A 47,239-nucleotide genomic window follows, 5' to 3' on the forward strand; every position below is an offset into this window, starting at 1 on the left:
AAAATATGTCCCCTCTGAATGTTTCATTGATATGCGCCAATTTAAAAGCTTTTCCGATCTTAACGACAATCTTTCCAAAATTGACGAACCTCAATTTTTAAAATATCAAAATGCTGGACAAGATTTTATTCGAAGTTCTGTATTTGAGCAGTGGCAACCAAAAGGCGTATTTGAAGAAATCATAAAAGCTCTATGATTAATCCACCCATTATTAGCGTAATTCTACCAGTTTACAATGGCGAAAAATATCTACGTGAATCCATTGAAAGTATTCGCAACCAAACTTTTACAGCTTGGGAACTAATTATTGTGAATGACGGATCGAGCGACAAAAGTGCCATAATTGCTCAGGCAATGTCTTCAGATGATCCCCGTATTAAATATTTTGAACATAGTCAAAACAAAGGACTTCCCAACACTCTAAACACCGGATTACAAAAAGTAAGTGGAAAATATATTGCACGCATGGACCAAGATGATATTTCTCTTCCAGATCGTTTTGAAAGACAGTATCACTTTCTTGAGCAAAACCCGGATATTTTTCTCGTTGGTGGCGGATATGCACCTTTTAATAATCAAGGACATCGAATTGATATTTTTCATCCAGAATCTAGTTTGGAAATTGCCTGGAAGTTTATTACCAATACATATTTTTGTCATCCATCGGTTATGTTTCGAAAAGAAATTATCAACAAAATAGGTGAATATCCAAATACCGGCGCAGAAGATTTTGCCTTTTTCTCTAAAATAGTACACAAATATAAATGTACAAACCTAAAAAGAATTGTAATCCAATATCGTGAACACCCTGAAAATCTGTCACACCAAACAAAGGACAAAATCCTAGCAAGCGTAAAGGAAACCTTTCATGAAAACTTTATTTTTTATACGAATTGTTTATGCAACGCGGATATTTTCTACCGCTACCAGTCAGAAAATAAGCTTACAATTAAAAATCTACTGAAAATTAATCGTATCAACCACATCATAATTAAGAAAATACAAAAGCAATACCAGTTACCATATTTCAGTAAAGAATATTTTATGCTTGTTTTGTTAATTCAAATTAAAAATATTCGATCTTTAATTAATAACTTGCTTACTTATAGGAATATTGACTAATTTTTCAAATTATTTATGATTATTACCAAAATTATCGGCGGATTAGGTAACCAGATGTTTCAATATGCATTAGGTTTTTCTTTAGCCAAAAAGAATAACTCAATTTGTAAATTGGATTTTAGCGGATTTTCTAGCTATAAACTTCATAAATATTCACTGAATCACCTTAATATCCATTTAGATCAAGCCACTGAATCAGAAATCAACAATTTAAAAAACCCACCAGTTTCAATTAAAACAAAAATTAAGAACAAATTAGGCTTTTCGGGACGGCAGTTAGATCCTCACCATATTGTTGAAAAAGATTTTAGTTTTGACCAAAATATACTTAATTTAAGGGGAGACTACTATCTTGACGGATATTGGCAAAGCGAAAAATATTTTATAGATTATCAAGATTTAATCCGGGATGAATTCAAGGTAAAATCGAATCCTGACATTGTAAATAATGAATATATAGATAAAATTGCAAATTGTGATTCGGTTTCAATTCACATACGCCATGGGGATTACCTGACGAATAAGAAAACAAAATCTGTTCATGGAGTTTTACCGCTTGAATATTATCACAAAGCAATTGATATAATGGAAAAACAATTGCAAAACCCAAATTATTTTGTTTTTTCTGATGACATTGAGTGGGCTAGAACAAATATTCGTAAAGATATTCCAATATTCTTTTTAGACCATAATAACGCTGAAAATAATTACGAGGATATGAGATTGATGAGCACCTGCAAATGCAACATTATTGCCAACAGCTCATTTAGCTGGTGGGGCGCTTGGTTAAATAATAATCCCGATAAGCTTGTAATAGCACCTCAAAAATGGTTTGGTGAAAATACAAAAGAAACAAAAGACTTAATTCCAGAAAACTGGGTAAGAATATAACCGAATGAAAAAAACAATACTAATTTTAGGTGGAGAAGGATTTATTGGGAGGAATTTAATTGATGAGTTAAAAGATAATTGCAACATTATTTCATTTGATTTGGAGAAAAATGCTAAAAGCGATGATAAGATAACATTCTACAAAGGTAATTTCACTTTTCAGCAAGATCTTGAAATAATATTTAAAGAAAATAAAATTGATATAGTTATTCATGCATTATCAACTACCATCCCCTCAAATTCTAATGCAAACATAATATATGATATAAATTCTAATTTGGTAGCAACAATTGAACTGCTTGATCTGATGCGTAAATATTCAACTCCAAAAATTATCTTTATTTCTTCCGGCGGTACTGTGTATGGATTATTAGATCATGAGCAAAGTGTTGTAACTGAAAATCAAGCGACAAATCCAATATGTTCATATGGAATTGTCAAACTTTCAATTGAGAAATATATATATCTGTATAACTATTTATACGGGATAAATTACCTGGTTCTAAGATTTGCCAATCCCTACGGTAGATACCATAAATCCGATAAACAGGGATTGATTAATGTAATTTTAAATAAAATCATTAACCATGAAACTGTAACTATTTGGGGAGATGGAAGCACTGTCAGAGATTACGTTTATATCAATGATTGCTCTTCTATAGTTAGGAATTTAATTGAGAAAAATATTTCAAACGAAACAATAAATATAGGTTCCGGGGTTGGATACTCCATTAACGATATTTTGAAAATTATTGAAAAGCAGATTGGCAATTTTAAAACTAATAGGCTGGAAACGCGCGATTTTGATGTGCCCAGCTTTATATTGGATAATAGTAAACTCCAATCAATAATTAATCATACATTTACTAATATCGAGGAAGGGGTAAATAATACTTATAACTGGCTAAAAAACAATGAATAAGACACGAATTACTGTATTACAGCCGGAATACAGTGGTGAAAATGATATTAAGGAAGCAAGCAATGAAAAGCGTACTAAGTCAGACGTTCATTGATTCACAGATTGATTTATGTCAAATAAAATAAAGATCATCAAAAGATAATATAATTTCATTTTTTAATATTGTGCAAAATAATAGACTTTCATTACTCATAATTTCCGAACCATTCCCTAATATAAACAATTCGTTTTTGGGTACTTTTGTAGTAAATCAAGTTAATGAATTAACTAAAAAATATAATGTTGTAGTAATAACCCTATACGGACCCTCAATATATAACTTGTTTGTGAAACATCAGAAAAAGATAATTCATAAAGAAAATCTGACTATTTATTACATAAGATATTATCCTATGTGGATGGTTGGGCTAAGAGTCTTAAGGCTGATATCAGGAAAAACACTATGTTTACTAAACAAAAAGTACTCTTCAAAAAAAGTACTAAAACTTGCTGTAAAGATTAACCAAAAACACAAATTTGATTTAGTCCATGGACATGAAATATATATTGGAGATGAATCTTCAAAAGTAGGAAAAGCACTTAATATTCCTTCCATATTTACATTACACGGATTATATCAATATCATGTTCAATGTTTTGGGAAAAAAGTGGTTAATAAAGCCATCGAAAACTTGGCGCATTTTAACAAACTAATTTCTGTTTCCAAAATAGCGGCCAATTCGTATCTAAGCAACGGCTTAAATCATATAAATTTCGAAATTATTCCCAACGGCATTACACTTAAGAACAATCTTAAACCAACAAACAGAATATCTTCTTTCACTAAAAATAAAACTGTTCTGCTAACGGTTGGATTTTTCGTTCCAGAAAAAAGAATTAGTAAGTCAATCGAAGCCTTATATAGTTTGAAATTATCAGGTTATCGTGATATAGTTTTGCTGATTGTTGGGACTGGTAAGCTTAAATCAAAATTAGAAAGATTAGTAAAAAGATTAAATTTATCTGATTCAGTATTATTTACAGGACAGATATTACCTGAACAAATGTCGTCGATCTATTCAGTCGCCAATATTCTAGTACATCCAAGTATTGTAGACAGTTTTTCAATGGTCTGCTTAGAGGCCATGTCATATGGAATACCAATAATCTGTACAAAGAATATTGGTCTAGTTGAATATATCCATCCTGGTCGCGATTCAATTGTTATTGAACCAGACAACCAAGAACAACTTCAGAAAGCAGTAAAGAAACTTATCGATGATTCTAATTTTCGAATTGCAATAAGTCAGCAAGGTAAATTGACTGCTCAAACTCTATCTTCTTATGAGCAAACACTAAAAGTTGAAAATATTTATGAAACATTTATTTCCTGATGGACCAAAAAAAATCCTAATCATTTCTTCCTGGGCACCACCAATGATCGGCGGACCGCAGAGTCTTTATAATGTCTTTTCTCAATTTCCAAAAGATTCATATTCTATACTGACTTCATATAATATTATATGGGATACCCAGAAATCAAATGTTTCTGGGTCTTGGCTTCCATGTAAATATTATTTTTTTGATCATAAGGGAGAAATTAACGGTGGTAGTGTTAAAATTCTGACCGCCAGCAAAAATGTAAATATAGCGAAAAAGGTTTTCGACTTTTTTAAAGCACTGCCGGTTTTTAATTTAATTGTAATCTCAGCATTATTAGTTTATTCTATATTTTCTACCACAAAAAAAACTATTACTATCAGTAAGCAAAACAAATTTAACATGCTGTTGGGATTATCAGATATTGGCTATGCTCTGATTAGCACCTATTTCGCTCATAAAATTACTAAAATCCCCTATGCACTCTATATATTTGATGTTTACAAGGGTTATAAATTTGAGTTACCCTATAAGTTTTTGGCTAGCTTGTTTGAGAAAGTTATTTTTAAAAACGCGAAAATAATAATCGTGACTAATAAAGCTACCGAAGATCTATATAAAAAAAGATACGGGGATAGTTTAAATATTAAGATAATACATAATTCAGTTTTTACGGATGCTTATGATAAAATCAGGGTTGAACGACATATTACAGCGCCATACAAAATTATTTTTACCGGTTATGTTTATTGGGCACAAGAGCAGAGTCTTTTAAATTTAATTAAAGCTATGGAACAGCTAATAGATCTACCGGTAGAACTACTAATATATTCGCCAAAACCTACTGACGCTATCAGAAATTCGATTGTAAATAAAAATAATATCAAACTTCTGTCAGCAAATCAATCAGAAATTCCCAAGATCCAAAATGAGGCGACCTTATTATTCTTACCTCTTTCCTGGAACACTAATGCTCCCGCAATTATTACGACCGCTACTCCCGGAAAATATACTGATTATTTGGCCTCTGGTCGTCCTATGCTAGTGCATGCACCTGATTATGCTTATGTTTCTCAATATACCAAAGAAAATCAATTAGGATTGGTCGTTGATAAAAATGACATTCAATTACTGGCAGATACAATTAGAAATTTTATTAAATATCCCGGTAACGGTCAAAATTACGTTAATAATGCATTAAAAATATTTTATCAAAATCACGATGCTAAAAAAAATGCAAAAAAATTAGCAAAACTACTAGAAATTTAGCATATAATACTATCTTTAGATGAATCATGATATACCGGAACCAAATAATGAAAAACACGCCATGGATTTATTATCAGTCCCCGACTGGCATACTAAACCCGGTAGTCATCTTTTGGAATTCGGACAAGCTGTACCGAAAATTCAACTGGAACATAATCAGGAGTTCATAGAGACATATCCGGAGGTTCAGGCTCTATGCAGAATCTTAGAATCCAGAAAAGATAAAAATTTGTTTAACGGCCCGCTTGCAAGTGTTGACAACGTAGCAATCGGCGATGACGGCTTGTCAATCAGTACGAAGGAAACTGATTTTTTTTCATATTTAGCTTCTTCATACTATAACCGCGACCATGTCGGTGAAAATTCTGTAAGGCCATTGAGTGTGCAATCAACGATTTTTACTCCAGGCAACAAAAAAATAATTCTGGAGCGCCGACCGGAATCCATGGCTGACTCTCCAAATAAACTAAGTGTTTTTGGCGGATCTATAAAACCTGGCATACACCCCGATGATGCCATACTAGAAATCAGCAGGCGCAAGTTAGGCTTAGATTTATCACCTGATCAAATACAACCCAGCGGCCTGACCCGAGACAATATGGCCAACATTTTTTGTGTTACGTATGCCGTCGAATTAACCGAGGAACAGTATCGGACTAAGTATGAGGAGGTTAAAGGTTTAATGCGAAGACATGAACGGATGTTTTATTTGGTTTCAACTGACGAAGCACAACACTCCATGGAACAAATATTGACCGGTAAAAGAACAATTGATCAATGGGATCCGAATGCTTTCTTTAATCTGCTTTATGCCCTATCCGCAAAGGGATTGCGCGATCCCCAGGAACTTGATGCAATTGTTAATGCCAATGATGCAATTTTGAAGGAATCACCATTACATCACACTTTTCCGATTGAAAAATATCTAGGTCAGGTTTCTTTAGATAGGAAACCAGAATAATATATTCCTGAATTGACTCAATTGTATTAAATGTTATAATAAAACCTATTATATTAAGAGATTAAAGCATATTTATGGAACAATATAAAAATCATCTACAAGACAAGACGATAATGATTACTGGCGGAACAGGATCATTTGGTAATGCTGTTGTTGATAAACTCCTACAATACAACCCTAAAAAAATTGTCATATTCAGCCGTGATGAAAAAAAGCAATTTGACATGGGTAATAAGTATAATTCTAACAAACTAAAATTTATAATCGGTGACGTCAGAGATAAAGATTCCGTCTCCCATGCTGTTTGTGATGTAAATTATATTTTTCATGCTGCCGCCTTAAAACAAGTCCCGAATTGTGAATTTTTCCCTATTGAAGCCATAAAAACAAATACACTTGGTGTTCACAACATCATTGATTCTGCAATTGAAAATGATGTTGAGAGAGTTGTCGTCCTTAGTACGGATAAAGCCGTGTATCCTATCAACGTGATGGGCATGACAAAGGCACTGATGGAAAAAATAATGATTGCCGGCGCCCGTGAAAAACGCGGAAAGACAATTTTATGTGGTACTCGTTACGGTAACGTTATGTACACCCGCGGATCTGTTATTCCATACTTTATTGATTTAATCAAAGCTGGAAAGCCATTAAGGATTACAAAGCGAGACATGACCCGATTTATGATGTCTTTAGACCAATCAATTGACCTGGTTCTATATGCTTTAACCAACGGAAATAACGGTGATATATATGTAAGAAAAGCGCCGGCCGCTACAGTTGGTGATTTAGCGCAGGCAATGACGAATATTTTTAAATATAAACAGGGTGAAGAAGAAGTTGGAATTCGCCCGGGGGAAAAGATGTATGAAACTTTAATCTCTTCTGAAGAATCCTACCGTGCTGAAGATTGCGGTGATTACTACAAAATAAATCCAGAAGTTCCTGATATGGATTATCGCGATTATTTTTTTAAGGGTGAAAAAGAAAATATCCTGCCTCACGCTGGTTATAACTCATCTAACACGAAGCAATTATCTGTAAAAGAAGTGGAGTCCATCCTTTTGGATCTGAATGAGATTCAGGAAGAAATTAAATTAATGGGTATATAAAATAAGTTAACCGCAGATTATACGTCACAACAACTGGAAATTAAAAAGGATCAGCGTGGTAAATTGATCGAAGTTTTTAAACTTCCCGACGTCGGTCAGGTTTTTTATTCTGTTTCAAAACCAGGCGTAATCAGAGGCAATCATTATCACAAAAGAAAAATTGAAACTTTTTGTGTAATAGAAGGTGAAGCATTAATCCGTATGAGAAACCGTTCAACAGATGAGATCAAAGAATTCAAAGTATCCGGAGACAAACCCCAGCTGATTGAAATGCGAATTAATTGGACGCACAATATTCAAAATACCAGCCAATCCGAAATGAGATTATTAGTTTGGGCTAATGAAGTATTCGATCCGAATGATCCGGATACATTTGCAGAAAATGTGTAAATTTAAAGTTTTAAAATATAATTAATACCGAATCTAATTTATGAAAAAAGAAATCAAGAAATTAAAAATTATTACAATTTTTGGGACACGTCCAGAAATCATCAGGATGTCACAAGTTTTTACAAAATTAGACCAATATTTGAATCACGTAATGGTTCACACTGGTCAGAGTTTTGATTATGAAATGAATAAAATTTTTTTTGACAATCTGAAAATTCGAAAACCTGATTATTTTCTTGATATAAAAGCTGCGTCACTTGGTGAACAAATAGCAAATATAATTTCCAGAAGTGAAACTGTATTTAAAAAAGAATCACCGGATGCTTTGCTTTTATTAGGCGACACCAATAGTGCACTATCCACTATTGTTGCTAAAAGAATGAAAATACCTATTTTCCATCTGGAGGCCGGTAACCGCAGTTTTGATGAAAATGTCCCGGAAGAAATCAACCGACGTATTGTTGATCATATCAGCGACATCAACCTGCCATATAGTGAAAATGCCAGATTGAATTTACTAAGGGAAGGGATACATCCCGGCACAATGTTTGTTACAGGTTCACCGCTAGCTGAAATATTGCATAAAAATAAGAAATCAATTGATAAATCAAATATTGTCAAGGAATTGAAACTGCCACCAAATAAATTTTTTGTTGTCAGCTTACATCGTGAAGAAAATGTTGATTCAAAAAAATCCTTCAAAACACTGATTGATATCCTTAATGATGTTGCCGAAACATATAAACTGCCCCTGATTGTCACTACTCACCCAAGAACCAGAAAGAGATTGCTGGAAGAAAAACTAAAAACGAATAAACTGATTAAATTCTGTAAACCTTTTGGTTTTTTTGATTACATCAAACTACAAAAAAATGCATTCTGCGTTATTTCTGACAGTGGTACTATTCAGGAAGAATGTTCAAATTTGCAATTTCCGGCCATTCAAGTACGTAACAGTTCTGAACGTCCAGAAGCTTTTGATGAGGGTGTGACAATCTTAACTGGTCTGGATAAAGATAATGTACTAAAATCTATTGAGATCGTCACACAACAACATAAATCCGGTGAAAAGTTCAAAATCCCCCATTCTTATCAGGATACGAATTTTTCCAGCAAGGTTTTACGCCACGTGGTCAGTTTAACGAAAATTATTCAGAAACGACGTGGTTCTCCAATGGTATAAATGTAGTTAATAGATACGGATACATGAAAACAATTGCCATAACTGCCCCGAATAGCCTTTCGGGAAGCATGATGTATAGTGTACTGAAAGAAAATTTCCGTCTAGTACTTATATGCGAAAGTAAGGATAAATTGGCATTGCTAGAAAATATTTATGGCAAATGTTTAAAACATAATGCTATAATCTTCGATTTGATGGATTTATATCAAGACTACGTTACGGGATTTTTAAATCAACCTGACGGTCTGAATATAAGCAAACTAGTAGATAAAATCGGGGAAGTAGATGCATTTATCAATTGTGCGACTATAACTAATCCCCATATTAAGCAAGATCCGGTCAAGGCTTTTTTTATTAACAGCAGTCTGCCACATATTTTAAGTCAGATTTATGGTGACAAGTTAATACATATTGCCACTGATTGTGTTTTTGATGGACAAATCGGCGCTCCTTATAATGAAAAATCGATCCATCATCCAACTGACGCTTATGGTTTGACAAGAAGTCTGGGCGAGCCGGCTGATCAGTCGCTTGTTTTACGCGTATCACTTGTCGGTCCGGAGATAGATAGTTCTGATTCGCTGATTGAATGGTTAAAAAAGAACAAGAGTAAAACGATTGATGGTTTTACAAATCATACTTGGAATGGTCTTACATCTCGTGAGTTTGCATTAATTTGCCAAGAGATAATCAATAACCGCAATCAATATCCCAAAACAGGTCTTTTTCACCTATTCTCTACAAATGTTACAAAGTATGACATGCTAATTAAATTCAAAGAAAAATACAATATTGATGTTAATATCAATCCGAGTCAATCAACATCAATTGATCGACGTTTAGATACTGCATTTGATTTATGCAGGAAGTTTAATATTCCTTCCTTTGATGAAATGTTAAAAGAATTGTAAGTATTATATTAAAACCTGATTCTATTTCAGATACTGATAATGAATCACTGAGAAGCGAAGAAGTGAGCAGATTAGTGAATATTGCTAATGATGAGAGGTATAGTAAGGTGGAAATGTTCTCATCTAAAATACTTTCTTATTTTGGAGAAATGTATGTGATAATGTTGGTCATTTTCCACATACATTAAAAATTCACAGTTCTTTTAATCTGCAGACTTTTCTCTATATTGATTTACATTAATTTTGGTTTTAGATTAACTCAAACAGCAATGCATCGTTCGAATTAAACAAACTATTGTAATAAATTTTATTGCTAAACATCTCAGCTAAGTTATCAATATTTTTATTTCCTTCTTGATTCGGCTTCATTAGCAAAAAATACTTAATATTATTATTTTTAAAGAAATAAATACTTGATTTCAAATCAGGCTGATTAAATGCCAGACAAGCATCATTATTTTCTCCACACAGTTTCAATTCAGTAGTTATATGTTGAATACTCCTTTCACTAATCATTACATCATGATTAGTTTGTGATACTCCATTAACATGAGAAAAGATCAGATCATCATTTTTAGAAACTGTTTTTAACAAATTAAGTGCCCTAATTTGGTTATTCGTTACAATATTTGAATTATCATATAATTCTTTTACTCTACTGGTACTACTAATAATAAGTATCACAAACATAGTCATGATAAATATAAATAGTTTTGAATTATTCCTAACCTTAGTCAACAAATAATTTAATGGATAAACCGCAAAGAAGGCAATAAAAACACCGGCTAGAAAAACAATCCTCTCATAGTAGAAATCAATGCCAAGTCTGTAAGTTTGTAATATGATCAACAGCATTAATATCCAAAATAGTGGGAATATCCTGTAGGATAGTAAGTTTTTCCGAATCTGAATAATATAAAATACTATTCCAGTAACTCCAAAGGTAAAAAGAAAAGGACCTAAGTATTCACCATATTGAGAAACCAATATCGGGCCTCTAAACTTATCTCCGTTAGTGCTTCCCCAGAAAGAGACAATCCCCTCTTTAATTACAGGATAATATGCATATAATGCATATCCAATTAACGAGAAGACAAACAAAATAATAATTCCGCCTTTGTAACGGCCCAATTTCTTCAATTTACTATGAAGGATATGTTTTAATTGCTTGTTAATTAGAAATAGATATATAATGTACAATGCAATTGTTATCAATAGAACCGGAGCGGTCAAGTACTTGTGGGTAAAATATAGTGTGATAATAAAGAAAATTATTAGTAAAAGTAGTTTATTTTTTTTTGTGCGACTGTAGCTATAAATCAAATAGTATATAATATTTACATATGTAAAAGCCAACAAATTGGAAACAGTCGATCCTGCAAACAATCTGATAATAGCAAAACTTCCTAGCACTGCGATCGGAAACAATACAGCGGTCATGCTATTGAAAGTTTTTCCAACAAGATAACTTGTCAGAACAATTAATACTATGAGAAAAAGTTGGTAGATTGAAAATAGTGGATAAGTAAAGTCAAGCCCGGTAAACTGATTGATGAGTACAATGTTAATATCGGTCAATGGCGATGGATATGCATAAAATCCATTATAGGTTGCCTGATACGCTTTCGGCACAATTTGATTACTGGTTATCCATTGAGCATCATTAATATATGTAATGGCGTCGGTGCCGACCGGAATTGGCTTGATAACAGGATAATAAAAAACCAAAAGTGCTAAAATTACTTCTAAAAATACAATTAGAGCAATTAATTTTTTTGATTTACCAATATATGAAATCATATCCAAACTACTTTATTTTCAATTTTATTAAATAATATACCAGACAGTTCATTTAAATTACTAATCATTACCTAATTAATGCAGTTTTATACATACATTCAACTTTTTTTGCAATAGAATCCCAGGTATATTGATCTTCCACCTTTCTTCGACCGTTTTGTCCTAAGCGCCTTGCATAAACTGAATCTTTTAGTAGAATACCAATTTTATCTGTTAAATCTTTTACATTTCCCTTTTCAAATAATAATCCATTTACTCCGTCATTAACAACCGTTCTTACTCCTGGTAGATTACTTGCTATCACGGGTTTAGCACAGGCCATTGCTTCTATTAAAACTAAGCCAAACGACTCAACTTTTGTTGATGGCAGGACAAGTAAATCAGCTTGTATTAGGTGTTGTAATGCTTCTTTATTACTTAATTTACCGACAAAAGATATTTGCTGTGATATACCTAATTCTTTAGCTAATTTAATGTATTTCTCTTTTAAATCTCCGTCACCAATAACTAATAAATGCGCTTTATTAGTAAATGATTTAAAAGCTTCAAATAATATATCCAATCTCTTAAAGTAGTGAGCTTTATCCAAAGTACCAATAAATGCTATAATAAATTTTTTTTCTTCAATCTTATATTCTTTTCTTACATCTGGCCGTTCTAGTATTTGAGTAAAATCCTCTAAATTAATACCATTGGGAATAATAGCAACCTTGCCTTCTTTCTTCTTTAAGTAACTCACTTGAGAATGATTAATATGATCATCAGATAAACCTAGCACCATTTTTGCTCCATCCATAACAGATTTTTGAAAAAATAGATTATATACTTGAAAAATAGTTTTTTTTAATAGACTATCGCCCTCGGCATCTTGATGATAGGTTATTACATAAGGAATATTTCTTTTTTTTGCGGCTTGTTTAACAATAATATCACCACCAAAAAAAGGATAATGTAGGTGGATAATATCAAATCCAATAAGTATTTTTTTAAGAGATGGCAAAACACTCGCATTTCCAATTGAATAATACGGTTTTAAATATTTTATCTTGAAAGGCATATTCAATTTATGCGATAATCTTTTTTCGGTTTCAGGTAAAAATACAGTTACATCATGTCCTAAAATAGATAGTTTTTTTGATAAATTGTAACAGACATTTCCAGATCCTCCTTCATAGGGCGGAAAAGTTGAAGTTACTTGGGCTATTCGCATTTTGTTTTATTCAATTCCATTTAACTATTACGAATCTTTATTACCTAGAAATGTTTTTTGTCTGCAACTTTTCATTTGGTAACATAATAAACTACACTCTGATTTGATTTTATATTGAATTTTTCTTCCTGAACCTCCAGAACTTTTACCCCATTGCTTTTCAAAAAAGAAACAACTTCCTTTTTTGGAATAGAACTCATGCTAATGGAAAATAGTTTTAGCTTTTCGTATAAATATTTATTCTTAAATCCCATAAATTTTAGTAATAAAAACAATTTTCTCACTAATTGAAGTCGGTAAATTAAAGGTATATAAGCAGGCAACTGAAAAATCAACAAACCATCTACTTTTAATGTCCTTATAAATTCAATAATATATGATTTTATTATTGATTTATCCTGTAAATGTTGTAAAACTAGGCTAGTATATATCATATCAAAAGAATTACTATCAAATATCTTTAAATTTTTCTCTGTATTTATTAAAAAATGACAATTTGGCATATCTGTGTTCAATTCCCTGGCTTTTAATATCATATTCTCAGCGATATCCACGCCAATGCATTCTTTAAAGTAATTATTTAATGCTCTTGTAAGCCTACCCACCCCACACCCAAAATCAAGCACTTTTTCTCTGTATTTTGGATAGTCTAATGTCGTAGCTACTTTCATTACAGTATCAATCTCCTTTTTACCAGTAGAAAAAAAATCATCAGTGTCCCATTTATTGAATCTTTGTTTAGGGTCTGACAAAATTGCCCAAAATGGATCTCTAATGGCTAAATCTTCCCACTCTTCTTTCAGTTTATCTAGAGACATAATTTTTATTTATTAATAATAGTAGTTATAAAATATAGAATGCTATATGTGTGAATAATATTTTTCTATTTATCGGTTTGTTCACCATTATTCTTTTAGAGTTAATTCTTTAACTGAAATACCAAATCTTATAAACCAAGAATATATTTCTTTGTTTGTAACCTTTTTATTTTTTTGAATAATTTTTCTTTTTTTCAACATTTTTGGCGCTCCACTTAAACCGAAATACCACGCTTTTAGTAATATAAAGAATAAAGATCCTGCTGAATAATTTTCGATATACTTACCTGCAGATCCTCTTTTTCCTAAAACCCCATATATTTGATACAAATATCTCTTTAAACTATAGTAGGGGCTTATTAGTAATAAAGATATAGGAAATATTTTAATTGCCACCCATAGCCTATTTCTTTCTACAAGAAAAGCTTTTTTAGGAGAGTATTTCCCAGCAGTAGCCGAATACATATGATAAACTATAGAGTCAGGAATATACATTGAAATCCAGCCAGCCATTCTAGCCCTCAATCCAAGATCCGTGTCTTCACCAAAATAATAAAAATCCTCATCTAACAAACCAATTTCATTCAAAACTTTTTTTCTGTAGAAAGCTGCGCAACCGCTTGGAAAACATATTTCTTCAATTTTATCGTATTGATGAATATCTTTTTCAAGTTTTCCCCTTCCTCTATTTAGTCCATCTTTATATATTAAATGACCTACATTATCAAACACATTTCTGTCAAAATAAGAAAGTATTTTAGGTGAGAACATTCCCACCTTACTATACTTCTCATCATTAGCAACATTCACTAATCTTGAAATGCAGTGTGTATCCATTTCAGTGTCGTTGTTGAGAATAAAAATATACTCTCCACTTGACTGCTTTATTCCAATATTATTCGCTGCAGAAAAACCTATATCTTGTTTATTCTCGATAATAATAACTTGGGTAAATTTATCTTTAAGATATTCAATAGAATCATCATTTGAACCATTATCAATCACAATGATTTCAATGTTTTCATAACTTTGTTTCAGTATTGAAGGTATGCATATTTCAAGCAGTTTTCTTCCATTTTTGTTCAGCACCAAAACTGAAACCAGTGGTAAATCCACTTTTATAGATTGATTCACTTCCATTCCTTTTTATTATTATCTCTCAATGCCATTTCTCTGACTAGACCAGTAATCTCATGCTCGACAAACTCTAACTTAACGTAAATTCGAAACATACCATAAAATAATGCAACTAATGATATATATACTAGTGCATCTACACCCCTACCGATTCCAACACTGTGCGCAATATAATCACTGACTTTCGGCCACCAAACAAAGAAAAGTATTCCAGACCATATAAAAATCCAAATCAACAACGCGATCTTTTTTACAGACCCTTCACGATGACGAAGAATAACACGAGATATTGCAAATACAACAAAAAAAGTAATAAAAATTTTTATAATCATACTACCTTAATTTATTAACAAATATTTTAAATAATATTTTAATAAAATCTCCAATCTTTTGACCCTTGGCCAAAGAATAATCAGTATAACTAATCGTTACCGGGATTTCCATAAATGAAATGTGCTTATGCGCTATTTCTTCTAGTATTTCAGATGCATGCGCATAACGATCTTGCGAAAAGTGAATCTTTTCAGCTGCTACTGCTGTCATTGCCCGAAGTCCATTGTGTGTATCAGATAGATTCAACCTAGTAGTAAAATTCGTATATACGATTGCCAAACGATGCAAAACCTTCCTCATAAGTGGTATCTTACGCTGACTTAATTCCGTAAGATAGCGAGATCCAAGTGTAACTTCACACTTTTTTGCATATAGCGGTTCTAGCAAAAGTTTTATATCTCCAACTTGATGCTGTCCATCCGCATCAAAGGTCACAATATAGTCTGCGCCTCCATTTAGTGCTAATACTATCCCAGTCTTTAATGCCGCTCCTTGACCACGATTAATAAGATGCTCAATAATCATGCAATTATAATTCCGTGCAATTTCGGCAGATTTATCTGATGAGGCATCATCAACAACAATTATATCATTGTAATTATTCTTATTGAGGTCGGATAAAACATTACCAATTGTTTTCTCTTCATTAAATACCGGAATTACTATGACAGTTTTCATTTTTTGCTGAAATAAAATCATTCTGATTTAAGCATCAAATATGGTGTTTTCGTTATTTATTATACATAATACGCAAGTAATTATCAACCACCAACCAACGATAATTATTCATTTACAAAAAGCAGTAAAAATGCTAGATTTTAAAGGATAAACAGATGTTTTCATGAAAAAGCACGTCACCTATATATTTGTTCTATTGCTGATTTCAGTGGCAATCGCAGGGTTGCCTAATTTTGTTAGTGGGCAATTTCCGGTCTGGAAAGACTCCATTGCCGTGGCCTGCTCAGTTAAACATATTGGCGAGAACGGAGAACTGGGTTTGGGTGATAATTTCTATATCAACTTTGATAATGTGAATATCCCCTATTGCTGGGATAAAAATGTATACCCTCTGAACCAGATTTACATGTACGCTTTTAGCTCATTTTCCAGTATCGATCCCGCTATGACTGTGACGCTTGTATATATATTGATATACCTGCTGATTGTCACCGCTGTTTATCTGGTCGCCTGGGAGTTGTACAACAAACATCATCTGGCATTTCTTTCCGCGATACTGGCCGGAACCAGCCTAGCTCTGCTCCGGATTCTTACTATTTCACCGCAACAGCTTTTTGGCTTCCTGCTGATTTTATTTATTGTCTGGAATTTGTTGCAGTACAAGAAAACCAATCAAAAAAAATATTTGCTTCTAATTCTAATAACAGTACTTAATCTGGCACTAATCCATCAACTCTCGCTGGTTGTAGTATCAATTGCTTTAGTAATATATTTCATATCTATCATCAAAAAGAAAGTTCTGATTATTCCCTTCTTATTAGTAGCATTTTCAATTATTGCATTTGGGCTATATATTTTTTCTTCCGGCAACAATCCCCTGGATTATATCCTGAAAACGATCTATTATGCATCAACAATCGGAATGTCAAATCTTCTGCCGGCACATCCGATCTGGGAACATCCCGCAATACTCGGCTATTTTTTAAGTATCTTCGGTTTGTTTGGAGCATTGATTAACCTCTTTACCAAAAAATCACCTCTAAAAGTTTTCTGGTGGTCGATGATCCTTTTTTGCTTGTTTATGACCCACAGTTATTTGTTAGGTTTTTATTTTGTCGGATATCGCTTTCTATTCTTCCTTTTCCTTCCACTCAGCCTGCTTGCTCCGATATTTTTTGTCAAAATTTCAGGGGCCTTCGGTAAATCAGCCAGATACCCGATTGCGATAATAATTATCCTGTCAATTCTGGCTTCAGGAATTCATGGCGTTAATTTTCTTTTGGATAATTATAACGGCTTAAGCAAACCGGTCCTACCGACCAAGGAATACAGAGAGGCTATAACATGGCTTAATGACCACTCAAACAAAACTGACACTGTATTAACAACGATTCGCAACGACCAAAAGTATGGTACTTTCCTGCCCTACCTTTATAATGGCAACGTAATGATTTTTCCCACATTCTATTTCCATAAACCAATGGAATTTGAATTCCGGGGCGATGAAAACACCTACTCCTATTCCGGTCAGTCAGCAAATCCCACTACAGTAATAGGAAAGCTGATCAAACCATATGTAATAAATACCGAAGACGATGAAAAAGAATTTATTTCGTCTTATGAAGATCAGAGACAAGTGCTTTATGAAATGTTTAAAATGACTTATTATCCAAAAGACATTGAATCGCAAGAGTATCTGGATAAGTATGATATACGGTTCGTAATAATATGGAGAGGAAAACCGGAAAGCCAAATTTATGCCAATACTTCTGAATTTAAAAAAGTATACCAAACTGAATCAATTGCAATTTATCAATATACGAAACTGAACTAATGCTACAAAGACTGGAAAAAATTAATGCGATATTAATACTAGCCGGATTAATTGTATTGGCGGGACTGATTATCTATGCCGGGGTTTATAATCTGGTTTCGGGCAACCACACGTCTCTGGGTGATCCGTACTATTCCAACCAAATTTCGGTTTTTGAAAGATCGCCCGCGATTACCTGGACCCTTTTCATCAACCTTATACTACTGACAATTCATTTGGTATTTACATTACGAAAAAGAAAATGAAGCAAGTTTTATCAATCATTCTCGGAATACCATTTATTACCTTTCTCCCCGGTTTTTGTTTGAGCTATCTATTTTTCAAAAAAAATGAGATTAAATCGACGGTCAGAATATTGTTATCTTTTATTCTAACTATTTTATCACTCCCGATACTAATTTATATCGCTACACAGTTTGGAATGAGGTTGAATTCTCTGAATATATTAATTACCTCATTAACATTAATTGTTATTTCTGCTAGCTACGTTTTTGTCAAAAAACGATTATGACTTTAGAAAAGATATATTTACCGGAACAATATTATTTTATTACCACTAATATTCTAAATAAAGAATGGGTTTTTGGTAAATTAATACATGGTATTTATGAACCAAATGAAAGATTATGCGTAGCGTTTATCAAAGCATTAAATGAATTAAGAAAAATAATGGGGTTTTTACTATCAGGATATGTCATTATGCCCAATCATGTGCATTTAATATTGAAAACAGCGGAAAATGAATCTTTTGATACAGCTGAAGATAAATCTTCAGCTACGCGTTTTAATGATGTGGGCATCCCAACCCGCGTAGGCGAAAATTCATTTTCGCCTGGTCATAATATTTCCCAAATAATGAAAGCAATAAAAGGAAGATCTGCAAGAATTATCAATGAAATATTGGGAAAAAACGGCCAATTATGGCAACATAGCTTTTATGAGCATGGGATAAGAAATGAACAGGATTTTATTGAAAAATTAAATTACATACATTTCAATCCAGTGCGTGCCGGTTTAGTAGAGGACCAGTCGGATTTCAAATATTCCAGTTACCAGAATTATCATTTAGATGATGATTTGATTATTAAAATTGATAAAATTGATTTATAATTCAGTAGTGAATCTAGGATTACGTGATTTGATGATTAATCCGTTTCAATCCGCTATTAAAAATGGTTTACCTACAGCTGAAGATAAATCTTCAGCTACGCGGATAGGATTGAAATATGATAAATCGTCCGCCACACGCGGACAATCATCGAAAGATGAATCTTCCTCTACGCGAAAAGGAATAATGTATAATAAATCTTCCTCTTCGTGTTATAAAAATATTACGCGTTTGATAGATAAATTTGTTCCATCCCGCGTAGGCGAAAATTCATTTTCGCCGTTATAATATACAAATATGATTTTTTTAGAATGAGCATAAAAAAAATATTTTCTTCCACCATATTTCTAATGTTCTCCCGCATATTATTCCGGGTGATTAGTGCTGTGATTGGAATACTTTTAGCGAGATTCCTGGGTGTTGAACAGTTCGGGCAATACGCCACCGTAATAGCCTTTGTAAACCTGTTTATGGTGTTTAATGATCTGGGTGTTTCCAGATACAGCCTGATTGAAGGTTCAAGGGATAAGGAAAAACTGGCTACCCTGCTGGGCAACGGGTTAGTGATTGAACTGGTGCTCTCACTGTTTTTGTACGGATTAATGGCAATAATTATTAACCTGGTCGGTTATTCAGCTATAATTATTGAACTGTTTATTATTCTCGCTGTAGCAGAACTTCTTTTCGAAAGCAGAAAAATATACCAGTCAACTCTGCAGTCGTTAACAAAATTTTATCTGATTAGCTGGCAACAGATTATTTATTCTGTCTTGTTTCTTTCATTGGTATTGGTTTCTGTATTGTACAAACCTGAAGTAAAAGTTATCGCCTATATCCAGCTATTCGTCTCTGCTTTGTTATTTCTTATCTATCTGGTTTTTGTTTTCAAATATATCCGTCCGGTTGTCAAACTGCGTGAAATACCCGCTATGCTGAAACGTTCGTGGATATTCTGTATATCCTCTGTATTTTTTATTGTTTACTTTCAGATCGATATTGTAATGCTCTCAATCATGAAGACGGAGGTGGATGTCGGACTTTATTCTGCGGCATATCGGCTGGTTGTTGCTTTCTATATGATACCGCAGATTATTTTCCAGGTTGCCTTGCCATATATATATAAATTCAGCCTGACCGATAAAGAGAAGTTCAGCAGAATCACCCATACAATCCAGAAATACCTTCTGGCTATGGCAGTTCCAATTACAGTCATTTTCTTGTTTGGTGCAGATCAGATTATTAACCTTATCTATGGGAAGGAATATCTGCCTGCGGCGGTTGTGATGCAAATCATGGGTATTATAATCATTATCCGATTCTTTACCTATTCTTCTGCAGAATCAATCACCGCGATCAACAGACAAAAAATCCGTGCGACAATCGAGGGTATTACTGCTGTTTTGAATATTGTACTAAATCTGTTTTTAATCCCCCGCTATGGTTTTACCGGATCGGCCGTCGCGACTTTGGTATCCGAATTAGTTTTGGGCGTACTATTTTATATTTACATAGAGAAATATTTTAAGCAGGGAATGTTTATAGGATTAAAATATTTATTTCCCGCCCTATTATCAGGAATACTTATGTCGGTGATATTCTTTGAACTTTCCGGCAGAATTAATATAGTATTCAACTCAATTGTCAGCACTATTGTGTATCTGGTTGCATTATACCTGTTAAAATTTTTATCCTCCTATGATATAAAGCTGATCAAGGAAATCTTCCCATTTTTCAATAAGTCTTCAAATAATAATGAATAAATATATTAAAAAAACGAAGCTATCAATTTACGGACTGGGTAATTTTGGTTACGCATTCCTGAAACATTTCGACAGAAAACACACCGGTTTAAATATATACGGATATGACCGTGATAAAACCCTTATGGCACATTTAAGAAAAGAACGCACTCACCTTTCGTTATACCAGGATTATAAGGTTTCGCGGAGTGTTATTTTTGCAAACAATGTCAAAGAATTACTGGAAGATTGCGACATTCTTGTTTTGGCAATTCCCTCAAATGCAACCAGGGAAGTAATGAAAATAATCAAGCCGTATTTACCCAACGGCATATCAATTGTCAACACATCTAAGGCGCTTGATTATCAGTCAGGTAAAAGACTTTCGCAAATTGTCAGAGCAGAGCTTAAAAACAAAAATTTCAAATACGCTTTATTTGCCGGCGGAACAATTGCCGCTGATCTTTTTAAACATAACCTTTGGGCGCGACTATGGCATGTGAAGATAAAAAAATCCTGCCTACTCTGGTAAATATTTTTGAATCCAGCAATCTGCGCGTTTATCCGAGTAATGATCTGGTGGGAGTAGAATACGCTTCAGCCTTTAAAAACGTGGTTTCCGTCCTGGCGGGGATAATTAAGGGAATGGGCTTCTCCTATGGCTCGGAAACGCATATTATAACAGTTATTGCAGATGAGCTGGAAAACATCGCTATAGGCCATTTTGGAGCTAATAAAGCCACATTTAGCATGAAAAGCCAGGCCTGGAGCAATGATCTTTGGATGTCCTGTACGGGGTCTACTAGAAACAGGGAATTTGGTATATTATTAGGCAAAGGGATATCGGCAAAAAAAGCCGTCCTGATAATGAAAAAACAGGGGAAAACGATCGAAGGGATAAACACGATTGCTATCCTAGATACCATAGTCCCCCTGAAAAATTACCCCCTTTTAAAATTTTTACATTCACTGATTGTAAAAAAGAATATAAAAGTTGATGCAATTAAAGAAATAATATTTAAACAATAATACCAAATTGAAATGAAAGCTGTCATCTTGGCCGCCGGCATGGGAACCAGATTCGGAACATTGATTCCAAAACCTCTCACAAGTCTGAAAAACGAAATGACAATTTTAGATGCGCAAATATCCAAGTTGTCCAAAATTGACGGTTTGGATAATATTTTTATTGTTGTAGGATATAAAAAAGAAATAATCATGGAGGCGCATCCGGAAGGAATTTTTGTCTATAATGATGCATATGCACATACCAATACGGCTAAAAGCCTGCTGATAGCACTTGAGAAAATGAATGACGATGTTATCTGGCTGAATGGCGACGTCTATTTTGATTCTGCTGTTTTGGATTTGCTGAAAGTTTCGCAGGATTCCGCCTGCCTAGTGGATACGAAAAAGTGTGCAGATGAAGAAATAAAATATACCCTGTCAGACATCGGATTTATCAGAGAGCTCTCCAAAGAGGTAAAAAACGGCGAGGGTGAAGCAGTCGGCATTAATATGGTTAAACAGAAGGATTTAAAACTATTTATGGAGGAGCTCCGCAAAGTCGGTCAAAAAGATTATTTTGAAAAGGCTCTTGAAAACCTGACTTTATCCGATAAATTGAAACTGAAGGCAATCAATATTGAGAACAACTACTGCAAAGAAATTGATTTTGAAGAGGACCTTTTGGATGTGCAGAAACACATCAACGAATCAGAAATTAATAATGGTAAAATATAGCATGGGAACACTTCCGTCTATTAAAGAATTAAAAGCAACAATCCAGCCGGATCCAAAAAAAGAAACTGTCTGGTACGCAAAATATGTGATCAGAAAAGTTTCTATTTATTTTACTTGGATTCTGCTACATACACCGCTGACTGCCAATCAAGCCACATTGATACAGGCGTTTTTTGGCATCGCCGGCTCTATATTACTTGCCTTCGGTGGATACAAATGGTCCGTACCGGCCCTGATACTGATCCAGTTGGGATATATATTTGATTGCGTTGACGGTGAAATTGCGCGCTACCGGAAAAAACCTTCCGTGAACGGAATATTTCTGGACTCGCTGAATCATGCTTTAGTAATCCCTTTTATTTTCCTCGGACTGGTGATCTTCTCCTACTATCTGGTAAATGAAACTTGGGTGCTTTTTGTCGGTCTGATTTTAGTGATTTTTTCCGGCAATCCCGTAAAAAAAGGGATGCTTTCTACCCTGTTTTACATGCTGGAAAGAAAAGATAATCCGAAATATCAAATTGCAAATATGGTACAGGATAACGGGTTACAGCCGGCGAGTCAGAATCCTCAACCGGAAATAAGCACAATAAGAAGCAAGATGTCACTTAAAAACATTATTATTGCAGCAGCAAAAGACATCTCAGAATATCCGACTTCAATGAATATTATCACAGTTACAGTCATCACTGACGTACTGATGCAAAAACACGGCAATTGGGAATACTATCCCCTGTCGCTTTTGCTGGTAATCTTTTACACCGTCTTTCTGGTATTCAAAGAAATATTTTTCCTGCACAAAATTTATTCCAACCGGGTGGTGGAAAAGAAATTCATGAATTATATTAAATAGATTCCGCCTTTCAATTAATCTATCCCGAGGTCAACATCTCTTACAACGTTTTGTAGGTCTTTTTTATATGTCTGTAAATCAAGTTCATTGCGGGTAACATAATATTTACCCTTTTCCATGTCATCTGTCATCACTGATACATATTCAAACGGGACATATGCCCTGATATCCTTAACTTTATAGATAAACAAATTTATTTCTTGCCGGCTTATCCTATTCGGAGGAATCGAATCCTGCAAACCCCTGATTTTTTTCAGATCAATAATTTTAGTCTGCTGGATATACCCGGTAATACTGGATTCTTTGTTCAGTTCTTTGTATCTAAATGTAAAATTGCCCACTGATTCCAGGTTCTGATCAGCGAAGCCGTTAAAATAGTTTGAGCTTTCTTCGTCGGTAACTATATATACCTCTTCATATTGATCCAATAGATTAATAAAATGTTGTTCCGATTTGTCCATCTGCCAGTTCATAATCCCTAGTAAATCATCATTATTCTGTTCCCAATCCGGATACATCGGCAATACTTCCGGCAGATCTTTTTTAAACTCTTCGGAGCGATACAGATCAATATTCGGCAATGTATCCATATCGTAAAAATAGTGCTGGATCAATGCTATCTTCTGCCAGCCCCAACCGGGGTCCATTACCACCAGAGAGTCTTTGTGAAATATTTTATTAAACTCTTCGACTTGTCCTGTTAGTCCTTTGTTTTCAACAAAGAATAAAATCGTTCTCGCGGAAATAATCCCGATGATTGCGATCAGTGTTACTGCCGTCCTTAATTGTTTTTTCGGCAGATCGAGCCTGACGATCACTACAGCAGACAGGACGGCAAAAAGCGGGATCAATGTCGGGAAAAAGCGCCGCATAAACCAGGGTTGGTCCAGGGCGATATTCGGTTCAATAATAAAAAGAAATGCCGGCAATAATACCAGGGTTACTATAAATTCATTGACAGTGAAAAGTTTTTTTCGTAATCCCAGTAAAATAATAAAAATAAAGATAAAGTAAAAATAAAAAGCAAAATTTTCAAATACATACTGGGTCCGATAAACAGTCCATGTTAATTCACCTGAATTTTCAAAAGCCAAAAATATCAACTCAAATATAACTATCGATGAAATAATCAGATAAAACAGTAATCTATTAAAATCAATCCTTTTATAAAACTTAATCAAGGCAAATATCAATCCACCGACTAATAAAACAGATAATAATAGGATTGCAGTATTTTTGTATATATAATCAAAGCCTTCTATAACGTCCAAAGCCTGGGTCATGATATATCCGGCCTCGTAATACATGACGTAAAAATAGAAAATTACCAGATTCAAAACGGTGATTCCCGCCCCGAGCCAGATGGATAATCTGTTATTTACAAATTCTTTTCTATATTTGTAAAGAATCAAATAAACTGCCACAACCAAATACACGGCAAAAAATATCAAACCTTCCGGCCTTGTTAATGTTAATAGCGAAAATGGAATTAACCCACCCATTATATATTTTGGGTTTCTTTTTTTAACGGCAAGTACCGCTAGCCACACTCCAAGCCAGATAAAAAATATCGAGATATTTTCAACATTGGTTCTTTTCGGAAACCAGAAAAACACATAGGTAGAAAGCAAAAATATCAGCGCGATCAGCGATGCCTTTCCACCTGCCAGCTCTTTCACCAAGAAGTAAAATATACCGAAAGTAAGTAACATCAGTAAAACATTTGCCCACAACAAAAATTGTAATCCGCCAAACATATGATATACAGCTAAATACCCGGTATAGGTAGGTAAAAACTGGGATGTAAATTTGTCACCGTCCAGATTTCTGACGCCATGCACCGGGCGCGTAAAATAATCCTCCCATACCAAAGACCCGGACTGCGTCAGTCTGTCCGCTGAATAGATATAACTCAAATCATCCCTGGCCGTCGGTATATCATGATGAAAATATCCGGCTATCAAACTGAAAAGCAGGATAATAAAAAAAGAAACTATTGCGGTTTTATTCTTCTGTTCTTTTTTCGGTGCTAATACAGTCCTTAGCAGGTAATAAGCTGATAGAGCAATAAACATAACTGATACTACTGCGACCGGAATCTTTGAAAAAAAGCCGAAAACTGCTAAAGCTAAAATTGCCGATAAATATATGGCAAAGGCAAAACAGATTCTAAGAAATGATTTTTCTAACTGCATAGGCTAACTGAAAAAAAGGCGTATATATCAATTTGATTATATAATAACATTTTTCGCTGATGCTGTAATACCGCTGAACGATTTTGCACCGCGCCCTTGCTTTGTACAATATTTTTTTAAATAATCCTAAGTTAATACTTATTTTAGAGTTCAATTGTTCTTTATGAACAATCGTCATATTACTAACAACACCGAGTTGATAACCCGCCCGCAAAGCGCGCAGGCTGAAATCCAAATCCTCACCGTACATAAAAAATGATTCATCAATCAGACCGATTTTCTGAAAGACATCTTTCTTGATAAACAGCGCACAGGCCGGGAGCCAATCAGCAGTGATATTTTTATCAATTTTCTCAAGCGCGGATTTTTTATTGATGTGCTCCCCTACCTTCGTTGTCGGGTGACTTAAAATATCCTTTCCACGAAACAGCTTTGAACCGGCAAACCATACTTTATCGCTGTCCGGATACTGAATGATCGGCGATGCCAGGCCGACGTTAACATTATCTTCTAAATACTGCACCCCGCTTTTTACAAAGTTATCTGATACTTCGGTGTCCTGGTTCAGTAGCACCACATAATCAGCACCAAGCGATAATGCCTTGTTAATCCCGATATTATTGCCTTTCGCAAAACCCTGATTATTATCATTTTCTATCAGGATAACGTCTTTAAAGTTTTCTTTGATTATCTCCCTGGTCCGGTCTTCTGATTTATTATCTACCACTATCACACCAAATCCTGATTCAGTTTGTTGATACACTGAATTCAAACAATCTTGAATGAACTTTTGACCATTCCATGTAACAATTATAATAAACAGCTTTTTAGGCATTCTTTTTCTTTATTACTACGACCATATATCCGCCGAAGCGCTTCATAAATGAACCAGCCATCATTTTTTCCAAAGACATGGAAATAGGGTTGGTAGACAATTTCTGCCCCATCGCCAAAACTTTTATTCCGCAATAATCCACAATCTCCCATCCTTCCGGCAGATAAGACTTTATTTTGTTGAGGCTGTCGTAACGGATATAGACATCCCTTTTTTTCACCACATTGTAAATCAGATTCGTCAGTTTTTTCATGCTGTAAGGGTTATAGAATTCCAAAATGAGTGTTCCGTCATCTTTGACAATCCTGACCGCCTCTTTGATTGTTTCCTTTATTTCCGGTATATGCGCCAGTACTTTAAAAGAATAAACAACATCAAAAGTTTTGTCATTGAACGGAATGGATTTGGCATTTGCCACTTGTACCTGCAAACCCTTCTCCTTTGCCCTTTCCAACATTCCGGGTGACAAATCAATTCCATTTGCGATATGCGCGAATTTATTTACCTCATTTAAAATAATTCCGGTACCGCACCCGATTTCCAGTACATTTTTATCCTTGCCGTATTTTTCCACGATCTCCACCTCTTTTTTGTTGATCATTTCATAATACCCGCTAATGCGCTCATCGTCATACCAACTACCGTATTTGTTGTAATATTCCTCTGTCTTTTCGTAACTTTCTTTTTGATTGTTCATCCCTTTAGAAATTATTGTAAATTAATTTAATAAATCAGACTTTATTACTATCCTTGATCCCATTTTGTTTGATGAATTTCTGACGGGAATCATATAATATTCAGATATGCTTTAGTAATTTTATTAATTTCAAATTCTTTTTCTATTGTATCGCGGGCATTCCGGCCAAGCTCTAATCTTTTTTCCGGATTGTTAAGTAGGTATTCCAGTTTTTGTTTCAGATCCTCATCATCTTTTATAATATAGCCATTATACCCGTCCCGAATTAAAAACGCCAAAGACGGCGTATTGGTGCCAATTACCGGTATGGAAAGCGCCATTGCCTCCAGTGCCGCTTGTGAAACACCCAGAACCGAATATGAATCACGATATGGCAATACCAGAAGATCACAGGAAGCAATATACGGCATCAGGTTCTCCTGCCAACCAATAATCGATACTCTTGCATCTTTTTTTGCCGTTTGCTCGATTGCCGATTTCTCCGGTCCGTCGCCGCCGGAAAATATTATATCAGCATTGCTGGGATTGATTTTCAAAAATGTATTCAGCAATCGGTCTGGCCCTTTGATATTATAAAAATGTCCTACAAAGCCAATTCTTAAATCTTTTGGTTTATTAATCTTTACTTGAGTTAAGCTTTCGATATCAGCAATGCTTACAGCCGGTGGAATTATAATCGAATCCTTGCCGATTTTTTTATACTGATTGAATAAATGTTCATTGGTCGCGATGACAGATTTGAATCGCTTAAGGAACATACCGAATATTGCAGGCAAATTCTCTCTATTATAGTTTGTTGCCTGGCAAAAGACTTGATTCTTTGTTTTGATCAATGCGGAGATTAAACCAAAATACAGTACTGTTTTCAGGGGTTCAAATATTCCGCTAAAAATAATTACCGTATCCGGATTCAATTTGTTTATTTTTCTGGCTGACTGCACCGGGAATAATCCGCTAACTTTTATTATCTGATAACCGTCATGATTATAAGATGTCCTGTCATCTTCTTCTTTGTTGTAGGATACTACCGTCAGATCAACCTCATTTGCCAGATTTTTTGCCAATTGGTAAACAAAACTAGAAATACCCGAAGGTCTTTTGATCGGGTAAAAATACTTAATAATAATAGCTACTTTTTTTCTTGCCACGTTGCCTCAATTTTTACTGATTCTTTTATTCTTCTCCCATTGCTCAAATTCCTGCAGGTACAAATTGCTGACATGTTGCCAGCTGTAATTCTGTTTTGTATAATCTGAAACTTGTTCCGATAATGATTTTATATCTTCCTGGTCCAAAATATACCTTATTTTATCCTCAAAAGCCTGAGCATTCCCCGACTCCACCAAAAAACCATTATGACCTTCAATAATCGCATCGTTGATCCCCTCTATATTTGACGCCACAACCGGCAAACCCTGGATAGCCGCCTCAATCGCCACAATCCCAAAACCCTCCACGTCACCTTCCACGCGGATGTTCGGCATCACGAAAACATCGGCAGTCTGAAACAACATTTCCCTCTCTATATCCTTGACTCTGCCGACGATAAAGACTCTATTCCCTAATCCCTGGTCGTGAACGGAATGTTCTATCACTTCTCTGTTTTCACCCTCTCCGACTACCACATATATGATATTGGAAGGTAATTTTTCAACAACCTCTTCGATAAACCATTCCACACCTTTCCTCGGAATCAATCTTCCCAGAGACAATAAGACTTTTTTGTTTTCAAGCGATAAATCCAGAAACCTTTCCAGGTCTTTTTTCTGATATTTTGTACCCGGTTCCGGCTGGGCAACGCCATTTGGAATAAAGATGCATTTTTTTCTCTTTACTCCCCTTTTCACACATTCTTCAACTGTGTTCTGGCTCACCGCATAAACCCTGTCCATTTTTTTTAAAAACGGGGTGACCATTTTCTGATAACAGAATCTATTATAGGTTACATCAAGTCCATGCGCAGTTACAAAAACCGGTTTCCGCGTTATTACTTTTAATAGATATCCCAGCGGTGCGAGCAGAGAATCACACAAATAAATAATATCAACATGCCAAAACATTACCAGGCTTTTTAGAAATGCGTACGGCAAAAACCAGATCAGATGATACTGCGAATGTTTTAAAGCAATAATATGTTTATGACAATCTATATTACTGATCAGGCCGTAGCTGTAATTCTCCATGCCACCGACTTTCGGCGGATATTTTCTGGTGATAAACAGTATCTTCATTTTTGAAGGGTGTTTTTTTTGTTCCTGTATAAAATTTCCTCAAGTGTTTTCCGGTTCCAACCGATTGCCGACGCTATTAAACCCAGAACAAAAATCTGGAAGCCAAGCAAAATCAGAATAGCGGCGATAATTAAGGACTGGATATGCCCTTCTCCGCCTCTAACTGTAAAAAAGTAAAAATAAAGGAATCTCAATACCAAAAACAAGCCGGGGATGAACACAACGAACCCCATGAACGACAGGACTCTCAGTGGTTTATACACCGTGAAAACCCTCAGTATAACAAATATTGAACGGGCTAGGTGTTTAGGAATATTTTTAATCAGCCTGGATTTTCTTGTAACCTTTCGTGCTTTGATTAAAACAGACGTCACGATTAGATTATGATCTACCGCCTGAATCAATGTTTCGTGAGTATAGGTATGTTTAGAGAGAATCGATATTCTCATTGCCGCTTCCCTGGTATAAGCACGAAAACCGGAGGAGACATCAATCGTCTTTTTTATTCCGATCAGACGGGAAACACAGAAACTACCGATCAGATTGAGATACTTATTGGCAGCCGGCATATATTCTAATTTTCTGATCTCCCTGTCACCAATCACAATATCCGCTTGCTGATCCACTATCGGACGGATCAGGTCCGGAATCCGGGACTGGTTATAATGATTATCACCGTCGGTATTCACAATCACATCCGCTCCGTTTTCTAAAGCAGCTGCCATCGCATCCTGGAATGTTGCTGCCAGGCCTTTGTTTTTTTTATGAGATAATACGTAATCTGCGCCGGCACTTTTAGCTCTTTCTACCGTTCTGTCTGTTGAGCCGTCGTCCAATACTAAAACTTTTACTTCAGATATTCCCTGAATCGTGCGTGGTATCTCTTTGATAACTTCCACTATGTTTTCCTCTTCGTTGAAAGCAGGAATTGTGACAATTAACCGCATTTTTTTATCTGCCAATACTTAGATAATGAAATCCTTTTTCTTCCATTTCATCCAGTGAAAATATATTTCTGGCATCCATAATATAGGGTTTGTCCATTATTTTTTTCAACTTTAATAGATCAATTTCTTTGAATTCCGGCCATTCGGTCAGAATTATCAGCACATCTACATCCTGTGCTGTTTCCCAGACATCTTTGCAGTATTTAATTTTATCTTTAAATATGTTGCGTGCCTCATCTTGCGCCACGGGATCAAAAGCTTTTACTTTCGCTCCGTCTGCGAGAAGTTTTTCAATCACTACAATTGAAATTGCCTCCCGCATATCATCCGTTTGTGGTTTAAATGCCAGTCCCCATACACCGATTGTTTTTCCGCGGAGACTGCCGATCAGTTTTTTTGTCTTTGTAATCACGTGCCTTTTCTGTGCTTCATTTACTGATTCTACCGCTTTCAGTATAGTGAAATTATAGCCGTATTTATCGGATGCCTTAATCAAGGCCTTCACATCTTTCGGGAAACAACTTCCGCCATATCCTCCCCCAGCTGATAAAAAGGAATGTCTGCCAATTCTTTTGTCCAGTTTCATTCCTTCCGCCACAAAATCAACATCCGCTCCCACTTTTTCACAGATATTCGCCAAGCTGTTGATGAATGAGATTTGCGTGGCCAACATGGAGTTGGACGCATATTTTATCAGTTCAGCGCTTTTTACGTCTGTAAATACGATCGGTGCCTTAAATGGCCGGTATAATTCTTCCATTATTTTGTGCGCCTTGGCGTCACCGTTGCCGATTACTATCCTGTCCGGATTCATACTGTCATATACCGCTGAGCCTTCACGCAGGAATTCAGGATTTGAAACAACACTGAACTTGCCTTTGTATTTTTTTTGTATAATTCTGGTGACAATATCCCCTGTTCCGACCGGCACTGTGCTTTTATTTACCACCACTCGATAATCTTTCATATGTATGGAAATTTCTTTTGCTACCTGCTTTACATACTTCAAATCAGCCTGACCGTCTTTATCGGAAGGTGTTCCCACGGCAATAAATATAACTGTACTGTTCAATACCGCCAATTTAGTGCTGGTCGTAAAAATTATTCTTTTTTGCTTGATATTTTTCTTTACCAGTTCCGAAAGACCCGGTTCATAGATAGGAATAATGCCTTTTTTAAGATTCTCAATTCTTTTTTTATCAATATCAACGCAGGTCACAGTATTTCCTAATTCTGCAAAACAGGTTGCAGTAACAAGCCCGACGTACCCGATGCCAATTACCGATAGTTTCATAAATTTATCTGTTCGTATTAATTAAAGTAATAAACACTGATTAATGGATAGCTAATTCGTTCTTAAACCATTGGATGGTTTTCATCAAACCGTCATCAATTCCAATTTCCGGACTCCAGTTCAATTTTTTCTGCGCCAATGATATATCCGGTTTCCTTCTTACCGGATCATCCTGTGGAAGATCTTTAAATATAATTTTAGATTTCGAACCTGACAGATCAATTATTTTTTTCGCCAGATCAATAATGGTTGATTCAACCGGATTACCAAGATTCACCGGACCGCCAAAATTTTCTGAGTTCATCATTGAAATTATTCCTCTCACCATATCCGAAACAAAACAGAAACTTCTGGTCTGATCTCCCTTGCCGTAAATTGTTATATCCTCTCCTTTGAGTGCCTGAAGGATAAAATTGGAAACCACTCTCCCGTCATTGAACGCCATCTTTGGACCGTATGTATTGAATATCCTGACAATACGGATATCTGCCTTATTTTGAAACTTATATGCATACATCAGCGACTCGGAAACTCTTTTACCCTCGTCATAACAGCTTCGGGGTCCGATCGGATTGACGTTCCCCCAGTATTCTTCTTTTTGCGGATGTTCTTTCGGATCACCGTAAACTTCGGATGTAGATGCCTGCAAAATACGCGCATCACACCTTCTGGCCATTCCAAGCATATTTACCACCCCCACCGTTGAAACTTTGATTGTTTTGATCGGATTTCTCTGGTAATGAATCGGCGATGCCGGACAAGCTAAATTATAGATCTGATCAACCTCCAAAAATAATGGGAAAGTTATATCATGCCTGATTAATTCAAAATTATTATTATCGAGCAGGTCTCGAATATTTTTTTTCTGTCCGGTAAAATAATTATCCACACAGATAACTTCATTACCGCTATTAACCAGACTCTCACATAAATGCGAGCCAATAAACCCCGCTCCGCCTGTTACCAAAATTCTCATATATTTTCTCTAAACCATTTAATTGTTTCTGTTAATCCCCGTTCAAGAGAATAGCTGGGGGAAAATCCCCAGGATTTTTTTATTTTCTGTGCATTCAGACAGCTGCGTTGCTGGTCTCCAGCTAGCGAATTTCTAAATACAGGTTTCGCGGAAAATTCTCCTATCTTTATTATCTGGTTGTACAGTTCCAGAATACTAGTTTCCTTGGCTGTACTGACATTCATAACGCGCCCCTTTTTCTGCATTGCCATTACGGTTGCTTTTACGGCATCTTTGACATAAAGAAAGTCCCTTGTCTGTTTTCCTGTACCGTTGATTCCTGATTGTTTTCCGTTTACTGCGTTGTTGATGAATATGGATATTACTCCTGCCTCGCCTTTAGCATTCTGTCGCGGACCGTAAACATTTGAATAGCGAACAACCGAATAATCAAGATGATGCTGTATTTTGAAATATTCCAGATACTTTTCCACCGCTAATTTTCCTATACCATAGGGTGAAATCGGCACCTCAGGATTCTTCTCAGTTGCGGGAACATTTTTTGTTTCGCCGTAGATTGCTCCACCCGTCGAGGAAAATACTATTTTCCTAACTTTGTGATTAGCGGACTGCTGGAGAATGTTTATGGATCCAACAATATTCGTATTTGCATCAGCGATTGGATTATTAATGGATTTACGAATATCAATCTGACCGGCCAAATGGAAAACATAATCAAATTTTTCCCTGCGAAAAACATCCGCAATCTTTTTGGAATCAATGCTTAAACGATACAACTTTGATCGTTTGTTTACATTCCTCTCATAGCCTGAAGACAAATTATCAATTACTACAACTTTGTGTTTTTTCCGTACAAGTTCGTCCACGACGTGCGAACCGATGAATCCGGCTCCGCCTGTTACCAGAATCTTTGCCATTTTCTATTTCTTTAATTCTTTTCTTAATACAGCAGCTTTATCTGTCTTTTCCCACGTAAAATCCTTATCGTTTCTGCCAAAATGGCCATAAGCCGCGGTTTTCTTATAAATCGGCCTGAGCAGTTTCAGATGGTTGATTATTCCAGCCGGAGTCATCGGGAAATTCTTTTTAACGAGCTCAACTATTCTTTCTTCAGATATCTTTCCGGTTCCCATGGTATCGACAAGCACGCTGATCGGCTTCGCGTAACCGATTACGTATGCCAGCTGTACTTCACATTTTTCAGCAAGTCCGGCCGCAACAACATTTTTTGCTATGTAGCGCGCCATATATGACGCGGACCGGTCAACTTTTGAAGGATCTTTGCCGGAAAACGCTCCTCCACCATGACTGCCGTGACCGCCGTATGTATCAACAATAATTTTTCTCCCCGTAAGTCCCGCATCCGCCGGCGGACCGCATTTTACAAACCTGCCTGTCGCATTGACAAAGAATTTTGTTTTCGAATCAACATACTTTCCGCACACCGGTTTAATAACCTTGTTAATAACATCTCTTTCAATCCTTTTGGATGAAATATTTTCATTGTGACTAGTTGCGACAATTACAGTGTCGATTCTTTTTGGTTTTCCGTTTTGGTATTCAACGGCAACCGCGGATTTTCCGTCCGGCCTTAAATACGGCAGGGTTTTATTTTTTCTCACCTGAGCCAAACGATGGGTAATTTTGTGCGCCAGCGCGATTGGCAGAGGCATTAAGTCTTTTGTTTCATTTGATGCGTAACCAAACATTAACCCCTGGTCACCGGCACCCTGCTCTTTAAATTTCCCTTTACCGCTGTCCACCCCCTGGGCAATATCCGGACTTTGTTCGTTAATCGTCACCATTACTCCGCAATCCTCCCAGTGAAAACCAATCTCATGATCATCATAGCCAATTTCTTTGATCGTCTTTCTGACGACATCCGCCACATCCACATACCCGTTTGTTCGGATCTCCCCTCCCACTACTACTAATCCGGTTGTAGCGAAAGTTTCAATTCCCGCATGAGAAAATTTATCCTGCTTTAATAGTTCGTCCAAAATCGCATCGGAAATCTGATCACAGACTTTATCTGGATGCCCTTCGGTAACCGACTCTGATGTAAAAATATAGCTTTTGATCTTTTTTGGTGTTGGTGACATAATTTTTTGTTAAAGTTTATTTGGATTAAAATTTAAAATATGACTGCTCCCTTTCATATATTCTATAGTTTCCTTCAGCCCATTCGACAATGGTACAACCGGAAACCAGCCTAATTTTGCTTTGGCTAATGTAATGTCAGGCACCCCCTGTTTTGAGGTAAACGGCAATGCTTCTTTAAATACTACTTTCGATTCAGATTGAGTCAGTTTAACAATTTCTTTGGCAATATCGACAATCTTATGCTCCTGCGGGTTACCGATGTTTAAAATTCCGGTGAAATTTGCTTTCATTGCTCTGGTTATGGCTTCAATCAAATCGTTAATATAGCAAAAAGTGCTTTTGGCGTTTTCATCTCCATATATTTCAATATCACGATTCTCAATGGCAGATACAACAAAATCAGGGATCATGCGTCCGTCATCCATGCGCATTCTGGGTCCGAATGTATTAAAAACACGCAGGATTTTTGTTTCCAACTCGTAAGCCCTTTTATAATTTGTAACCATACTCTCGGCAAATCGCTTACCCTCGTTATAACAGCTTCTGGGACCGACTGGGTTGATAAATCCCCAGTAGTCTTCCTGAAACGGCGCTTCTTCCAGAGGCTCGCCATATACTGAAGAGCTGGAAACGTGTAGAAATTTCGCCTTATATTTAACCGCCAGCTCCAGCATGTTGCGGGTACCGTGCGAATTAGTCAAAAGTGTTTCAATCGGAATTCTGTTATATTCTTTCGGGGATGTCGGGCAGGCCAGATTATATATTTGTTGGACTCCCTGAAATTCCACTTTAAATTTCTTCAAACCCGGATATTTAGCCAGATCAATCGGTTCATTAATATCATGCCTGACAAATTCAAAATTCGGATGATCCAAAAGCTGGTCAATATTCCGCTCCTGACCGGTGATAAAATTATCAATGCAGATAACTTTATATTTTTTCACCAACTCATCACATAAATGAGACCCGATGAATCCTGCCCCGCCAGAGACAAGGACATTCTCCTGATCAAATATTGGTGTCTCAGTCATTTTTTTTGAAATTATATTTTTTAAGCATGGAATTCCATTTAATTTTCAGCAATTCTCTAAATGTCTTAACATAATGCGAAAATCCGGATACTTTTGTGCCAAAGTCATTGATCCAATGTACCGGCACTTCCTTGATTTTAAAACCCATTTTTCTGGCGAGCCATAAAATCTCAAAATCAAATCCCCATCGGTCTATCGTCTGCTTTTCAAAAATTGCCGTACTTTTTTTATTGAATAGTTTGAATCCGCACTGAGTATCCTGTATACCCGGCAGTAAAACCAGCTGGATTAACCTGTTTCCCACCCGACCCAGAAATTCCTTGAATTTTGACTGATGGATCTCAATATTAGATCCTTTGATCGCCCGTGAACCGATTATGATATCAAAGTCTGCAGCATATTGTTCAAACTTCTCAATCTCTTCAATCGGAGTTGAAAGATCCGCATCTGAAAAAAGGACATATTCATATTTTGCCGTAAGCATACCTTTTTTTACAGCAAAACCTTTTCCTCTGTTCTTTTCCGATTTAATTATCCTGAAGCGGTCATTACTTACCTCATTAATCACTTCGAGTGTCCTATCGGTACTGCCGTCATCAACAATTATTATCTCATATTCATCGCATTTTTTATCCAGATATTGAACGATCCTTTCAAGAGATTTTTTTATTCTTTTCTCCTCGTTATAGACGGGAATTACAAGGGAAAACGCCTTAAATATGGATGCTTTTTTCATTTCTGATCATCGTGATTATAACTTAAACTGCTGTATTTTACAACTGTTCATTCTGGCTGTTTTGCTGCGGACGGAAAGTCCATATTTTATTGATTGTAAAATTCCAAAACAAAACAACGCTGATCGCCATTGCTTTGGCAATTAAATCATGGATTTCAGCATGTGTCACAAGTAAATACAGTATTGTTTCATTTATTAACAGTCCGGCTGCGCTGACTAAAATAAACTTGGAATATTGAATACGGATTCTTCGATTATTATCTCTGAAAGTCCAATTTTTATTTAGTATGTAGCTGGAGGAAGCAGCCACGGCAAACGCGACAAAATTCGCCCAAAGGTAGTGATTCTCCCAGAACTGGAATGAACGGGTAAGGCCAAAATAAATACCAAAATCAACAAAAGTATTTGCCGTGCCGATGATAGCAAATTTCACAAACTGAGCGATATATGGGCGCCTTTGAATCTGCTCGTGGTTTTTTATACTGCTTATTAGCTTACGCATAAATTATTCTGACTCAGTTAATAATACTTCTGACAACGTGTTTTTTTCTCCTTCGCGAATATACAGTATATCAACACTTTCACCGGGCTGGAAACTTTGGATTATTTCTGACAAAGAATCTGTTTTTGATATTTCCTTTCCGTCAATCGAAATTATTATGTCATTAATCTGCAATCCTATTTTTTCAGCCGGACTGCCGTTTGCAACCGCAGTAACTGACGGTGATTCACTGCCGTAGATTAATGCGCCCACCTCGTTTTCACCGACGATGCTGTTATCCATTCTGGTTGTTCTGCTTAAATCCACGTACATCACTCCGAACGATACTCTTTTTAAAACACCGTCTTTCAGTATTCTGGGAACAATTTTCTGAACATACTCGCCGGGAATAATCAGGTTAATATCACCTGCTTCATTTGCCAGGCCGATTCCTGCCACTTTTCCGTTTATGTTAATCACCGGTGCACCCCGATAATTATTCGGGAAGGAATTAGTCATACTGATCAGGTCTGGGACGCGCTCTGTGGAATAAATAGCATCTCCTATTTCACTGTCCTTATAATAGAGCAGATCCTTTATTTCAGTGGAATCACTTTCATAAGAACCATTTGTTTTATTTACTAATGACAGCATTTGCTGACCAATGTGTAATTCCATTGGGTCAACAAATTCCACTACCGACAGATTCTTTGCATCAATTCTAAAAAATACAAGATCCGTCGCGGAATCATCAATGATACTATCAATCAAATAAATTTTTTTATCTGAAGTCATGGCGACGTATTCGCGTTCTACATCGGCTATAACTTGATTTGTTGTTATTAATAATCCGTCGTTGGTTAAAATTAAAGCACTGCCTAACGCGTCGCCGGATTGGTAAATCTGCTCCAGTATATTATTATTTTCCGATCCTATGTTCTTTTTTTCGAATACTGTTACAACTGTAGTTTGGATTTGATCCAGTGTCTTTAGTCTTTCAAATTCCTGCACTTCAATTGTTTTCCCGTTTTTTAGCACAATAACATTGTTATCTGATTCATATGTTTTTACATAAAGTGAACTGATAAACGGAAGATTGGGATACGAAACCGCCAGAGCATTGATAATGGTTTCGCCAAGGATTCCGGCAAAAAAACCAGAGAGAATAGCTATAACTAAAATAAATATATTATGTTGCTTGATTTTTGGTTTATCAAAAAGTTTTTGGCTGTCTTGCTTGTATATATCGTCAACAATATCCTTTCTATTTCTTACTTTTGGCGATGTAGGAACAGGTTTTGTTTTCATATATTTATTTTACTGATTAATTTTTATTTAAATCCAACGCGCTGACAGCGCGATCACGACAAGGACGGATACGCTGATTATAATGTATCGTTTAAAAACTTTTCGATCAAGGCTCTTGAGCAGCCAATAACGGAATATTCCAACCAAAAAATAGTAGCTGATTGCCACGATTAAACCGCTGACCAAATAGCCGGACGGCAAAAAAACAGTCGCCCAGAATATTTCCGCCACAAGCAGTGCCAATACAACTGCCACAATATAGTTCCCTCGAGGCACTATCTTGTTAATCCAGAGCATTTGAATTACCAGTACAAGTGTGAAGATAAAAACGAATATAGTTGATATTGATCCTGACGTGCCTAAAAATATTATTGAACTATGGAATGATGCAGCCATAAAAAATACAGCCACCAGATTAACGTATGCCGATATATTTTCTAATGCATAGGGCTGATATTTGACTGGCTGATATAAAAATAGAAATGTATTTTCAATAAAAATCCAAAACAGAAAAATTACAAATAGTATGAATAGTTGCGCATAGAGCGTTCCTTCAACAAAAAACAGCAAAATATATGATGATCCAATCAGAAATACGGGCGGGACAAGGAACTGCCATATTTCTTTTAGTTCGATCTTCTTCCAGGCTAAGCCAATTATCGTCAGAACAACTATTGCTTCAAGAATAAAGAAAATATAGAAAAACCATTCCGGTCTGATCACCAATAATTCAAACATCCCTAAAACCAGTAATAAAGAAAAAATCGAACTGATCCGGCGGACAATAATCATTCCATTAAAACCAGTTATTGTTTTTATTAGTTATTTGCAAAGATATTGCATCGTAGCTGTCCTTGGTCCATATCTGTCTTTGCTCATTCTGATCCACAGCGATATAGATTATTTCACCGTCGTTTTTCCAGTGTGCGGAATCAACATTTTCATCAAGCGGAAGCACAACTTCATCCTCAAGCGAAATATAAAGTGATTCAACCAGCTTGTCCTCTGACAGGATGGATAATAGTAATTCATTTTTTATCGGATTATTTAAAAGCCGGTATGAGGTATTATCCTGCGGCTGGATTTTTATCTGAAATTCTTCCTGATAATCTTCCCCTCTTAAGCTTGTGGAAACTAGGCTCAAATATTCCCCATTCGTATCGATAAAAAATAATCTTTCGCTGTCGTTAAAAAATACCGGGGCAACACCACCGACAAAAACCGTGCTTGGTTCATTGAATTTGCCGTTCTCTGCGATCATTCTGATATCCATCTCAGTCTTTGTTATGCCTGTCTGCGAGTTCCGCGTATATACGATTGCTGAACTGTCAGCTGACCATGTGAAATCATTACAGAATGATGAAACTCTTTCTTTGGAACTGTTTTTTGTATTGATAACATAAAGCTGGTTTTGGATTCCATCTTCCTCCGTATAAGCGAGCAGTAAACTGTCCGGTGAAAACATCAGTCTTTTAGGATTTGCTTTGGTAATGGATACTAACTTCTTTTCATTATTTTCCAAAGAATATATCCAGATACCAAAAAAACTGTCTTCCTCAGAAAAGAATGCCAGCTTTTTGCCGTCTGATGACAGAGTCGGACTGAATTCAGAAACGTTTGTATCCGTTACTCTTTGAATTTTTTGCTGATCTTTATCTTCAAGATAAATTTCCTGATTTCCATCCTGATCAGAAATATATGAAACTACATTACTTGAGGCCTGGACATTATTTATTTCTGTTACCGTTGAGGAAAGCACTTGTGCATCATTTTTCTGATTAACTACAATAAATAAACCACCGCCAATCACGATAATAATCACAGCAACAAAAAAAATGTATAAATACTTCATCTTAAATATTTTCGGTTTACTGTAACCAGGCATACTGTTTTTTAATTGTTTCTAACTGAGTTTGTATTTCTTCGTCTGTATTTCCTCCGCTTAGTTCCTGATTGAGAGCGGTTTTTTTCGAATTAACAAGGCCAAAAAGCTTGAGGTGTAAATCACGGTATGAATCGGGAACTTTTTCGTCCAATAACTTTTGTTCAATAATACTGAGCTCCTCCGAATCCGGCGCAGATTCTAATTCTGAAACGATTGATTTAATATCATTCTGATAGCTATTCACCAGCTCCTCGGGTGTGACCACGACCTCATCCTCAGCTTTTACTATCGCAGAAAGCACTGTCCCGTTCTGATCAGTATCTTCATTCAAAACAAACTCATTAAAACTGATCAATATGGCCATAACGATGAAAAATGCAGCAAAAGGATATCCAAATTTTTTTAGTGATTTCAGCATATTTTTAAAATTAATGTTCTAAAGTAATCCTTTTTTTCTAAAATATAATATTGTTCCCCCGATTATCAGTAACATCGTACCGATAATTCCCCACATCACACCGGGGGTATCTGCGAATGGCAGACCGATAACGTTCATGCCGTAAATACTCGCAATCAGAGTCATGGGCAGTAGGGCGACGGAAATAATGGTAAGCAATTTTATCCCCTCATTGATCTTATGTGAGATTAATGATTCGTTTGTATCACTCAACCCTTTGACTATTTCCCGGTAGTTTTCAAGCAACATCCAGATTCTTTCAATATGATCATGAATATCATCAAAATATATATCTGAATCTGTCCCCAAAAACCCCCGCTTTAAGTGCACCATTGTATCTATTAAAAATCTCTGCGGTTCCACAATTTTTCTGAAATTCAGTATATTACGCCGTTCCATTGCGAGTTCCTTCACCAGGTCGATCGTTTTATCACTATAAATGTCCTCTTCAATCCCCCTCAGGTTCTCACCAATTTTATCAACCATCGAAAATGCTTTTTTGAAAATAGGGTTGATCAAGTTGTACAGCAGATATCCGGACCCTTTGCTCATAAACTGGTCCCGCGGTTCTTTATTTTTTTCCAGATAATTAATCATTCCTTCGACCGCATCAAACCCCTCTTTATGCAAAGATATCAGAAAACCATCTCCAATAAATACATTTAATCTCCGATAAATCATTCTCTTCTCTTTTCGGTCATAATCAGGAAAATGAAACACGATAAAGAGATATTTTTCGTATATATCCAGTTTCGGCGACTCCGTTACAGAAAGACAGTCGCGCAGGTCAAAATAATGAAATCCGTATTTAGATTTAAGATACGCGGTGTCTTCTTCGGTGGGCTGGATAATATTTGTCCACTCTAAACCATTGTGCTCTATCGTTGTTCGTGACATAAGCCTCCAAAATTAGTCTATTTTTCTTGTGCTATTTTAACATAAAATGCGAAATAAATAAAGTACTATGAGATATGCCTATTTAATCTTAAAATAATAAAAACAAAAAGACCGGTGTAGGTCAGCCCGGTCTTTTTTGTTTCATAGGATATTTTAGAAATGCATTCCGCCATTGCGCTTTCCCATGCCATTTCCCATTCCCATTCCATGCATATTTCCGCTGTTTTCCTCGTGCTGTGCTCTCAGTTGTTCAGCCTGTTCCTCTGTGTAGAAACCGGAATCGATGCGGGCCTGCAGGTTTTCCTCAAACTGGGCATTCATATTGCTCTGAATGTCAGTATAGGTTACTCCCTGCTCTTCAGCTATTTCGATAAAGGTCTTGCCTTCATCCAGCTTGGCTTGCAGCTCATCGACTGTCAGTTTAAGCATTTCCGCTTTCTGGTCGAGCATTTTTTCAAAACCCATACCAGCACCACGACCTCTGCCCATCATACAGTCATCATCTACTGCAGTTGTATTATCTACTGCTACTTCTGTATCGGCAGTAACAACTTCCGTATCGGATAATGTCGCACCTTGCGCCATGGTAAATCCGATTCCGACTGTACCGAGCGCAACCGTGGAAACGAGTGCGGTTAGTAACATTTTTTTCATGTTGCCTTGTCCTTTCTTAAGTTTTAAATGTTCGACCTTTCATCATTTACTACGCACCTGACGAAATATTTATTTCATTCGTTGCTGATCGCCTGTACCGGAGAAACATTTGAAGCCCTGGTTGCGGGGATAATTGATACTACCGCTGCAATCACAATCAATAGTGCGGTATAGATTCCAAACATCTGCCAATCAATTCCAGTGAAGGTACCCGCTGATGTATTCTGTACAACTGCAAATGTTTCCTCTATGGTGTTTTTGATAAAGCCGTCAAACCATAGCTGTACCGGTTTGGCGATTAATAATACCAGCAAGATACCCAGAGCTGCGCCGAACAGATATCCGATTAACGTATACATGATTGCCTGCGACATAAACAATTGTTTAATATCACGTTTAGTCGCACCGATAGCCCGGAATACTCCGATTTCTTTTTTGCTTTCTGAGACAAATTTACCCATAGTCAGCACGATGATAATTGCCGACAGAATAATAAACGAAATTGTCAGGACGGTTGTAACATTATTGAGTGTTGACTGCAGTTCGGCGAATACTTCCAGATCATTCAAATCCTGATAAGCAAAGCCCAGGTCATTCAGATCTTTAACCACCTGGCTCCTGTTCTCCGTGTTATTAATCTTTATTAGCATGGTGTCCGATGTTTTTACCGCTTCTTCATAGACCGATGTATTCTCGTAGATTCCAATCACTTCTCCGGAACTACCTAACATCTGGGAACGGAAAGCGTCAGTATCACCTTCTTCGCGCTCAGTTTCAATCACCAGCCCCGGAATTGCATAAGTATCCTGAAGTTCTTCAGCAGCATCCACCTCAACATTCAGACCTGCTCCAGTGGCCGGAGCGCGCATCATTCCACCAACCCCTCCGACTGCGCCGAAACCGCCAATTGTCCCGCCGCCACTACCACCCAGTTCCAGTCCGTCAAAAGTCATACCGGTATAAACAGAGTTTAAATCATCTGTTGTAATGGTCGTATCGTTGCGTGCGTCCAGCTGGTTTTGGATGTATTCTTTCACTAATTTATTGGCGAACTGCTCAGGAATGTACGTTGAAAAATTCGTGTCCGCCTCCAGAACTCCGGCAACTACAAACTGATAACTAATCGGCTCTTTAATCTTTTCATAATCCCAATACTTGTCGATTGCCTCTGCTCTTTCATTCTCAGCAGTCTGGATCTGTTCATCTGTCAGCTTGCGGAAAAGAATACCACTACCGGTAAATTCCTGCTCAAAAGTCTGCACATCCGCCAGTCCGCCAAATTCAATTGTAATCACTGATCCGACCAGATCATCCTTTTCATAATCCAGCGCCTCAGTTTTAAATGGAAGACTACTCTGCACTTCTTCAATATTTTCACCCATACCTCTCTGTCCTCTGGCCTGCGTAAAATCGATCGTCACTTCATCCCTGCCCTGCCAGTCTTCAAACTGATAGGCCAAAGAATTGGCATTCAAAATAATCGGTATCGGTTCGCCTTCGACATAATCAAAATCCTGATCCGTATAAAGCGCGGCCAAATTTTCATTTAGTCCTTTGATACCTCCGATCGAAACCTCCATACCCGAGGCAAGATCACCGGAAACCGCCAGATCAATCGGCACCGCCACATTCAAAGATGCGGATTCTACATTATTAATTGTCTTTACCGTCTCGAGATCGCCGGCTTTATAGTCACTGGATCCGCCACGGATTATTCTCATGAATCCCTCATTGGCACCCGGACCACCAGCTGTCTGTACCGAGCTCAGTTCAATCAAACGGCTCTGTTCCTTGGCTGTGCCTAAAATAGCCTCCTCAGACGCGCTGATAATATTTGCGGACTGGCTGGAAACCAAAATGCCGAGCATCATCAGTAAAGTAATAGGGATAATCAGAAAGAGCGACTTCCCGCGATATAGTTTTAGTTTCTTTAAATTAATTTTATTGATGTAACTGAATTTCATGTTATTTTACTCCTTTCTGCTTTATATTCCCTTTATCCAGATGTAAAACATGCTGATACCGATGGCTCATCTGCTCATCATGCGTGATCATCAAAACACTTACTCCCGACTCCGCAATATGATCCAATACTTCTAGTACATTTTTTGCGTTTGCCTTATCCAAATTTCCGGTCGGCTCATCCGCCATGATAATTTTCGGCTCATTGGCCAGTGCGCGAGCGATAGCCACTCTTTGCATTTCTCCACCGGACATTTTTTTCGGCGTGTGATTAACCCTGTGCGATAGCCCAACCTGTTCCAAAAGTTTTTCTGCGCGCAGGTAGGCAGTTTCCGAATCCTTCCCCGCTATGATCATCGGCAATGCGACATTTTCCTTCGCAGTTAGATAATCTTGTAGATGGAAAAATTGAAATACAAAACCGATTGTCTTATTCCGAAAATGGGACAATTCATTATCATTTAAACTGTTTAATGATTTTCCGTCCACAAAAACCTCGCCCGATGTAGGATAATCCAAACCGCCCAATAACTGAAGGAGGGTGGTCTTCCCCGAGCCGGATGTTCCGATGATTGCGATACTTTCACCCTCCGGCAAACTGATGCTGACATTATTCACAGCAGAGGTAATCGAATCCCCGTCCTGATACTTTCTTGTCAGACCTTTTGCTTCAATGATATTCGCCATTTTGATTAAAATTATTAATTAGTTCCCTTTAAACAAACCTAAAAATCGACCTATCAATCATTAATACGCAGTCTTAGCCAAATTTATTTCACTTGGATATAGCCTTTTTGGCGCATACCACCACCGAAAATACCACCGGTAGGAGGGCCGATCTGCCAGGGCATGATGCGGACCGCTTCAAACACATATTGCTGTCCGTCAGCCTGACCGATAATTCTGATCAACTCCCCTTCCTGTATTACAACAGAGGGGAAAATAATTGCATTGTTCGCGTTAACAAACCACTCATCATCGTTTAAATCAACTATTTCAAATTCAGTCGTTCCGCTCTCTACCCCAATTATTTCACCGGCAATAAATCCCTTCTCCGGATGGTTCCAGATTTCCTCGCGGTTATGCATAAGCATATTTGCACCCGGCATTCTGCGCATCATCCGGTCAACACCCGGTGCAAAGCCAACTGAATAAAGTATTGTTCCGACCAAAAGACTGGCCAGTACACTACCTATTACGATGCCATAAGTACTGTAACGATATCCTTTGTTGGTGTGCCTGGTATTGTAATATGCCAGCAGGACAAATAGTACCAATACGACAATCCAAAGATAAGGGATGGTGGACAGTGTATGCGCAACGGGGTTTCTTTCCATTAATTCCAAAACTTCCCAATCATTATTTACCATGACAAAAATTATTACGGCAAAAGCGTTACTGCCAATCAGCACGGAAATAACGGCGAGAAACCACAAACCAACCTGCTCCAGACGAAACTGCCATTTCGGTTTGGGAGTTATTTTTTCCTGTTCAATTTTTGCTAATACTTGTTTTGATGTGTCTTCCATATTAAAATTCGGTTCCTTGTTTTTGAGTAATCGATTTAAACTGCTTTTTTGCCCGGCTTAATAGCGTTCCTACTGTGCCGACGGGTTTTTTTAAAATGTCCGCGATCTCATTGTAGTCTTTGTCTTCCAGATATTTCAGAATAATCACTTCCTGGTATTTTTTATCCATTTTAGCCAGCACACTCTGGATTTTTTCATTGGATAATTTTTCATCAATCAAAGCATGTGGATCACTGTCATCTTTTATTTGATTCAAAATTATTTCCCCGTCTTCACCGCCGATCAGTTCCGGTCGGCTTTGTGCTTTACGGTAATGGCTGATGACGTGATTCCTGCATATACGATAGATCCAGGAAGAAAATTTCAGATCCAGATCAAAGCTGTTCAGATTACGATAGGCTTTAATAAACACGTCCTGCAAAATATCCTCCAGATCCTGATCGTTAACTCCGGAGATACGCCGGATAAATCTGGTTAATTTAGCCTCGTACCTTTGCATCAAACACAAATACCACCCTTGATCAGAAAGTGTTAATTCAACCAATTCCTCATCTGATTTGTGACTACAGTCTCTGATGACAGTCATTGTTTTTAATACGCAGTACTGATTAATATTATTTCATTGTAGCAGTAAATAGTTGCTCTTGACAAAATGATCAAATAAGTATATATTAGCGAGTCGTAAATTATTTATTTACCAGCCAATATTATCTACATACATCATTAATTAAATCTGAGATATTCCGGTGGATTTTTCCAAGAAATCCGCCTTTTTCCCATGATTAGCCGGGAGGAATCGGGAGATTAACAAATGTCCCAGTTCCCCTCTGCTAAGATGTTTCATCTTTAGGAGAGGTGTTATTTGAAAACCTATTGTTTTCGCGATTTTCGGTTAGAGCCTGTCCCGTTCGAGTTTCCACCCGCTGTCATAATGGATATGGCAGCAAAACTGCAAGGAGAGAGTAGTGAGGAAAACCACCGTGTTTCTCGTCGCCCTACTGATGCTGACCCTCGGGTCAAGTGTCGTGTGGGCGGAACCCGATCACACCGTGATCCCTCGGGACCGCGGCATCTTCATCGAGCTGGACAAGGGAAAGCCCGGACATCTGGTGACCAAGGAAGAGGTTCTTCCGCTGGTAACACCTGCCTTCCGTGCCGAGCTCGACAGCGTCCGCGCCGGGAACAAGCGCATCGTGGTGGTCTGTTGCACGGACCCCACGAAGTACGGAGTTCTCGAGATCTTCAAGGACGATCCCCGGTTCAAGGACATCGACTTCGATGCCCAGAACCTGGACTGGGATGGCGGTACGAACGGCGCCCGGGAGGCTTCGGCCAACCAGGTGCTGGGGTACGTCGATGTGGACCCGCTCAAGGTCCCGATCGATTACTTCCACATCCGCTCCCAGCGTATCGGCGACCGCTACATCCACATCTACGTGGACAAGTTGGTCACGAAACCGCAGGAACGTGTGGTCGAACATACCACCGAGCGTGTGGTCGAGAAGACCATTGAAACAATCGTATTCGAATGCGAAGAACACGATCTGGCTCTGTCCATCATGGGCGGCCTGCGCACCACGGAATTCGCCGTGGCGCCGACTGGCGAGGTTACCCTCGCCCTGAACAACCGCTGGTTGGTACAGGGCTG

Annotated in this window: 49 protein-coding genes and 1 pseudogene (1 of these 50 running past the window's edge); 21 read left to right on the forward strand and 29 right to left on the reverse strand. The window is 36.8% G+C overall.

Annotated elements, in window-relative coordinates:
- From WCW66_01815 to WCW66_01865, 11 genes and pseudogenes are all read left to right on the forward strand, one after another.
- Positions 1-196, forward strand: the 3' end of a protein-coding gene (locus WCW66_01815; GenBank protein ID MFA6391479.1) for a glycosyltransferase family 10. It extends 800 nt beyond the left edge of the window; the window shows 196 of its 996 coding nt (coding positions 801-996); its start codon lies beyond the left edge, outside the window; the stop codon is at positions 194-196.
- A complete protein-coding gene (locus tag WCW66_01820; protein MFA6391480.1) occupies positions 193-1,122 on the forward strand; it encodes a glycosyltransferase in 930 nt (309 codons plus the stop codon). The genes WCW66_01815 and WCW66_01820 overlap by 4 nt, the downstream gene beginning before the upstream one ends.
- A 15-nt stretch (positions 1,123-1,137) precedes the next feature.
- A complete protein-coding gene (locus WCW66_01825; protein MFA6391481.1) occupies positions 1,138-2,013 on the forward strand; it encodes an alpha-1,2-fucosyltransferase in 876 nt (291 codons plus the stop codon).
- A 4-nt stretch (positions 2,014-2,017) separates the two neighbouring features.
- Entirely contained in the window at positions 2,018-2,935 is a 918-nt protein-coding gene (locus tag WCW66_01830) for an NAD-dependent epimerase/dehydratase family protein (protein MFA6391482.1), read from the forward strand.
- 164 nt (positions 2,936-3,099) lie between these two features.
- The gene (locus WCW66_01835; protein ID MFA6391483.1) at positions 3,100-4,308 is read left to right on the forward strand and encodes a glycosyltransferase family 4 protein; all 1,209 of its coding nucleotides are present in this window, start codon (positions 3,100-3,102) and stop codon (positions 4,306-4,308) included.
- On the forward strand, positions 4,289-5,563 hold the full coding sequence (locus WCW66_01840) for a glycosyltransferase (GenBank protein MFA6391484.1): 1,275 nt from the start codon (positions 4,289-4,291) through the stop codon (positions 5,561-5,563). Before WCW66_01835 ends, WCW66_01840 begins: the two co-directional genes overlap by 20 nt.
- Before the next feature lie 19 nt (positions 5,564-5,582).
- Entirely contained in the window at positions 5,583-6,524 is a 942-nt protein-coding gene (locus WCW66_01845) for a hypothetical protein (protein MFA6391485.1), read from the forward strand.
- 74 nt (positions 6,525-6,598) lie between these two features.
- Positions 6,599-7,636: a polysaccharide biosynthesis protein gene (locus WCW66_01850; protein ID MFA6391486.1), complete on the forward strand. Its 1,038-nt coding sequence runs from the start codon at positions 6,599-6,601 to the stop codon at positions 7,634-7,636.
- Positions 7,637-7,666: 30 nt separating this feature from the next.
- A pseudogene (locus tag WCW66_01855) lies at positions 7,667-8,026 on the forward strand (WxcM-like domain-containing protein).
- 40 nt (positions 8,027-8,066) lie between these two features.
- Positions 8,067-9,209 carry a UDP-N-acetylglucosamine 2-epimerase (non-hydrolyzing) gene (gene wecB, locus WCW66_01860; GenBank protein MFA6391487.1) on the forward strand — a complete coding sequence of 381 codons (1,143 nt, stop codon included), beginning with the start codon at positions 8,067-8,069 and terminating at the stop codon, positions 9,207-9,209.
- Between the two features lie 23 nt (positions 9,210-9,232).
- Positions 9,233-10,120 (forward strand): sugar nucleotide-binding protein, encoded by an 888-nt coding sequence (locus WCW66_01865; protein MFA6391488.1) that lies wholly within the window; start codon positions 9,233-9,235, stop codon positions 10,118-10,120.
- Positions 10,121-10,369: 249 nt separating this feature from the next.
- On the opposite strand, the gene WCW66_01870 is transcribed toward WCW66_01865, so the two are convergent.
- The 6 genes from WCW66_01870 to WCW66_01895 form a co-directional block, all read right to left on the reverse strand.
- Positions 10,370-11,920: a hypothetical protein gene (locus WCW66_01870; GenBank protein ID MFA6391489.1), complete on the reverse strand. Its 1,551-nt coding sequence runs from the start codon at positions 11,918-11,920 to the stop codon at positions 10,370-10,372.
- 67 nt (positions 11,921-11,987) lie between these two features.
- The gene (locus tag WCW66_01875) at positions 11,988-13,130 is read right to left on the reverse strand and encodes a glycosyltransferase family 4 protein (GenBank protein MFA6391490.1); all 1,143 of its coding nucleotides are present in this window, start codon (positions 13,128-13,130) and stop codon (positions 11,988-11,990) included.
- Positions 13,131-13,201: 71 nt separating this feature from the next.
- On the reverse strand, positions 13,202-13,948 hold the full coding sequence (locus tag WCW66_01880) for a class I SAM-dependent methyltransferase (GenBank protein MFA6391491.1): 747 nt from the start codon (positions 13,946-13,948) through the stop codon (positions 13,202-13,204).
- Positions 13,949-14,035: 87 nt separating this feature from the next.
- Positions 14,036-15,088: a glycosyltransferase family 2 protein gene (locus tag WCW66_01885; GenBank protein ID MFA6391492.1), complete on the reverse strand. Its 1,053-nt coding sequence runs from the start codon at positions 15,086-15,088 to the stop codon at positions 14,036-14,038.
- Complete coding sequence (locus tag WCW66_01890; protein MFA6391493.1) at positions 15,079-15,417, reverse strand: DUF2304 family protein; 339 nt, start codon at positions 15,415-15,417, stop codon at positions 15,079-15,081. The genes WCW66_01885 and WCW66_01890 overlap by 10 nt, the downstream gene beginning before the upstream one ends.
- Before the next feature lies 1 nt (position 15,418).
- Entirely contained in the window at positions 15,419-16,096 is a 678-nt protein-coding gene (locus WCW66_01895; GenBank protein MFA6391494.1) for a glycosyltransferase family 2 protein, read from the reverse strand.
- Positions 16,097-16,259: 163 nt separating this feature from the next.
- On the opposite strand from WCW66_01895, the gene WCW66_01900 reads away from it, so the two are divergent.
- The 9 genes from WCW66_01900 (at position 16,260) to WCW66_01940 (ending at position 23,373) form a co-directional block, all read left to right on the forward strand.
- Positions 16,260-17,930: a hypothetical protein gene (locus WCW66_01900; protein MFA6391495.1), complete on the forward strand. Its 1,671-nt coding sequence runs from the start codon at positions 16,260-16,262 to the stop codon at positions 17,928-17,930.
- Positions 17,930-18,175 (forward strand): hypothetical protein, encoded by a 246-nt coding sequence (locus WCW66_01905; protein ID MFA6391496.1) that lies wholly within the window; start codon positions 17,930-17,932, stop codon positions 18,173-18,175. The genes WCW66_01900 and WCW66_01905 overlap by 1 nt, the downstream gene beginning before the upstream one ends.
- 262 nt (positions 18,176-18,437) lie before the next feature.
- Positions 18,438-19,040: a transposase gene (locus WCW66_01910; protein ID MFA6391497.1), complete on the forward strand. Its 603-nt coding sequence runs from the start codon at positions 18,438-18,440 to the stop codon at positions 19,038-19,040.
- A gap of 7 nt (positions 19,041-19,047) precedes the next feature.
- Positions 19,048-19,326 (forward strand): hypothetical protein, encoded by a 279-nt coding sequence (locus WCW66_01915; protein MFA6391498.1) that lies wholly within the window; start codon positions 19,048-19,050, stop codon positions 19,324-19,326.
- 23 nt (positions 19,327-19,349) lie between these two features.
- Positions 19,350-20,798: a flippase gene (locus WCW66_01920; protein ID MFA6391499.1), complete on the forward strand. Its 1,449-nt coding sequence runs from the start codon at positions 19,350-19,352 to the stop codon at positions 20,796-20,798.
- Positions 20,791-21,309 (forward strand): NAD(P)-binding domain-containing protein, encoded by a 519-nt coding sequence (locus WCW66_01925; protein MFA6391500.1) that lies wholly within the window; start codon positions 20,791-20,793, stop codon positions 21,307-21,309. Before WCW66_01920 ends, WCW66_01925 begins: the two co-directional genes overlap by 8 nt.
- Positions 21,270-21,806, forward strand: coding sequence for an NAD(P)H-dependent glycerol-3-phosphate dehydrogenase (locus WCW66_01930; protein ID MFA6391501.1), 537 nt, complete (start codon positions 21,270-21,272; stop codon positions 21,804-21,806). The genes WCW66_01925 and WCW66_01930 overlap by 40 nt, the downstream gene beginning before the upstream one ends.
- A gap of 12 nt (positions 21,807-21,818) precedes the next feature.
- Positions 21,819-22,520: a phosphocholine cytidylyltransferase family protein gene (locus tag WCW66_01935; protein MFA6391502.1), complete on the forward strand. Its 702-nt coding sequence runs from the start codon at positions 21,819-21,821 to the stop codon at positions 22,518-22,520.
- Entirely contained in the window at positions 22,507-23,373 is an 867-nt protein-coding gene (locus WCW66_01940) for a CDP-alcohol phosphatidyltransferase family protein (protein ID MFA6391503.1), read from the forward strand. Before WCW66_01935 ends, WCW66_01940 begins: the two co-directional genes overlap by 14 nt.
- Positions 23,374-23,387: 14 nt before the next feature.
- Here the strand turns inward: WCW66_01940 and WCW66_01945 are convergent, their stop codons facing one another.
- The 23 genes from WCW66_01945 to WCW66_02055 form a co-directional block, all read right to left on the reverse strand.
- Positions 23,388-25,568, reverse strand: coding sequence for a glycosyltransferase family 39 protein (locus WCW66_01945; protein ID MFA6391504.1), 2,181 nt, complete (start codon positions 25,566-25,568; stop codon positions 23,388-23,390).
- Positions 25,543-26,403, reverse strand: coding sequence for a glycosyltransferase family 2 protein (locus WCW66_01950; protein ID MFA6391505.1), 861 nt, complete (start codon positions 26,401-26,403; stop codon positions 25,543-25,545). The genes WCW66_01945 and WCW66_01950 overlap by 26 nt, the downstream gene beginning before the upstream one ends.
- Positions 26,396-27,100, reverse strand: coding sequence for a class I SAM-dependent methyltransferase (locus WCW66_01955; GenBank protein MFA6391506.1), 705 nt, complete (start codon positions 27,098-27,100; stop codon positions 26,396-26,398). Before WCW66_01955 ends, WCW66_01950 begins: the two co-directional genes overlap by 8 nt.
- A gap of 89 nt (positions 27,101-27,189) precedes the next feature.
- Positions 27,190-28,248 (reverse strand): glycosyltransferase family 4 protein, encoded by a 1,059-nt coding sequence (locus WCW66_01960; GenBank protein MFA6391507.1) that lies wholly within the window; start codon positions 28,246-28,248, stop codon positions 27,190-27,192.
- Between the two features lie 6 nt (positions 28,249-28,254).
- Positions 28,255-29,331, reverse strand: coding sequence for a glycosyltransferase family 4 protein (locus WCW66_01965; protein ID MFA6391508.1), 1,077 nt, complete (start codon positions 29,329-29,331; stop codon positions 28,255-28,257).
- On the reverse strand, positions 29,328-30,278 hold the full coding sequence (locus WCW66_01970; protein ID MFA6391509.1) for a glycosyltransferase family 2 protein: 951 nt from the start codon (positions 30,276-30,278) through the stop codon (positions 29,328-29,330). The genes WCW66_01965 and WCW66_01970 overlap by 4 nt, the downstream gene beginning before the upstream one ends.
- A gap of 4 nt (positions 30,279-30,282) precedes the next feature.
- Positions 30,283-31,572 carry a UDP-glucose/GDP-mannose dehydrogenase family protein gene (locus WCW66_01975; protein MFA6391510.1) on the reverse strand — a complete coding sequence of 430 codons (1,290 nt, stop codon included), beginning with the start codon at positions 31,570-31,572 and terminating at the stop codon, positions 30,283-30,285.
- A gap of 40 nt (positions 31,573-31,612) precedes the next feature.
- Positions 31,613-32,548 (reverse strand): UDP-glucuronic acid decarboxylase family protein, encoded by a 936-nt coding sequence (locus WCW66_01980; GenBank protein MFA6391511.1) that lies wholly within the window; start codon positions 32,546-32,548, stop codon positions 31,613-31,615.
- Positions 32,545-33,465, reverse strand: coding sequence for an NAD-dependent epimerase/dehydratase family protein (locus WCW66_01985; protein MFA6391512.1), 921 nt, complete (start codon positions 33,463-33,465; stop codon positions 32,545-32,547). Before WCW66_01985 ends, WCW66_01980 begins: the two co-directional genes overlap by 4 nt.
- Positions 33,466-33,468: 3 nt before the next feature.
- Entirely contained in the window at positions 33,469-34,650 is a 1,182-nt protein-coding gene (metK, locus tag WCW66_01990; protein ID MFA6391513.1) for a methionine adenosyltransferase, read from the reverse strand.
- A gap of 9 nt (positions 34,651-34,659) precedes the next feature.
- Entirely contained in the window at positions 34,660-35,682 is a 1,023-nt protein-coding gene (locus tag WCW66_01995; GenBank protein MFA6391514.1) for an NAD-dependent epimerase/dehydratase family protein, read from the reverse strand.
- Positions 35,675-36,418 (reverse strand): dolichyl-phosphate beta-glucosyltransferase, encoded by a 744-nt coding sequence (locus tag WCW66_02000; GenBank protein MFA6391515.1) that lies wholly within the window; start codon positions 36,416-36,418, stop codon positions 35,675-35,677. Before WCW66_02000 ends, WCW66_01995 begins: the two co-directional genes overlap by 8 nt.
- 37 nt (positions 36,419-36,455) lie before the next feature.
- Positions 36,456-36,920, reverse strand: a complete 465-nt coding sequence (locus WCW66_02005) for a GtrA family protein (GenBank protein ID MFA6391516.1) — start codon at positions 36,918-36,920, stop codon at positions 36,456-36,458.
- A 3-nt stretch (positions 36,921-36,923) separates the two neighbouring features.
- Positions 36,924-38,207, reverse strand: a complete 1,284-nt coding sequence (locus tag WCW66_02010) for a S1C family serine protease (protein MFA6391517.1) — start codon at positions 38,205-38,207, stop codon at positions 36,924-36,926.
- Positions 38,208-38,234: 27 nt separating this feature from the next.
- Positions 38,235-38,999 carry a hypothetical protein gene (locus WCW66_02015; GenBank protein MFA6391518.1) on the reverse strand — a complete coding sequence of 255 codons (765 nt, stop codon included), beginning with the start codon at positions 38,997-38,999 and terminating at the stop codon, positions 38,235-38,237.
- A 4-nt stretch (positions 39,000-39,003) separates the two neighbouring features.
- Positions 39,004-40,092: a hypothetical protein gene (locus WCW66_02020; GenBank protein ID MFA6391519.1), complete on the reverse strand. Its 1,089-nt coding sequence runs from the start codon at positions 40,090-40,092 to the stop codon at positions 39,004-39,006.
- Positions 40,076-40,510, reverse strand: a complete 435-nt coding sequence (locus WCW66_02025) for a hypothetical protein (GenBank protein MFA6391520.1) — start codon at positions 40,508-40,510, stop codon at positions 40,076-40,078. Before WCW66_02025 ends, WCW66_02020 begins: the two co-directional genes overlap by 17 nt.
- An 18-nt stretch (positions 40,511-40,528) precedes the next feature.
- Positions 40,529-41,446, reverse strand: a complete 918-nt coding sequence (locus tag WCW66_02030; GenBank protein MFA6391521.1) for a magnesium transporter CorA family protein — start codon at positions 41,444-41,446, stop codon at positions 40,529-40,531.
- 153 nt (positions 41,447-41,599) lie between these two features.
- Positions 41,600-42,100 (reverse strand): hypothetical protein, encoded by a 501-nt coding sequence (locus WCW66_02035; GenBank protein ID MFA6391522.1) that lies wholly within the window; start codon positions 42,098-42,100, stop codon positions 41,600-41,602.
- Between the two features lie 74 nt (positions 42,101-42,174).
- On the reverse strand, positions 42,175-44,064 hold the full coding sequence (locus WCW66_02040; protein ID MFA6391523.1) for an FtsX-like permease family protein: 1,890 nt from the start codon (positions 44,062-44,064) through the stop codon (positions 42,175-42,177).
- A 1-nt stretch (position 44,065) separates the two neighbouring features.
- Positions 44,066-44,749 (reverse strand): ABC transporter ATP-binding protein, encoded by a 684-nt coding sequence (locus WCW66_02045; protein MFA6391524.1) that lies wholly within the window; start codon positions 44,747-44,749, stop codon positions 44,066-44,068.
- Positions 44,750-44,832: 83 nt separating this feature from the next.
- Complete coding sequence (locus WCW66_02050; GenBank protein MFA6391525.1) at positions 44,833-45,591, reverse strand: hypothetical protein; 759 nt, start codon at positions 45,589-45,591, stop codon at positions 44,833-44,835.
- Position 45,592: 1 nt separating this feature from the next.
- Positions 45,593-46,177, reverse strand: coding sequence for an RNA polymerase sigma factor (locus WCW66_02055; GenBank protein MFA6391526.1), 585 nt, complete (start codon positions 46,175-46,177; stop codon positions 45,593-45,595).
- Between the two features lie 379 nt (positions 46,178-46,556).
- On the opposite strand from WCW66_02055, the gene WCW66_02060 reads away from it, so the two are divergent.
- Positions 46,557-47,239, forward strand: a 683-nt coding sequence (locus tag WCW66_02060; protein ID MFA6391527.1) for a hypothetical protein, incomplete at its 3' end; no start/stop codon positions are given.

Source organism: Patescibacteria group bacterium, assembly GCA_041664365.1.
GTDB lineage: Bacteria > Patescibacteriota > Patescibacteriia > UM-FILTER-42-10 > UM-FILTER-42-10 > JAHJEX01.

Excerpts from the sequence above, each read along its gene's own strand:
- WCW66_01820 (MFA6391480.1), top strand. The coding sequence starts at position 193 with ATGATTAATCCACCCATTATTAGCGTAATTCTACCAGTTTACAATGGC.
- WCW66_01825 (MFA6391481.1), top strand. The coding sequence starts at position 1,138 with ATGATTATTACCAAAATTATCGGCGGATTAGGTAACCAGATGTTTCAA.
- WCW66_01830 (MFA6391482.1), top strand. The coding sequence starts at position 2,018 with ATGAAAAAAACAATACTAATTTTAGGTGGAGAAGGATTTATTGGGAGG.
- WCW66_01840 (MFA6391484.1), top strand. The coding sequence starts at position 4,289 with ATGAAACATTTATTTCCTGATGGACCAAAAAAAATCCTAATCATTTCT.
- WCW66_01845 (MFA6391485.1), top strand. The coding sequence starts at position 5,583 with ATGAATCATGATATACCGGAACCAAATAATGAAAAACACGCCATGGAT.
- WCW66_01850 (MFA6391486.1), top strand. The coding sequence starts at position 6,599 with ATGGAACAATATAAAAATCATCTACAAGACAAGACGATAATGATTACT.
- wecB (MFA6391487.1), top strand. The coding sequence starts at position 8,067 with ATGAAAAAAGAAATCAAGAAATTAAAAATTATTACAATTTTTGGGACA.
- WCW66_01865 (MFA6391488.1), top strand. The coding sequence starts at position 9,233 with ATGAAAACAATTGCCATAACTGCCCCGAATAGCCTTTCGGGAAGCATG.
- WCW66_01870 (MFA6391489.1), bottom strand. The coding sequence starts at position 11,920 with ATGATTTCATATATTGGTAAATCAAAAAAATTAATTGCTCTAATTGTA.
- WCW66_01875 (MFA6391490.1), bottom strand. The coding sequence starts at position 13,130 with ATGCGAATAGCCCAAGTAACTTCAACTTTTCCGCCCTATGAAGGAGGA.
- WCW66_01880 (MFA6391491.1), bottom strand. The coding sequence starts at position 13,948 with ATGTCTCTAGATAAACTGAAAGAAGAGTGGGAAGATTTAGCCATTAGA.
- WCW66_01885 (MFA6391492.1), bottom strand. The coding sequence starts at position 15,088 with ATGGAAGTGAATCAATCTATAAAAGTGGATTTACCACTGGTTTCAGTT.
- WCW66_01890 (MFA6391493.1), bottom strand. The coding sequence starts at position 15,417 with ATGATTATAAAAATTTTTATTACTTTTTTTGTTGTATTTGCAATATCT.
- WCW66_01895 (MFA6391494.1), bottom strand. The coding sequence starts at position 16,096 with ATGAAAACTGTCATAGTAATTCCGGTATTTAATGAAGAGAAAACAATT.
- WCW66_01900 (MFA6391495.1), top strand. The coding sequence starts at position 16,260 with ATGAAAAAGCACGTCACCTATATATTTGTTCTATTGCTGATTTCAGTG.
- WCW66_01905 (MFA6391496.1), top strand. The coding sequence starts at position 17,930 with ATGCTACAAAGACTGGAAAAAATTAATGCGATATTAATACTAGCCGGA.
- WCW66_01910 (MFA6391497.1), top strand. The coding sequence starts at position 18,438 with ATGACTTTAGAAAAGATATATTTACCGGAACAATATTATTTTATTACC.
- WCW66_01920 (MFA6391499.1), top strand. The coding sequence starts at position 19,350 with ATGAGCATAAAAAAAATATTTTCTTCCACCATATTTCTAATGTTCTCC.
- WCW66_01925 (MFA6391500.1), top strand. The coding sequence starts at position 20,791 with ATGAATAAATATATTAAAAAAACGAAGCTATCAATTTACGGACTGGGT.
- WCW66_01930 (MFA6391501.1), top strand. The coding sequence starts at position 21,270 with ATGGCATGTGAAGATAAAAAAATCCTGCCTACTCTGGTAAATATTTTT.
- WCW66_01935 (MFA6391502.1), top strand. The coding sequence starts at position 21,819 with ATGAAAGCTGTCATCTTGGCCGCCGGCATGGGAACCAGATTCGGAACA.
- WCW66_01940 (MFA6391503.1), top strand. The coding sequence starts at position 22,507 with ATGGTAAAATATAGCATGGGAACACTTCCGTCTATTAAAGAATTAAAA.
- WCW66_01945 (MFA6391504.1), bottom strand. The coding sequence starts at position 25,568 with ATGCAGTTAGAAAAATCATTTCTTAGAATCTGTTTTGCCTTTGCCATA.
- WCW66_01950 (MFA6391505.1), bottom strand. The coding sequence starts at position 26,403 with ATGCCTAAAAAGCTGTTTATTATAATTGTTACATGGAATGGTCAAAAG.
- WCW66_01955 (MFA6391506.1), bottom strand. The coding sequence starts at position 27,100 with ATGAACAATCAAAAAGAAAGTTACGAAAAGACAGAGGAATATTACAAC.
- WCW66_01965 (MFA6391508.1), bottom strand. The coding sequence starts at position 29,331 with ATGAAGATACTGTTTATCACCAGAAAATATCCGCCGAAAGTCGGTGGC.
- WCW66_01970 (MFA6391509.1), bottom strand. The coding sequence starts at position 30,278 with ATGCGGTTAATTGTCACAATTCCTGCTTTCAACGAAGAGGAAAACATA.
- WCW66_01975 (MFA6391510.1), bottom strand. The coding sequence starts at position 31,572 with ATGAAACTATCGGTAATTGGCATCGGGTACGTCGGGCTTGTTACTGCA.
- WCW66_01980 (MFA6391511.1), bottom strand. The coding sequence starts at position 32,548 with ATGAGAATTTTGGTAACAGGCGGAGCGGGGTTTATTGGCTCGCATTTA.
- WCW66_01985 (MFA6391512.1), bottom strand. The coding sequence starts at position 33,465 with ATGGCAAAGATTCTGGTAACAGGCGGAGCCGGATTCATCGGTTCGCAC.
- metK (MFA6391513.1), bottom strand. The coding sequence starts at position 34,650 with ATGTCACCAACACCAAAAAAGATCAAAAGCTATATTTTTACATCAGAG.
- WCW66_01995 (MFA6391514.1), bottom strand. The coding sequence starts at position 35,682 with ATGACTGAGACACCAATATTTGATCAGGAGAATGTCCTTGTCTCTGGC.
- WCW66_02000 (MFA6391515.1), bottom strand. The coding sequence starts at position 36,418 with ATGAAAAAAGCATCCATATTTAAGGCGTTTTCCCTTGTAATTCCCGTC.
- WCW66_02005 (MFA6391516.1), bottom strand. The coding sequence starts at position 36,920 with ATGCGTAAGCTAATAAGCAGTATAAAAAACCACGAGCAGATTCAAAGG.
- WCW66_02010 (MFA6391517.1), bottom strand. The coding sequence starts at position 38,207 with ATGAAAACAAAACCTGTTCCTACATCGCCAAAAGTAAGAAATAGAAAG.
- WCW66_02015 (MFA6391518.1), bottom strand. The coding sequence starts at position 38,999 with ATGATTATTGTCCGCCGGATCAGTTCGATTTTTTCTTTATTACTGGTT.
- WCW66_02020 (MFA6391519.1), bottom strand. The coding sequence starts at position 40,092 with ATGCCTGGTTACAGTAAACCGAAAATATTTAAGATGAAGTATTTATAC.
- WCW66_02025 (MFA6391520.1), bottom strand. The coding sequence starts at position 40,510 with ATGCTGAAATCACTAAAAAAATTTGGATATCCTTTTGCTGCATTTTTC.
- WCW66_02030 (MFA6391521.1), bottom strand. The coding sequence starts at position 41,446 with ATGTCACGAACAACGATAGAGCACAATGGTTTAGAGTGGACAAATATT.
- WCW66_02035 (MFA6391522.1), bottom strand. The coding sequence starts at position 42,100 with ATGAAAAAAATGTTACTAACCGCACTCGTTTCCACGGTTGCGCTCGGT.
- WCW66_02040 (MFA6391523.1), bottom strand. The coding sequence starts at position 44,064 with ATGAAATTCAGTTACATCAATAAAATTAATTTAAAGAAACTAAAACTA.
- WCW66_02045 (MFA6391524.1), bottom strand. The coding sequence starts at position 44,749 with ATGGCGAATATCATTGAAGCAAAAGGTCTGACAAGAAAGTATCAGGAC.
- WCW66_02050 (MFA6391525.1), bottom strand. The coding sequence starts at position 45,591 with ATGGAAGACACATCAAAACAAGTATTAGCAAAAATTGAACAGGAAAAA.
- WCW66_02055 (MFA6391526.1), bottom strand. The coding sequence starts at position 46,177 with ATGACTGTCATCAGAGACTGTAGTCACAAATCAGATGAGGAATTGGTT.